The 52775-nt window shown below is 59.0% G+C and carries 63 protein-coding genes and 1 pseudogene (1 of these 64 running past the window's edge); 13 read left to right on the top strand and 51 right to left on the bottom strand.

Annotated elements, in window-relative coordinates; genetic code table 11:
* Together alr and glmS are read right to left on the bottom strand one after the other, a co-directional pair.
* Nucleotides 1–919, bottom strand: the 5' portion of a protein-coding gene (alr, locus tag HMPREF3158_RS06845; RefSeq protein ID WP_070456042.1) for an alanine racemase. Its footprint begins 176 nt before the window's first position; 919 of the gene's 1095 nt are visible here — the first part of the coding sequence; the start codon lies at nucleotides 917–919; the stop codon falls past the left edge of the window.
* Between the two features lie 136 nt (nucleotides 920–1055).
* A complete protein-coding gene (gene glmS / locus HMPREF3158_RS06840; RefSeq protein WP_070497810.1) occupies nucleotides 1056–2927 on the bottom strand; it encodes a glutamine--fructose-6-phosphate transaminase (isomerizing) in 1872 nt (623 codons plus the stop codon).
* Nucleotides 2928–3079: 152 nt separating this feature from the next.
* Between glmS and HMPREF3158_RS06835 the strand changes: the two genes are divergently transcribed.
* Nucleotides 3080–3907, top strand: coding sequence for a dienelactone hydrolase family protein (locus tag HMPREF3158_RS06835; RefSeq protein WP_062039160.1), 828 nt, complete (start codon nucleotides 3080–3082; stop codon nucleotides 3905–3907).
* Nucleotides 3908–3969: 62 nt separating this feature from the next.
* On the opposite strand, the gene HMPREF3158_RS06830 is transcribed toward HMPREF3158_RS06835, so the two are convergent.
* The 10 genes from HMPREF3158_RS06830 to eccCa form a co-directional block, all read right to left on the bottom strand.
* Nucleotides 3970–4233, bottom strand: coding sequence for a hypothetical protein (locus tag HMPREF3158_RS06830; RefSeq protein WP_062035835.1), 264 nt, complete (start codon nucleotides 4231–4233; stop codon nucleotides 3970–3972).
* A complete protein-coding gene (locus HMPREF3158_RS06825; protein WP_070497808.1) occupies nucleotides 4233–5879 on the bottom strand; it encodes a hypothetical protein in 1647 nt (548 codons plus the stop codon). Before HMPREF3158_RS06825 ends, HMPREF3158_RS06830 begins: the two co-directional genes overlap by 1 nt.
* On the bottom strand, nucleotides 5876–6199 hold the full coding sequence (locus tag HMPREF3158_RS06820) for a hypothetical protein (protein WP_070497806.1): 324 nt from the start codon (nucleotides 6197–6199) through the stop codon (nucleotides 5876–5878). The genes HMPREF3158_RS06825 and HMPREF3158_RS06820 overlap by 4 nt, the downstream gene beginning before the upstream one ends.
* 147 nt (nucleotides 6200–6346) lie before the next feature.
* The gene (glmM, locus tag HMPREF3158_RS06815) at nucleotides 6347–7690 is read right to left on the bottom strand and encodes a phosphoglucosamine mutase (protein ID WP_070497804.1); all 1344 of its coding nucleotides are present in this window, start codon (nucleotides 7688–7690) and stop codon (nucleotides 6347–6349) included.
* 126 nt (nucleotides 7691–7816) lie between these two features.
* Nucleotides 7817–8359, bottom strand: a complete 543-nt coding sequence (gene rpsI, locus HMPREF3158_RS06810; RefSeq protein WP_061920585.1) for a 30S ribosomal protein S9 — start codon at nucleotides 8357–8359, stop codon at nucleotides 7817–7819.
* Nucleotides 8359–8802, bottom strand: coding sequence for a 50S ribosomal protein L13 (gene rplM, locus HMPREF3158_RS06805; protein ID WP_034656527.1), 444 nt, complete (start codon nucleotides 8800–8802; stop codon nucleotides 8359–8361). The genes rpsI and rplM overlap by 1 nt, the downstream gene beginning before the upstream one ends.
* Before the next feature lie 324 nt (nucleotides 8803–9126).
* Nucleotides 9127–9414: a WXG100 family type VII secretion target gene (locus HMPREF3158_RS06800; protein ID WP_061920583.1), complete on the bottom strand. Its 288-nt coding sequence runs from the start codon at nucleotides 9412–9414 to the stop codon at nucleotides 9127–9129.
* A 46-nt stretch (nucleotides 9415–9460) separates the two neighbouring features.
* Entirely contained in the window at nucleotides 9461–9778 is a 318-nt protein-coding gene (locus tag HMPREF3158_RS06795; protein ID WP_061920581.1) for a WXG100 family type VII secretion target, read from the bottom strand.
* Between the two features lie 119 nt (nucleotides 9779–9897).
* On the bottom strand, nucleotides 9898–11028 hold the full coding sequence (locus HMPREF3158_RS06790; RefSeq protein ID WP_062035846.1) for a type VII secretion-associated protein: 1131 nt from the start codon (nucleotides 11026–11028) through the stop codon (nucleotides 9898–9900).
* Nucleotides 11025–14762, bottom strand: a complete 3738-nt coding sequence (gene eccCa, locus HMPREF3158_RS06785; RefSeq protein ID WP_083291051.1) for a type VII secretion protein EccCa — start codon at nucleotides 14760–14762, stop codon at nucleotides 11025–11027. The genes HMPREF3158_RS06790 and eccCa overlap by 4 nt, the downstream gene beginning before the upstream one ends.
* A gap of 239 nt (nucleotides 14763–15001) precedes the next feature.
* Here eccCa and eccD point away from each other — a divergent pair, with 239 nt between their 5' ends.
* Both eccD and HMPREF3158_RS06775 read left to right on the top strand, forming a co-directional pair.
* On the top strand, nucleotides 15002–16405 hold the full coding sequence (gene eccD / locus HMPREF3158_RS06780; RefSeq protein ID WP_070497829.1) for a type VII secretion integral membrane protein EccD: 1404 nt from the start codon (nucleotides 15002–15004) through the stop codon (nucleotides 16403–16405).
* Nucleotides 16406–16412: 7 nt separating this feature from the next.
* A complete protein-coding gene (locus HMPREF3158_RS06775; protein ID WP_070497803.1) occupies nucleotides 16413–17627 on the top strand; it encodes a S8 family serine peptidase in 1215 nt (404 codons plus the stop codon).
* 18 nt (nucleotides 17628–17645) lie between these two features.
* On the opposite strand, the gene eccB is transcribed toward HMPREF3158_RS06775, so the two are convergent.
* The 19 genes from eccB to rpsH all read right to left on the bottom strand — a co-directional run bounded on the left by eccB (nucleotide 17646) and on the right by rpsH (nucleotide 31098).
* Nucleotides 17646–18956 (bottom strand): type VII secretion protein EccB, encoded by a 1311-nt coding sequence (eccB, locus tag HMPREF3158_RS06770; RefSeq protein WP_070497801.1) that lies wholly within the window; start codon nucleotides 18954–18956, stop codon nucleotides 17646–17648.
* Nucleotides 18957–19023: 67 nt separating this feature from the next.
* Nucleotides 19024–19881: a tRNA pseudouridine(38-40) synthase TruA gene (truA, locus tag HMPREF3158_RS06765; RefSeq protein WP_070497799.1), complete on the bottom strand. Its 858-nt coding sequence runs from the start codon at nucleotides 19879–19881 to the stop codon at nucleotides 19024–19026.
* A gap of 15 nt (nucleotides 19882–19896) precedes the next feature.
* Nucleotides 19897–20730 (bottom strand): trimeric intracellular cation channel family protein, encoded by an 834-nt coding sequence (locus tag HMPREF3158_RS06760; RefSeq protein ID WP_070432570.1) that lies wholly within the window; start codon nucleotides 20728–20730, stop codon nucleotides 19897–19899.
* Nucleotides 20731–20831: 101 nt separating this feature from the next.
* Nucleotides 20832–21353, bottom strand: a complete 522-nt coding sequence (rplQ, locus tag HMPREF3158_RS06755; RefSeq protein WP_062035859.1) for a 50S ribosomal protein L17 — start codon at nucleotides 21351–21353, stop codon at nucleotides 20832–20834.
* 73 nt (nucleotides 21354–21426) lie between these two features.
* The gene (locus HMPREF3158_RS06750) at nucleotides 21427–22437 is read right to left on the bottom strand and encodes a DNA-directed RNA polymerase subunit alpha (RefSeq protein ID WP_061920569.1); all 1011 of its coding nucleotides are present in this window, start codon (nucleotides 22435–22437) and stop codon (nucleotides 21427–21429) included.
* Between the two features lie 114 nt (nucleotides 22438–22551).
* The gene (rpsD, locus tag HMPREF3158_RS06745) at nucleotides 22552–23157 is read right to left on the bottom strand and encodes a 30S ribosomal protein S4 (protein WP_061920567.1); all 606 of its coding nucleotides are present in this window, start codon (nucleotides 23155–23157) and stop codon (nucleotides 22552–22554) included.
* Between the two features lie 21 nt (nucleotides 23158–23178).
* Nucleotides 23179–23583 carry a 30S ribosomal protein S11 gene (rpsK, locus tag HMPREF3158_RS06740; protein WP_034656521.1) on the bottom strand — a complete coding sequence of 135 codons (405 nt, stop codon included), beginning with the start codon at nucleotides 23581–23583 and terminating at the stop codon, nucleotides 23179–23181.
* A gap of 3 nt (nucleotides 23584–23586) precedes the next feature.
* Nucleotides 23587–23955 carry a 30S ribosomal protein S13 gene (gene rpsM, locus HMPREF3158_RS06735; protein WP_034656519.1) on the bottom strand — a complete coding sequence of 123 codons (369 nt, stop codon included), beginning with the start codon at nucleotides 23953–23955 and terminating at the stop codon, nucleotides 23587–23589.
* Nucleotides 23956–24136: 181 nt separating this feature from the next.
* Complete coding sequence (infA, locus tag HMPREF3158_RS06730) at nucleotides 24137–24355, bottom strand: translation initiation factor IF-1 (protein WP_004566852.1); 219 nt, start codon at nucleotides 24353–24355, stop codon at nucleotides 24137–24139.
* Between the two features lie 266 nt (nucleotides 24356–24621).
* On the bottom strand, nucleotides 24622–25458 hold the full coding sequence (locus HMPREF3158_RS06725; protein WP_070456904.1) for a L,D-transpeptidase: 837 nt from the start codon (nucleotides 25456–25458) through the stop codon (nucleotides 24622–24624).
* Between the two features lie 72 nt (nucleotides 25459–25530).
* Nucleotides 25531–26325, bottom strand: a complete 795-nt coding sequence (gene map, locus HMPREF3158_RS06720; RefSeq protein ID WP_061920561.1) for a type I methionyl aminopeptidase — start codon at nucleotides 26323–26325, stop codon at nucleotides 25531–25533.
* A gap of 6 nt (nucleotides 26326–26331) precedes the next feature.
* Nucleotides 26332–26877, bottom strand: a complete 546-nt coding sequence (locus HMPREF3158_RS06715; RefSeq protein WP_070497797.1) for an adenylate kinase — start codon at nucleotides 26875–26877, stop codon at nucleotides 26332–26334.
* Entirely contained in the window at nucleotides 26877–28202 is a 1326-nt protein-coding gene (gene secY / locus HMPREF3158_RS06710; RefSeq protein ID WP_062042257.1) for a preprotein translocase subunit SecY, read from the bottom strand. The genes HMPREF3158_RS06715 and secY overlap by 1 nt, the downstream gene beginning before the upstream one ends.
* Before the next feature lie 247 nt (nucleotides 28203–28449).
* The gene (gene rplO, locus HMPREF3158_RS06705) at nucleotides 28450–28899 is read right to left on the bottom strand and encodes a 50S ribosomal protein L15 (protein ID WP_061920553.1); all 450 of its coding nucleotides are present in this window, start codon (nucleotides 28897–28899) and stop codon (nucleotides 28450–28452) included.
* Nucleotides 28900–28902: 3 nt separating this feature from the next.
* Nucleotides 28903–29088 (bottom strand): 50S ribosomal protein L30, encoded by a 186-nt coding sequence (gene rpmD / locus HMPREF3158_RS06700; protein ID WP_061920551.1) that lies wholly within the window; start codon nucleotides 29086–29088, stop codon nucleotides 28903–28905.
* 3 nt (nucleotides 29089–29091) lie between these two features.
* Complete coding sequence (rpsE, locus tag HMPREF3158_RS06695; protein WP_005527787.1) at nucleotides 29092–29718, bottom strand: 30S ribosomal protein S5; 627 nt, start codon at nucleotides 29716–29718, stop codon at nucleotides 29092–29094.
* A 40-nt stretch (nucleotides 29719–29758) separates the two neighbouring features.
* The gene (rplR, locus tag HMPREF3158_RS06690) at nucleotides 29759–30160 is read right to left on the bottom strand and encodes a 50S ribosomal protein L18 (protein ID WP_061920549.1); all 402 of its coding nucleotides are present in this window, start codon (nucleotides 30158–30160) and stop codon (nucleotides 29759–29761) included.
* Between the two features lie 3 nt (nucleotides 30161–30163).
* Nucleotides 30164–30700 carry a 50S ribosomal protein L6 gene (gene rplF / locus HMPREF3158_RS06685; RefSeq protein ID WP_061920547.1) on the bottom strand — a complete coding sequence of 179 codons (537 nt, stop codon included), beginning with the start codon at nucleotides 30698–30700 and terminating at the stop codon, nucleotides 30164–30166.
* 14 nt (nucleotides 30701–30714) lie between these two features.
* On the bottom strand, nucleotides 30715–31098 hold the full coding sequence (gene rpsH, locus HMPREF3158_RS06680) for a 30S ribosomal protein S8 (protein ID WP_061920544.1): 384 nt from the start codon (nucleotides 31096–31098) through the stop codon (nucleotides 30715–30717).
* A gap of 353 nt (nucleotides 31099–31451) precedes the next feature.
* On the opposite strand from rpsH, the gene HMPREF3158_RS06675 reads away from it, so the two are divergent.
* The 3 genes from HMPREF3158_RS06675 to HMPREF3158_RS06665 are packed head-to-tail and all read left to right on the top strand — an operon-like array spanning nucleotide 31452 to nucleotide 33288.
* Nucleotides 31452–31697, top strand: coding sequence for a DUF6457 domain-containing protein (locus tag HMPREF3158_RS06675; RefSeq protein ID WP_062035867.1), 246 nt, complete (start codon nucleotides 31452–31454; stop codon nucleotides 31695–31697).
* Nucleotides 31697–32539, top strand: coding sequence for a formate dehydrogenase accessory sulfurtransferase FdhD (gene fdhD / locus HMPREF3158_RS06670; RefSeq protein WP_061920540.1), 843 nt, complete (start codon nucleotides 31697–31699; stop codon nucleotides 32537–32539). Before HMPREF3158_RS06675 ends, fdhD begins: the two co-directional genes overlap by 1 nt.
* Nucleotides 32536–33288, top strand: a complete 753-nt coding sequence (locus HMPREF3158_RS06665) for a B3/B4 domain-containing protein (RefSeq protein ID WP_062035870.1) — start codon at nucleotides 32536–32538, stop codon at nucleotides 33286–33288. The genes fdhD and HMPREF3158_RS06665 overlap by 4 nt, the downstream gene beginning before the upstream one ends.
* Here the strand turns inward: HMPREF3158_RS06665 and HMPREF3158_RS06660 are convergent.
* A complete protein-coding gene (locus tag HMPREF3158_RS06660) occupies nucleotides 33285–34070 on the bottom strand; it encodes a formate/nitrite transporter family protein (RefSeq protein WP_062035873.1) in 786 nt (261 codons plus the stop codon). The two genes, HMPREF3158_RS06665 and HMPREF3158_RS06660, sit on opposite strands and share 4 nt — an antisense overlap.
* 194 nt (nucleotides 34071–34264) lie before the next feature.
* Here HMPREF3158_RS06660 and HMPREF3158_RS13165 point away from each other — a divergent pair, with 194 nt between their 5' ends.
* Complete coding sequence (locus HMPREF3158_RS13165) at nucleotides 34265–35329, top strand: sortase family protein (protein WP_246816192.1); 1065 nt, start codon at nucleotides 34265–34267, stop codon at nucleotides 35327–35329.
* Between the two features lie 98 nt (nucleotides 35330–35427).
* Here the strand turns inward: HMPREF3158_RS13165 and rplE are convergent, their stop codons facing one another.
* The 3 genes from rplE to rplN are packed head-to-tail and all read right to left on the bottom strand — an operon-like array spanning nucleotide 35428 to nucleotide 36669.
* A complete protein-coding gene (gene rplE, locus HMPREF3158_RS06650; protein ID WP_046646792.1) occupies nucleotides 35428–35979 on the bottom strand; it encodes a 50S ribosomal protein L5 in 552 nt (183 codons plus the stop codon).
* Between the two features lie 2 nt (nucleotides 35980–35981).
* Complete coding sequence (gene rplX, locus HMPREF3158_RS06645) at nucleotides 35982–36296, bottom strand: 50S ribosomal protein L24 (RefSeq protein WP_005527724.1); 315 nt, start codon at nucleotides 36294–36296, stop codon at nucleotides 35982–35984.
* A 4-nt stretch (nucleotides 36297–36300) separates the two neighbouring features.
* Nucleotides 36301–36669 (bottom strand): 50S ribosomal protein L14, encoded by a 369-nt coding sequence (gene rplN, locus HMPREF3158_RS06640; RefSeq protein ID WP_061920530.1) that lies wholly within the window; start codon nucleotides 36667–36669, stop codon nucleotides 36301–36303.
* A gap of 532 nt (nucleotides 36670–37201) precedes the next feature.
* On the opposite strand from rplN, the gene HMPREF3158_RS06635 reads away from it, so the two are divergent.
* On the top strand, nucleotides 37202–38116 hold the full coding sequence (locus tag HMPREF3158_RS06635; protein ID WP_070497795.1) for a hypothetical protein: 915 nt from the start codon (nucleotides 37202–37204) through the stop codon (nucleotides 38114–38116).
* A gap of 218 nt (nucleotides 38117–38334) precedes the next feature.
* Here HMPREF3158_RS06635 and HMPREF3158_RS06630 read toward each other — a convergent pair.
* Both HMPREF3158_RS06630 and HMPREF3158_RS06625 read right to left on the bottom strand, forming a co-directional pair.
* Nucleotides 38335–40387, bottom strand: a pseudogene (locus HMPREF3158_RS06630) (sucrose-specific PTS transporter subunit IIBC).
* 130 nt (nucleotides 40388–40517) lie between these two features.
* Nucleotides 40518–41843 carry a glycoside hydrolase family 32 protein gene (locus tag HMPREF3158_RS06625; RefSeq protein WP_070497794.1) on the bottom strand — a complete coding sequence of 442 codons (1326 nt, stop codon included), beginning with the start codon at nucleotides 41841–41843 and terminating at the stop codon, nucleotides 40518–40520.
* A 21-nt stretch (nucleotides 41844–41864) separates the two neighbouring features.
* Between HMPREF3158_RS06625 and HMPREF3158_RS06620 the strand changes: the two genes are divergently transcribed.
* A complete protein-coding gene (locus HMPREF3158_RS06620) occupies nucleotides 41865–42773 on the top strand; it encodes a carbohydrate kinase family protein (RefSeq protein ID WP_061920520.1) in 909 nt (302 codons plus the stop codon).
* Nucleotides 42774–43193 (top strand): hypothetical protein, encoded by a 420-nt coding sequence (locus HMPREF3158_RS06615; RefSeq protein WP_061920519.1) that lies wholly within the window; start codon nucleotides 42774–42776, stop codon nucleotides 43191–43193. It begins immediately after the preceding gene.
* Nucleotides 43194–43272: 79 nt separating this feature from the next.
* Here HMPREF3158_RS06615 and HMPREF3158_RS06610 read toward each other — a convergent pair whose 3' ends face one another.
* Entirely contained in the window at nucleotides 43273–43830 is a 558-nt protein-coding gene (locus HMPREF3158_RS06610; RefSeq protein WP_141741016.1) for a hypothetical protein, read from the bottom strand.
* A gap of 71 nt (nucleotides 43831–43901) precedes the next feature.
* Here HMPREF3158_RS06610 and HMPREF3158_RS13160 point away from each other — a divergent pair, with 71 nt between their 5' ends.
* Together HMPREF3158_RS13160 and HMPREF3158_RS06605 are read left to right on the top strand one after the other, a co-directional pair.
* Entirely contained in the window at nucleotides 43902–44126 is a 225-nt protein-coding gene (locus tag HMPREF3158_RS13160) for an ABC transporter permease subunit (protein WP_235590997.1), read from the top strand.
* Between the two features lie 54 nt (nucleotides 44127–44180).
* Nucleotides 44181–44603 carry a metallophosphoesterase family protein gene (locus HMPREF3158_RS06605; protein WP_162492721.1) on the top strand — a complete coding sequence of 141 codons (423 nt, stop codon included), beginning with the start codon at nucleotides 44181–44183 and terminating at the stop codon, nucleotides 44601–44603.
* 48 nt (nucleotides 44604–44651) lie between these two features.
* Here HMPREF3158_RS06605 and HMPREF3158_RS06600 read toward each other — a convergent pair whose 3' ends face one another.
* Nucleotides 44652–45185, bottom strand: coding sequence for a TetR/AcrR family transcriptional regulator (locus HMPREF3158_RS06600; protein ID WP_235591318.1), 534 nt, complete (start codon nucleotides 45183–45185; stop codon nucleotides 44652–44654).
* 81 nt (nucleotides 45186–45266) lie between these two features.
* Nucleotides 45267–46565 carry an MFS transporter gene (locus HMPREF3158_RS06595; RefSeq protein WP_246815647.1) on the bottom strand — a complete coding sequence of 433 codons (1299 nt, stop codon included), beginning with the start codon at nucleotides 46563–46565 and terminating at the stop codon, nucleotides 45267–45269.
* A 127-nt stretch (nucleotides 46566–46692) separates the two neighbouring features.
* Here HMPREF3158_RS06595 and HMPREF3158_RS06590 point away from each other — a divergent pair, with 127 nt between their 5' ends.
* On the top strand, nucleotides 46693–47304 hold the full coding sequence (locus tag HMPREF3158_RS06590) for a GNAT family N-acetyltransferase (protein ID WP_061920509.1): 612 nt from the start codon (nucleotides 46693–46695) through the stop codon (nucleotides 47302–47304).
* Nucleotides 47305–47322: 18 nt separating this feature from the next.
* Here HMPREF3158_RS06590 and rpsQ read toward each other — a convergent pair whose 3' ends face one another.
* From rpsQ to rpsJ, 11 genes are read right to left on the bottom strand one after another with little or no spacing between them, the layout of a single operon-like run.
* Nucleotides 47323–47607, bottom strand: coding sequence for a 30S ribosomal protein S17 (rpsQ, locus tag HMPREF3158_RS06585; protein WP_061920507.1), 285 nt, complete (start codon nucleotides 47605–47607; stop codon nucleotides 47323–47325).
* Nucleotides 47608–47609: 2 nt separating this feature from the next.
* Nucleotides 47610–47840 (bottom strand): 50S ribosomal protein L29, encoded by a 231-nt coding sequence (gene rpmC, locus HMPREF3158_RS06580; RefSeq protein WP_061920505.1) that lies wholly within the window; start codon nucleotides 47838–47840, stop codon nucleotides 47610–47612.
* On the bottom strand, nucleotides 47840–48256 hold the full coding sequence (gene rplP / locus HMPREF3158_RS06575; RefSeq protein WP_061920502.1) for a 50S ribosomal protein L16: 417 nt from the start codon (nucleotides 48254–48256) through the stop codon (nucleotides 47840–47842). Before rplP ends, rpmC begins: the two co-directional genes overlap by 1 nt.
* Nucleotides 48257–48259: 3 nt before the next feature.
* Complete coding sequence (gene rpsC / locus HMPREF3158_RS06570; RefSeq protein WP_070497792.1) at nucleotides 48260–49006, bottom strand: 30S ribosomal protein S3; 747 nt, start codon at nucleotides 49004–49006, stop codon at nucleotides 48260–48262.
* Nucleotides 49006–49368 (bottom strand): 50S ribosomal protein L22, encoded by a 363-nt coding sequence (gene rplV, locus HMPREF3158_RS06565; protein WP_061920498.1) that lies wholly within the window; start codon nucleotides 49366–49368, stop codon nucleotides 49006–49008. The genes rpsC and rplV overlap by 1 nt, the downstream gene beginning before the upstream one ends.
* A gap of 3 nt (nucleotides 49369–49371) precedes the next feature.
* The gene (gene rpsS / locus HMPREF3158_RS06560; RefSeq protein WP_005527741.1) at nucleotides 49372–49650 is read right to left on the bottom strand and encodes a 30S ribosomal protein S19; all 279 of its coding nucleotides are present in this window, start codon (nucleotides 49648–49650) and stop codon (nucleotides 49372–49374) included.
* 13 nt (nucleotides 49651–49663) lie between these two features.
* On the bottom strand, nucleotides 49664–50500 hold the full coding sequence (rplB, locus tag HMPREF3158_RS06555) for a 50S ribosomal protein L2 (RefSeq protein WP_061920496.1): 837 nt from the start codon (nucleotides 50498–50500) through the stop codon (nucleotides 49664–49666).
* A gap of 35 nt (nucleotides 50501–50535) precedes the next feature.
* Complete coding sequence (gene rplW / locus HMPREF3158_RS06550; protein ID WP_061920494.1) at nucleotides 50536–50838, bottom strand: 50S ribosomal protein L23; 303 nt, start codon at nucleotides 50836–50838, stop codon at nucleotides 50536–50538.
* A complete protein-coding gene (rplD, locus tag HMPREF3158_RS06545; protein WP_061920492.1) occupies nucleotides 50838–51500 on the bottom strand; it encodes a 50S ribosomal protein L4 in 663 nt (220 codons plus the stop codon). Before rplD ends, rplW begins: the two co-directional genes overlap by 1 nt.
* Complete coding sequence (gene rplC, locus HMPREF3158_RS06540; protein ID WP_070497790.1) at nucleotides 51497–52153, bottom strand: 50S ribosomal protein L3; 657 nt, start codon at nucleotides 52151–52153, stop codon at nucleotides 51497–51499. The genes rplD and rplC overlap by 4 nt, the downstream gene beginning before the upstream one ends.
* Before the next feature lie 42 nt (nucleotides 52154–52195).
* Nucleotides 52196–52501: a 30S ribosomal protein S10 gene (gene rpsJ / locus HMPREF3158_RS06535; RefSeq protein ID WP_003848085.1), complete on the bottom strand. Its 306-nt coding sequence runs from the start codon at nucleotides 52499–52501 to the stop codon at nucleotides 52196–52198.
* Between the last annotated feature and the right edge of the window lie 274 nt (nucleotides 52502–52775).

Below are 52775 nucleotides of genomic sequence, written 5' to 3'. Positions count from 1 at the left end.
CCACGACAATCTGGTCCATGCACACGCGGCCCACCTGTGGGTAAAGCTTGCCGCCGATGCCGACCTTAAGCCTGCCCTGAAAGTTGCGCGGCAAACCGTCGGCGTATCCGCACGGAATCGTGGCCAAAAATCCCGGCTTCTCGGCCTTCCACGTGAGGTTGTAGCAGGTGCCCTCGCCTGGCTGAATCGGCTTGACGTTGACGACGCTCGCCGCCCAAGTCATCGCCGGCTTCAAGCCGTGCTCGAGGCCGGGGATCGGCTCCAGGCCATAACAAGCCAAGCCCGGACGGACCATCTCGAAATGGGAGGAAGGTCGGTCCAAAACAGCCGGGGAATTGGCCAAGTGATTTACTGGGCATTCCAGGCCTGCAGCCCGGGCCAGCTCCAGCGCGCGGCGAAAGTTAGCTTCCTGCTCGTCGTTGAAGGGATTATCTGGCTCATCCGCGCACGCAAAATGCGACATGAGGCCTAGAACCTCGACCTGCGGGGCGTCGCGAAGCAATGCGAAAGTAGCATCCCAGTTCGCTTCCTCCACGCCGGAGCGATGCAGACCGGTTTCAACCTTGATATAAACCTGCGCCGGAATCTCCGATTCCACCAAGCGGCGCGCGTGTACCAAGGAGGGCACTGCAATGTGGATGCGGCATGCCAAAGCCTCCGCGATTTCCTGCGTGGAGTCCCAAATCCACGCCGCAATCGGCTGATCGATTCCGCTGCGCCGCAGCTCAATGGCCTCTTTGAAAGTCGCCACACCGAAAGCATCCGCACCCGCACGCGCCATCACTGGCGCGACTTCTTTAACGCCGTGGCCATAGGCATCCGCCTTCACCACGCACATGAGCTGCGCGGGAGCCACCTTTTTCTTTAACAAAGAAACATTGTGGGCGATGGCGTCAAGGTCGATTCTGGTACGAAGCATGGGTCTATTGTGCCACTGCACTGGTGCGCAGGACTAACGCAGCAGCACGCGGCGCGGATTTCTCGTGCGGTTAAAACGCAAAATCCGGAAGCACCCACCATAAGGCGAGGGGTACTTCCGGATTTAAAGCGAGCTTTTACTCGACGGTGACGGACTTAGCCAAGTTACGCGGCTGGTCGACGTCGTAGCCCTTTGCGGTGGCAACGCCACAGGCGAAGATCTGCAGCGGAACCGTGGCCAACAGCGGCTGCATCAGCGTCGGGGACTGTGGAATGCGGATGACGTGGTTAGCATATGCCTCCACAGCATCGTCGCCTTCTTCAGCAATAACGATGGTGATTGCGCCACGGGCACGGATTTCCTGGATGTTGGATACGACCTTGGAGTGCAGGGAATCGCGGCCACGCGGGGAAGGAACGATGACGAAGACCGGCTGGCCCTCCTCAATGAGCGCGATTGGGCCGTGCTTGAGCTCGCCGGCAGCGAAGCCCTCGGCGTGCAGATATGCGATCTCCTTCAGCTTCAGCGCGCCCTCAAGCGCAACTGGGAAGCCAACGTGGCGGCCCAAGAAGAGAACGGACTCGGCGTTTTGCATGGAGTTAGCAAGATCGGTGACCTGCTTCTCGTTGTCGATGACTGCTTGGACCTTCTCCGGCATATCGCGCAGCTCCTGCAGAACCGCGTTTACTTCGTCGGCGAACATGTTGCCGCGCAGCTGCGCCAGGTACAGGCCGAGGAGGTAGGTCGCGGTGATCTGCGCCAAGAAGGCCTTGGTGGAAGCAACGGCGATCTCCGGGCCGGCGTGGGTGTACAGCGCAGCGTCGGCCTCGCGAGGGATGGAAGAGCCCTGGGTGTTGCAGATAGCGATCACCTTGGCACCCTGCTGACGGGCGTGGCGCACCGCCATCAAGGTATCCATGGTCTCGCCGGACTGGGACAAAGCGACGACCAAGGTCTTCTCGTTGACGATCGGATCGCGGTAGCGGAACTCGTGCGCCAGCTCGACCTCGGTTGGGATACGGCACCAGTGCTCGATTGCGTAACGCGCAACGTGACCTGCATAAGCAGCGGTACCGCAGGCGATGACGATGATCTTATCGATGGACTTCAAAACCGTCTCATCGATGTGAACCTCGTCCAGGGTCAGCTTGCCTTGGCCGTCAAAGCGGCCGAGCAGGGTGTCACGTACAGCAGCTGGTTGGTCGTGGATTTCCTTTTCCATGAAGGAGTTGAAGCCGCCCTTTTCTGCGGCAGCTGCGTCCCACATGATTTCGAATGGCTTGCCCTGTGCAGCGTTGCCTTCGTAGTCGGTGATGGAAACTTCGTCAGCAGTGATGGTAACGACCTGGTCATTTTCCATCTCGACGGCGGACTTGGTGTAGTCGATGAAGCCGGAGACGTCGGAGCCCAAGAAGTTCTCGCCCTCACCCAGGCCAATGACCAGCGGGGAATCGCGGCGGGCGGCAACAATGCGGTCAGCCTGCTCGGAGTGGATTGCCAGAAGGGTAAAAGCACCTTCCAGGCGCTTGCCGGTCAGCTGCATCGCCTTGGTGAGGTCACCCGCAGCTTCATTGTGGAAAATATCGCCCAGCAGGGTGGCAGCAACTTCGGTGTCGGTCTCGGAAACGAAGTTATAGCCCTTGGAGGTCAGCTCGGTCTTCAGCTCAGCAAAGTTCTCGATGATGCCGTTGTGAACAACTGCCAGCTTGCCGCCGTCAACTACATGCGGGTGGGCGTTCAGATCGGTTGGGCCGCCGTGAGTTGCCCAACGGGTATGTCCGATGCCCAGGACAGAGTCCTGCAAAGGGCGGGAAGCGATCTCTGCTTCGAGGGCAGCAACCTTGCCGGCCTTTTTGCGCCAGTTAATTTCGCCATCGACGTACATTGCGACGCCGGCAGAGTCATAGCCTCGGTACTCAAGACGGCGAAGGCCTTCCAGCACAACGTCCAGGGCATAGTATTCACGGCCACTGGATGCGTGACCTACGTATCCAACAATTCCACACATAAGCCTCGATCCTACCTCATAGGAATTGGAACCTCTTCACTGCAAAGTTAAAGCTTTTCTTTCGCCGCCAACCGCGAAAGAAAACCCTCATTCTGAGCCATCAATATGGCTTATCCCCCGCCACCGTGCTTTCTTCCTCTATTCTGGAATACGTGTCTGCGAATCTAAAGAAGCATCTAGGAACTCTGTCCAAGCGCGGCCCCCACCGCGTCCTCGTCGGCGATCTTTCTTATGCCGGCATCAACAGCAAGGTTTATACCCCAGCTGAGGGCAAGGGCCTGCCAGCTGTGGCCTTCGCCCACGATTGGACGAAGAAGGTTAAGAATTACCACGCTACCCTGCGCCATTTGGCTAGCTGGGGCATCGTGGTGGTTGCCCCTGATACGGAGACGGGTATTAACCCGAGCCACCGCAATTTCGCTGCGGACGTCGAATCTGCACTGCAAATTGCAGCTGGCGTCAAGCTGGGCACGGGCAACATCGCGGTATCGCCTTCCAAGCTCGGCATCGTCGGCCACGGCATGGGCGGCGGCGTCGCCGCGCTGGCAGCGGTTGATAACCCAAAGGTTCGCGCCGTAGCGGCGCTGTACCCGGCAGATACTGCGCCTTCGTCTTATGCAGCGGCTAAGTCCATCACGGCTCCGGGCCTGATTATCGGTTCCGAGCGCGAGGATCTTTTCCGCGCCGGCAACCCTGCGCAGCTGGCTGACAACTGGGGCGGCGAGGTGGCTTACCGCGAGCTGGCCAAGGGCACCCAGGCTGGTTTCACTGAGGATCGCCTCTTCAAACTGGCCGTCGGTTCCGGTGCGTTCCAGTCAGGCCCGACTGAAACCGCACGCGCTTTGGTCACCGGCTTCCTGCTGTCGACGCTTGCGGGTGAGTCCAAGTACGACGATTTCGCCGAAGCTGATGCAAGCGCTAAGGGCGTGAAGAGTATTTTTGGTGAAGAACTGCGCAAGAAGGCCGGTATTCACCGCTAATATTCGCAGTCACTGCACCGCCTAGCCAGTCCGCACAACGCGGGCTGGCTTTTTATTTACCGCTATTGGTTGCGCCGCAGCACAGATTTGATTTGCCCGCTTCCGCGGCGCTTGCCGTGGGTTAGGAAGGCGGAGTGCTGGCGCGACTCGCTTGCCGACGCCGCCTGCCGCGTGTTCATCTTCGCCCTCGCCGTTGCTTTTTCAGCGGACTTTTCGAGTTGGTCTTGGGCTTGAGCCATTGCCTTTTCGAATTCGAGGAGGCGGGCGGCAGTCCGCTCCCTAAAGCCACGCGCAAATTCCGCGAATTCATCATTTACTGCTGCCATTACCACTGCCCTGCCTTCCGTGCGTGAACTGTTTTATCTTCTGGTGCTGGTGCTGGATCCGGCGCCGGTGGTGCTGGTGCTTGCGTAGCCTCAGGCGCCGGACCTGACTCAGGTGCTGGAGCCGGCTCTGACGGTGGCGGCGGCGCTGGTGCGCCCGCTGCCTGCATGTGCGCAACCTTCTCCGGCGGCGGTGTAGGCTCTTCTACTTCCGCAAGCTCTGGCGGAGGTGGAATGACGCCATCCTGCGGCGGCTCAGGCGCCGGTGGTTCTGGCGCTGGCGGCGGACATGGTTCCGGCGCTGGCGGTTCAGGTGCCGGCGGTTCAGGCGCTGGCGGCGGTTCCGGGCATGGTTCTTCAGGAATCGGCATATTCTCAAGGCACTCAGCTGCAGCGGCAGCCAGCAATCCCACGCCGATGATGGCAATGCCGACGCCCAATGCGCCGAGGCAACCACAGCACGACTGCTCCGGTGCGCATTGCTCGGATACCTGTGTGGTTTCCTGCTCACACTCGACTATCTCTTGCTCGCACTCAGCTGTCTCCTGCTTAGTTTCGGCGTCTTGCTGTACTTCGGTGTCCTGCTGGACTGTAACCTGCCGCGGCTGTTCCTCCGGACACGGCGCCTGTGCAGGTTGGATTGGCTCGGGCTCCACAGGCGCCTGCGCTGGCTGCGTACAAGGCTGCTCAACAGGAGCTGCAGGAGGCGGGCAAACCGGCGACTGCGGCGGCGGTGTCGCAACCGGTGGCGCTACAGATGGAACTGTAGGCGGCGCAGTAGGCGGCACGGGAGACGGTGCAGGATTCGGTGCAGGATTCGGTGGAGCTGGCGGTACGCCAGCGGGAGTCGTGCAGATAGGTGCTGCCTTCGTAGGTGGTGCAGTTGCCTCGCATGCTTCGGCCGGCGGTGTTTGGGCAGGCTGCGTGGTATCGGCAGGCGGCTGGCCGGTGACGGTGGGCGGGGCGGATGGACAGGGGGCGTCGGCAAGCGGTGGCTCACAACCGCGCGCGGGCTCGGGCGGAGTCTTAGGGAGCTCGCGCTCGCAGACCTTGGAACAGCACTCCTCGAACTTGTCGTAGCACTGCTCGATTGCGGAATCCCGGTCGCGACAGGTGGTCATCACCATGTCATTGGTTTGCTCGATGACGTTGGCGCCGATAGACGAAATAATCGGGACGATGAAACGGCCAAGTGGGTGCTTGGAGGCGATCATCGTCAAGATGTTGAGCAACGGCACCACCGCGGAAAACAGCTCCGTCAAAGAGGTGTCCGAAACGCCGACGATGTCCTCGATGGCATTGGAACACTGCTGCGCCTTACCGGTTAGCTCATCGGCCTCGTCGCGCTCTTGCTCAAAGTCCTTCTGTACTCCACCGAGATGATCCATCAGGGCATTTCCCGCGATGCTCAGCACCGTTCCCACGAGGAAGCCTTTCAGCCCACCGCCACCGCGGGCAGGCCGGCGCCCGCCCATCGCGGCGGAAGTACCGCGCACCAGTTCCTGTGGTTTGATGCCGTCGACTGAACCAATCATGCTGCCCAGCAAATCTAGTGGCGTGCTGGGGCCGGCATAGCTGCCCTGGCTGGCGGCCTGGAATTGGGAGACGGCCTGCGAATAATCCCCTAACAAAGACTTCGTGGTGCTCATCGGACCCCACCGCCAAAGGAGGGCTCCACGTGGGTAAGGCTTGCCGCGTTGGCCTCGTCCAAGGCAGAAAATTCCTTAATCTGGGCGCGGGCAGCCTCCGCGGTGGCGGTGATGTTATCCAAGCGCCAAACGCCGCGCGAGTGCAGCTTTTCCAAAATCGCCTGTATGCGGGCGCCTTGCCCCGCAAAGTCGCGGCCTGCCGCGGACGGGGAAAAAGCCGGAATATCCGCCATGTGGGCGCTGCGCTGGGCTTGGTTTTCCTCAATCACGCGGTTTAAGCGCTGGGATACATCTTGCTCGTCGAAAAATACGTCAGTCACTGTGGGCACTCCTTGGCCTGCCAAGATTTATTCTTGCCCTTATTGGACTGTCCACAACCGCCTTCGGTTCCCCACTAATTGCAAAAGCCAGCCCGCCACGGCAAATTCACCGCACGGACTGGCTTTTAAATTATGCGCAAGGGCTGCTTATACAGCTGCAACGACAGCTGCAAGGCGTCCTGCTACCTTGCGTGCCTGCTCCTCTTCAGCGGCTTCGACCATCACGCGGAAAAGCTCCTCCGTGCCGGAAGGACGCAGCAGAACGCGGCCGGTGCTGCCGAGCTCAGACTCGGCCTCAGCGATTGCGTCCTGAACTTCCGGGGAAGCCATGATGCTGGACTTATCGGAAACCGGGACGTTGATAAGCACCTGCGGCAACACGGTCATCACGGACGCCAGCTCTTTGAGAGACTTACCGGACTTAGCCATGCGAGCCATGATGGACAAGCCGGTTAGCGTGCCGTCACCAGTAGTGCAGTCATCAGGCAGCACCAGGTGACCAGACTGCTCACCACCGAGCGAGTAATTGCCGCGGTTGAGTTCTTCCAAGACGTAGCGGTCACCGACGGCGGTCTCCTTGACCTCAATGCCCTGCTCCTGCATGGCCAGCTTCAGTCCGAGGTTGGACATCACCGTTGCAACGAGAGTGTTAAAACGCAGGTCATTGTCTTCCTTCATGCCCACTGCCAGAAGGGCCATGATTTGGTCACCGTCGACGACGTTTCCCTCAGCGTCGACAGCCAGGCAGCGGTCAGCGTCGCCGTCGTGTGCCAGGCCGAGGTCAGCGCCATGCTCGACGACGGCCGCCTGGGCCTTGTCGATGTGAGTAGAACCGCAATCCTCGTTGATGTTGAAAGCGTTCGGCTTGTTGTGGATGGCAATGACCTCAGCACCCGCGTCCGCGTACGCCTTCGGTGCGACCTTGGAGGCGGCACCGTTTGCGGTATCCACAACGACCTTGATGCCGCTGAGGTCGGTAGTAACGACCTCCGCTAGGTGCTTCAGGTAGCGCTCGCGGCCGTCCGGCGCCTCGGAGATGATGCGGCCCAGCTTGGTGCCCGTTGGACCATGTTCGGTCAGCGTCTCCATGGCGGCCTGGATCTGATCCTCGACGTCGTCAGGCAGCTTCTTGCCGCCCGCGGAGAAGAACTTAATTCCATTGTCCGGCATCGGGTTATGGGATGCGGAAATCATCACGCCCAGGTCTGCCCCATAATCATCAGTCAGGAAGGCAATAGCTGGGGTGGGCAAAACGCCCACCCGCACGACGTCGACGCCACGAGAGGCCAGACCAGCAGCGATGGCAGCATCCAGCATCTCGCCGGAAACGCGGGGATCGCGGCCGATGATGGCCAAGGGCCGCCGCTCGTAGGACTCACGGTTGGCGGTAAGCACTTCCGCCGCTGCTTGTCCCAGCTGCAGAGCCAAGATTGGGGTGAGCTTCGAGTTCGCAAGACCGCGAACACCGTCGGTTCCAAAAAGTCGAGTCATGGATCCAATTATGCACGTTGACCCCACCACCGCACAGCATGAGGTAAGCCTTGCGGAGTGCGAAAACGGCAAAAGCCGCTGCCTCCCAAAGGGAAGCAACGGCTTGAGCTGTACGTAAGCGAAAAATTAACGCTTGGAGTACTGCGGGGCACGACGTGCCTTGTGCAGACCAGCCTTCTTACGCTCGACGGCACGTGCGTCACGGGTGAGCAGGCCAGCCTTCTTGAGGGCAGCGCGGTCAGCCGGGTTGTAGACGTTGAGTGCACGAGCGATAGCCAGACGCAGAGCGCCTGCCTGGCCGGTCGGGCCGCCACCTGCAACGGTGACCTTGATGTCGAACTGGCCTTCGCGCTCAAGCAGGGTCAGCGGCAGGAGGATGTCCTGCTGGTGCAGCTTGTTCGGGAAGTAGTTCTCGAAGGAACGACCGTTAACGGTGATTTCGCCGGAACCAGCAACGAGGCGAACACGAGCGACGGCGCGCTTACGGCGACCGACGGTCTGGATCGGGCCCTCGTGGATCGGAGCAGCGGCCTCAGCCTCTGCCTCGGTGGAAGTAGCGATGGAATCACCGATGGTGTTGGTGAACTCCTCGGTCGCAGTGGTTGCTGCAGCGATGTCGGCAGCGTCGGCTACGTTGTTGTCAGCGTTTGCGATGTTCTGCTCGGTCATTACTGTGCCACCTGCTTAAACTCGAAGGTCTCCGGCTTTTGACCGGCGTAAGGGTGCTCCTCACCAACGAAGACGTGCAGCTTCTTGATGGAGGCGTCGGAAAGCTTGTTGTGCGGCATCATGCCCTTAACAGCTTCTTCGATAACGCGAACCGGGTTGGTGTCCAGGGACTGACCAAGAGTCATGGACTTCAGGCCGCCCGGGTAACCGGAGTGACGGTAGCGCATCTCGCGCTCGCGCTTGTTGGAGGAAACGTGGATCTTGTCCGCGTTCAGGATGATGATGTGGTCGCCGCAATCAACGTTCGGTGCGAACTGTGGCTTGTGCTTACCGCGCAGCATGTCTGCAACGGTGGAAGCAAGCTTGCCCAGGACCACATCGGTAGCGTCGATGACGTACCACTTGCGGGTGATGTCACCGCTCTTCGGGTGGAAAGTAGACAAAATGACTCCTTGAAAGTCTGTCTGAGGACTGCCGGCCAACGCTATGAATGTCCAAACGCTTTGCTACAGCGGCCGGTGGGGACCTGCAGAAAACGCGCGCTATAAACAGCGCGAACACATAGGGCTATAACCCTACTCGGGCGCAGCTTAAAACCCAAAACGCCGCTAAAACGCCAAAAGTCCCCTGCCCCACTAAAGGCTGTTGCCAAAAGTAGTGCAAGGAGCTTTTTTACAACACGCAGCTGGTTGCGTTCGCCTTCTGAAAACCCTGCTCTAACGGTGAAATTCTGGGCCCGGCTGCGCGCTTGTCCGCGTGAAAACTTTTTACCCCCAGCTTGCAGCTGCGCGGCGGTTGACGTCGCTCATTGCGTCGTTGCCCTGCGAGACAGTCTTCGAGATGGTGGCCAGCACGGTGTTGAGCTCCGCCGCTGCCTTATCCCACTTAGCCTGTGCTTCGTTATATGCAGCAGCCGACTCGCCTTCCCACGTAGCAACCATCGGCTGCAGGGTGGATTTCAGGTCACCGAGCAGACCGTTGATGCGGCCGGAGGTGGAGTTGATATCAGCGGCAGCGCCGGCGATGGCACCAAATTCGTACTTGATGGCAGACATGCTTTCTTCCTTTTCTTCTTTTCCAGTATTTACCAATGATGTGTGTTTAAAGCGCGAGGCCCGCGCCGCCGACGTTGCTGAATGCCTGCGCGTTGGTGGCCTCGACGTCATCGAAGTGACGTGCGTTGTCACGGATATTGTCAGAAATCGAGGTCAGTGCCTCGCGCAGCTGCTGCGCCGAGGTGTTGTAGCGCTGCATCAGGTTGTCGAAGGAGACCTGCGCACGGCCGTCCCAGTTAGCTCGTACAGAATCCACTACGCCCTGGAGACGAGTCAGTTCCCCCTGCACTTCATCGTTGGTGGTGTCCACGCGGCCAGCGGTGGCCACCATTACATCGGCTTCAGTCTTGAACAGCTGAGTCATTTCTTGCCCCTCCCTTTGGGCTCAAGTGGTGTGTATTTCCCCCGAAAAAGCCGAGTGCGGCTTTCTCATCTTTATTGGACTGTCCTTTTCCGCAAGCGGTTCCCACAGCGCCAAACTTTTTAGATCTTTTTCACCAGCGATTCCACGGCCATGCGGCAGGCAGCCTTTTGCACCACGTTGGCCTCGTACCTTGTATGACAACCCACGGAGAGCTGGTGGTCCTTGTCAGCCCACGTCATCCACGCGATCTTGGAACCGTCTCCGGGGTCTTCTTTGTAAGAAAGCCGACCTGCTTCTTCGTGCGCCTCGCCCAGGGCGGGATCGGCCTCGATTTCGGCATGGAGTTCCTTCAAGAGCATGTCGGCTGGCACTGCATAGAGGGGATCGGCTGCAAGCAGAATTCGCAGGTTGGGGTCTTCACCAGTTGCCGTAACGACCCCGTCCTTGATCTCCGTTTGAAATCCAAGGGGCAAGACCACGTGCATGCCCTCAACATCGAGTTCTTTTTGGCCCGGCGCGAGTTCCGGCTGTGCCCCATCTTCCGTGTTAGCGCTGATGCTTTCTTTTGCAGGAGCGCTTGGCGATGCCTCCTCTTCCGAAGGCACCGCCTCCGCCGCTGGCGCAGTCTCGGTACTTCGCCCCACTGCCCACCATGAAAGAACAGCGACAATGAGCACGATTGCCGCGATGGAGGCGTAGAAGGGATCGAACCAGCCCGGCAGCGCCGCCTTGCTCGCAATGCCGTCCTTTTTAACGCGTAGTTTTTCCGGCTTAAGGCTGGTGTTATCACCGGATTCTTCGCCGTTATTTGTTCGCAACATTTGTGCCGGTTGTCCGGCTGAAAATTCAGCGTTTTCTACCGCTTCATTTTCTAGTGGCCCACTCTCTAGCGGGCTGGGTTGCGAAGCAGGCCTCACAAAGTCTTCTTCCTCACTGGGAGCTACGGATACTCCGGTTACAGCGAGCTGGCGACGCAGAATTTCTGCCGCTTCGAAAGATACGGCGGTACCGGAAATATCAACGATCACCTCGGCGTTAACCTGCGGCCATTGCGGGCCGCAGATTTTCGTGCATTGTTCCACGACGGCGTTTAACGCCCAGCCTTCGACGATGCCCGTGCCTGGCAGATCATAACGGTAGACGGTTTCAGGGCCTTCAAAGATGGTGGCAGCATCCAAAATGGTAACGACGAGAGTTTCGGTTTCTGTCCAACCAGTAGCGGGATTGTCGCCGGTCAGGATGGAATTCATGAGTCATTCTCCTGGTTTGGTTCGGTGTAGAGAGATTGGGCAATGCCGATAAGCGCCCCGCGGACGGACCATTGGCCCCGGCCAGCTGGTTGGACCGCTGGCTTAAGTCCGAAGATGGTGCCCTCCTCGCGATCGGAATCGAGAAGGAATACCGCCGGCTGCAGGTCACGTACTGCAGAGAGGAATTGGCTGAACAAGGCGCGCGAGATTCCGCCAGACTTGCGGCTGATGATGAGGTGGAGGCCAATGTCCCGGGCATGCGGAAGCAGCTCAAGGAGCGGCGCCAAAGTGATCTCGCTTATGAGATCAAGGTCCTCAATGACTAGATAGAGCTCCGGCCCCTCCCACCACGAGCGGGCCGCCAACTCGGACGGGGTCACTTCCGCGCCGGGCATTCGGGCTTCCAGGGTGCGTACGGTATCGCTGATGACTTGTTGGCAGGCGGCGGTGTTTGCCGCGTAGGCCGCGACCATCTCAGGGTTGAACTCCCCCAGGTGGGCGCGGCGCTGGTCCAAAACAACCAAGCGGGCTTCCTCACGCGGGAATGCCTCGATTCCACGAACCAGGGTGCGCAGGAAGGTAGATTTTCCGGAGCCTTGAGAGCCCACGCAGACAACATGCGCAGTCGTGTCTGGGTTCCAATAGAGCGGCTCGAGATCCGGTCCACCAATTCCCCATGGGATACCAGCTTCTGCATCTTGAGCGGGTACCTCATCAAGCCTATCCGGCAGCATCTTCAGAGCCGGGGCTGGAAGTGAGTCCGCATGCAGGCGCCCGACGTGAGCGATGTCCTGATTGGCAGTTACCGCAATGAGCATGTTCTCGCCTTCCCCAGTAAGGCCCCGACCCGGTGCGCTCGGCAGTTTTTGTTGGGCTTTTCGGTCGATGAGCGAGTCCATCGCCTCGCCGAGGCGCAGCTCCAATCGTTGAGAAATAAGGTCACGCACGTTTGGCCGCAGGCTGGTCCAACGGTTCGTGCTTACCGCCACATGGATATTGGCTGAGGCACCATCGGCAACGATGCCGGTAATAGCTTCAGATAAATCCTCGTATTCCGCACCAGCCGTACCAATGTGGTGCCAGCCGTCGATGACCAGAAAAGTATGGGTCTCACTTGGACACCGAATATGCCCTGCTACTTCATCCACGATGCGGCGGACCTTTTCGGGTTCTGCACGTCCAGCCACACCGGCGACATGCGGGAGACGCTCCAACGGAGCCAAGTCCCCGCCTCCTAAATCGATGACGTAGAAACGCACCTGCGTAGGCAGGTTCAGCACCGCCAAGGTGCTCACTAGACTGCGCAACGCCATGGATTTACCCGATTGCGGCCCGCCGCAAATGGCTAGATGGCCGCCTTTTTCTGCGAGGTTTACGAGGAGGCGATCCTGGCGCTGGTGATATGGCCTATCGATGATGCCGAGCGCCGCTTCCAGGTTCGGCGGTCCTGCTTGTTCTGCCAATTGCTCGCGGGTATTGCCCACCACCTTGGAAAGCTCCACTACATCAGGCAGCGGCGGCAACCAGATGCGATGTGCTTTCTGCTGACGGCGTTGTGCCTCGCTGGCGGCGGCGGAGACCACAGCGTCGAGAAGCGTTTGCGTATCGTCCACCACCGTCTGCGTATCAGGTTGTGCAGGCTTTGCATCCGCATCCGTATTTTCAGGCCAGCCATTGAAAAAGCTGACTCGCCCGCGCGCGACATGCGCAGCTGCCTCGCCTTCCCCGGAGGAATCGGCAGCCACGGGAATTTGGCGTTCAACCGGCCCCGATACATACGTGGCTTGGAAGCTCACTGGGGCATCGGCATCCGTCTTGAGATAGCCCGCGCCCGGCTGGGCTGGCAGATGATAAGCATCCGTGACACCAAGTACCTGACGGGATTCGGCTGCGGAGAAAGTTTTCAAACCAATGCGATAAGAAAGGTGCGAATCCAACCCGCGCAATCGTCCTTCTTCCAGGCGCTGCGATGCCAAAAGCAGGTGCACATGCAAAGACCTACCCAACCTGCCCACCGCGACGAAAAGCTCCGCGAAATCAGGATGCTGCCCCAATAACTCCGAGAACTCGTCGACCACGATGACTAGCGCCGGCAACGGACCGAATTGTCCAACCGCAGACGCCGAAGCATTGAAGGCATCGACGTTGGCGAAGTTACCCGCCGCACGCAGCAGCTCCTGGCGGCGATTCATCTCGCCGGAGATAGCATCGTGCATGCGCTCTACCAGCGTGGATTCATCCTCCAGGTTGGTAATCACCGCCGAGGTGTGCGGTAGCGAATCACAGCCCAAAAAGGTGGCGCCACCCTTGAAATCCACGAGCACCAGGTTCAACTCGGCCGGTGTATGTGTGGCCGCCAAAGACGTCACGAGTGTTCGAAGGAGCTCGCTCTTTCCGCTGCCGGTGGCGCCGATACATAGCCCGTGTGGGCCCATTCCGCCCTGGGCGGATTCTTTCAAATCGAGAAAGACCGGCTGCCCAGCCTCGTCCAAACCAATCGGCACTTTCAGCCGCTGCTCCCCGGCGCGGCCATGCCACATCCCGCTGGCAGCAAGCTCATCCACATCACGCACCCCGACCAGATCCAGAAGGTCATTTTTGTGCTTGCGAGTCCTAATCCCGCGATAAGAATCTGGCCTGCGAAAGCGCGCTAAGTTTCGGGCAAGCAATAAAGCATCGGGTGCCGAAACCATGTCCGGCACACCGAGAACTTCCTCCCCGGCGGCGGTTACTACCTGTAGCTTTTCATCGGCCACCAAGAAGATGCCGTCTTCTTCGGCCCTTTGACCAAGCGGCGTAAAGCGTTGCACTCCTACACAGATATAGGCCGTTATTTCCTCTTCTGCCCAAAGGTCCTCATGCGGTGGGATTGCGGTGGCGTCGACAAGCACGATACGAAAGCGCGCCTTTTTCGGCGCGCGTGCATGGGGCAACCACTTCACCCATTCCCACTGCCCACCGGCCTGCGGATAAACCTCAATTCCCAGCGTTTCCGGGCCATGCGCCACTGCCAAATGCGCCACCATAGCGCGCGCTACCCCAGCGGCATTTTCCCCGCTAAGCCCCAGGTAATTGAAAGCCTGAATCTGTATGACCACCGGCATCTGCGCCAAGGTGCGCAAAGCATTGACCGTATGGCGCACGCTGACCGCACAGACTGGGTCAAGGTCTTCCGTAGCTCCTGAGTCCGGCACGTTGATAGGCACACACAGCGACATCGGGCCAGTTCCCACCCGCACCTCCAATGCATCCGGGGCATCGGCATTTCGCTCCCACATCCGGTAGCTTCCCACCAACGCCGCGACCTGAGCCGGCGCCGGGTTGCGATGTTCCTCATGCGCGCGCTGCGCGGCAGAGACCTCAAGAACCTTCTCCCGCAGCGCTTTCAAATGCCGCAAGTAAGTCCGCCGCGTCTCATCCGGATCCTGGGAGCCACCCTGCGGATTTATCATCATGAACACAGAGGCCAGCATCATGAGCGGGAACATCAAGCTCATCGGGCTAATGCGGCGGCTAGGCCCTGCTCCCAACACCATGAGCGCGACCATGCCCAGCATCGCAGCCACCATGACAATCGGCATGAGCAGCCTAATCAGCGGCACAGGCTGCGGGCGTACGGCCTCCGGAACTGGCTCTGCATCAATGCCTGCCTGCGGAAGCGGCGGAGCCGGCTCGCGAAGTGCGCTGTCTAAAGGTTCGACAATTTTCTCGCGCGAAAGCCCAAGAATGGACATAATTCCCCCCAAAAAATCCCTCCGATTTTTGTGCCGCGCCCACCCGCTTTTCCTGCTTATCTAAACCACGAGGCAGCACCCCCAGCTACCTTCGTGGCTAAACACGCAGACACCAAAATGCTGACTGCGGTGGACACGTTGCCACTAGTAAGCCACAATGTGTGCCTATAGGCAAGGGGGAGAAGGCAAAAGCCAATGATTTTGGCGCCTTCAGGATTCTCGGGGGAGGATTTTTGCACATGAAACATGCGCCAAGCATTGCGCCCACACAATCTGTGCGGCTTACGGTTCGTTTCAACATCGGTGAATTCCGCAAAGAGGCTGACGTTTGTTTGCCCTTAAACGTCAGTATCGGGGAGGCATTGGGCGAGCTTTTGCTGCTTGCCGACGCCCCTATTTTCACCGTCCCGCTCCAAGCCAGCACCGCTGGTGGAAAGACCATTGCGCTCAGCACGGCTCTGGAGCGCACGCCACTGCACGATGGCAGTCTGCTTCTCATCGAGCAAGTCACTGACAAGCCTGCGCCCATCGTGCGCGATGCGGCAGAAGCACTTGCACACGATGCCGCCGATGCTAAACCCGCGCGCACTGCCACGCTGTGGGCAAGTTGTGGTTTGCTCGGCGCCAGCTGCATCATCGCGGCGCTCGCGGGTCTCGCAGCGGCGGCAGCGGCGTGTGCCCTTGGCGCATTCGCCCTCGCGCTATGGACGCGTTCGACGCTTATAACGAGCCTTTTCATCCTTGCTGCTAGCGCAGCGGGCTGGCTGTTTGTTGCGCCCGCGCAAGATGAAATGCCGTGGGGAATATGGGCCGCCTGCGCCGGCGCACTTCTTGCTTTATGTGCCTGCCATATGGCGCGACTCGGCGGAACCCGACTGGCCATGTTGACCATCTCCGCCGCGATACTTTTCGCAGTTGGCGCGGCCGGCAGCTATCTACCCGGCGCGCAGTCCGCCGGACTCGCTGGTCCCACAGCCCCCGAGGTTGTACCTGCTGCCGGTGCTGCCTGTTTGTTGCTGGCCATGGTCTTTGTCTTGGCGAACGCCGCCTCACTGTCTACTCACCTAGCCGGGCTCAAGGTCCCGCAACTTCCCACCGCTGGGCAAAGCCTCAACGTCTCCGACTCGGTACAAAGCGACGTCGATGCGCGGGCACAGCGCGCCGGGCTTGCATATGAGGGCATCTGCATCGGCGCAGCCATCGCCGGCATTCCCAGCCTCATGGTTGTAGCAGGAATGCCGTTGAGCCGTTCGGACGCCGTAGCCGCATTATTCGCACAGCTTTTATGCCTGGCCTTAGCCGGTGCCACGGTATTGCATTCCGTGCGGCACGCCCGGGTGGTCTCCAGTTGGGCGCTTTCCACGTGTGCGCTGGCGGCCGGTACCGCCGCTGTGGTGCTTGTGGGACGGGGTTGGCAAGAGCTTGCTCATCCAGCTCCGTGGAGCCTGTGGGTGATGAGCGTGCTTGGGTTCATCATTGTGGCGGCGATGGCCTCTACCCCGCTGTGGTCGCACAAGATTGCAGCGGCTGAGCCCACCACGATTGCCTGGTACGAACGCGCCGAAACCATCGCGGTGGCCGCGTGCTTGCCGCTCGCCGCGCATGTGGCAGGCCTGTTCTTCCTCATCCGCGGACTGGGATAGGCCCAACATGGTGAACTCAAAAGTCGTCCAGAAAAGGCTCGCCGCATTACTGCTAGCGGGATTTCCCTCGGCAGCAGCAATTTCTGCATTTACCGCGCCGACCCTAGCGTCGGCGCGTGAACCCGACGTCGCCTGTGCACAGCCGATTGCGGCAGCGCAGTCACCGCATACCTCAGCGGAGCAAAGCGCGTATCGGGCGCGGTTGCATTCCTTTGCCACTGGCGAGGGAATCAAAGTTGCCGTCATCGATACTGGTGTCAGCCCACACCCGCAGCTGCGCGCTTTGCGCGGCGTGGATGACTTTGTCACGCCCGAAGAACCAGATCCTTTGCGGGACTGCGATGTACATGGCACCGCGGTTGCAGGCGTCATCGCAGGCTATGACATCGGCATTGCGCCGCGGGCCGAGATTTTATCCATCCGGCAAACCAGCGCGCACTATCGGCACCGCGCTGCTGACTCAGAAAGTACCTCCGGCACGCTGGAGACTTTGGCCGCCGCATTAAACCGCGCCTTGGATGAACAGGCCAAGGTCATTAACATCTCGGTGGTTTCCTGCGTTCCAAGCGACGCCGCCGACCGCGTCGACACCCACGATCTCAACGCCGCGCTCCAACGCGCAGAGCACGAAGGAACGGTCATAGTTGCGGCATCGGGCAATGCTTCTTCCGATGGATGCACCAAGGAAGACACCGTCTATCCAGCACAAGCGGATACCGTTCTCGCAGTGGGCGCGCTTTCTACCGCGCACGAGGTCGCGGACTATTCCATTCCTGCCCGCAATGGAGCGCCAGAGCTAAGCGCCGAAGGCCACGTCCCGCTCGCCCTAGCACCGGGTAATCAATGGGCAAAAGCCAAAACCACCGACGGCAAGCAGGCTGCTGAGTTCCACGGTACTTCTTTTGCAGCGCCAGTGGTCACGGGAACCGTGGCGCTACTCGCCCAACGCTATCCGCACGATTCAGCGGCACAGCTGCGCGAGCGTATCTATGCCGCCGCCGAGCCAGGCCACGGCTTCATCGATCCGCTGCAAGCCCTTACCTTTCACCGGGCACAAGACAATGACAAAAACGCTGAGGCAGAAGACGAAGAAAAGACAGTCACCGTCTATCCAGCTGCCGTGCATCGCAGCCAGGCACCAACCCGGCTTATGACTTTGCTTGGCCTGCTCGGCCTTGCTGGCGTGATCGCCGCAACGCTACGGCGCGCCAAGCAGCACTAGGAATTAAAAGCCGGCGCTCTACTCGGTTCCCTCATCGCTGCCCTGGCTCGCCAAGGCGCTTTCGCGGTCTAGAGGAGAGCCCTCCGGCAGCAACCGCAAGATTTCCCACGGGACTTTTGCCTGCGTGGTCGTGCCCAGCGCTTCGACCAGTGCACCTTGTGCCACAGAGTGCCTGATACCCGTCGCCGAAACCACATGGAAACCGTGACCGCTGTCTACTCCTACCCCGCCGGCTTCCAAGCCAGCGAACCGATCAGCAGTGGCCTTGCCGGCAATAGAGACAGTTGCCTCAACCGCGGGGCTCAAGACCGTTGCGCCCAGCTCATCCGCGCAGAGCCAACCACGACCTGGAGACAGGAAATCATATGAATTGGCGGGCAGGTTGAAGGGTAACGCGGCGTCGGAAAGCGCGGCGACTTCGGCGCCATCGACCGATTCGCGCGAGGCGCCCATGCCTGCCAGCATCTCTGCCTGCGTAGGAGTAATCGAGGCCACGCTCTGCTCATCGCCTGCGCCTACGCGCACCCACAGATCATCGCCGGTGTCTAAAATCTGCGGGGTTTGCTCAGGAAAGCGCAGCGGCGGAAGCTCCGCGTAGGCATTCAGCAGATCCTCCGGGATCTGCCACACATAGGAATCATCGCGCACGCCAATGCCGCGGCGTAGCACGCGGCCCTGCGTCGAGGCAGCAGAAGGCAGCTCTACGCGCCCTGCCGAAGTCAATAGCCATTCCTTGCCACCTGTGGAAACCAACGCCGCCTCCGCACTGCGGAGGTGCTCAACCTTGGCGTTGGCCAGTACCACAGTCTCCCCGGGCCGGCTGCCTTCCCCATCAATCGTGGTGGGATTCTCTTTGTCCTCGTCAGCTGCGGCCGCATAACAGGCCGCCCAGCCTTGTGCCGGGGTTGCAGGATCGGCCAAGTAATCTGGGGCATCGGCAATTCCTAGCGGAGTGCCAAGCCGCGCATTGCTCAAGAACTCATTGCCCATGGCCTGGGGCGCCGCCGGCTCTCCCGCGATAAGGCGCGCGGAGGCCAAATTGCTCACCGGATGATAGGACTCATTAACCAGAACGAAAAGCTGGCCTTCCTGCGAGCGCACGATGGGTGCATCGCCCGGATTGGGATTGGGCTGGAGCCACGCGAGCATTCCCGAACCAATAGCCAGAAACGACACTGCGATGATCCCAAAGATGAGGGCGCGGCGCCGGCTCGCTAAAGGATCATGAATCATGCGAATATCGCCAAGTACCAGGCCATGCTCCACGCGGCGCTGCAAAAATTTATGCCCGGATACCTGTGCTTTCGTCGTCGGCATTGGACGTGACATGCAGAATTTCCCCCCTCAAACAAGGCAGCACCCCTACTGCCCTAGTTTTGTCATTCCACGCGTTAGCTTAACCCAGCGAAAGCTCATCCGCAGTGCGACGGTCACGGGTCTGCGCAGCGCGCGCCGCCAAATCAGCATCTGCCGGATAGTCCACCTGGATCAGGCTCAGCCCCTTTGCCGGCGCTAGCGGAATGTGGGAAGAACGGGAGTTCAAAGCGAGCATCTCCGCAGCAAAGTCGATTCCCCGGGAGCCCTCGCCTACCCGCAAGCAGCAACCCACGAGTGAGCGAACCATCGACCAGCAAAAGGCGTCGGCGCCCACGCGGGCTTCATAAAGCTGCGGCTCGCTCGGGGTAGATACATCGACCCACTCAAAAGACAAAAGGTCGCGAATTGTCGTGGCATGCGGCTTTGCCTTACAAAAGGCGGCGAAGTCATGCAAGCCAACTAACTGCTCCGCGGCTTGCTGCATTGCCTCGATGTCCACCGCCTTCGGCCAGACCGCAGTGTCGCGGGCGCGCGTCGGCAATGCCCCGCGCGGATGCGTCGTGATGCGGTAAACGTAGTGGCGCTCAAGGGCCGAAAAGCGCGCGTCAAAGCCCTCTGGTGCTTGCTGGCAGTCATGTACGCGAACGTCTTCCGGAAGGAGCTTCGCTAGGCGACGCACGAGCTTTACCGGGTCCCCATCAATCGATCGCTGCTCGAGTGCACTAGCTGGAATGTCGAAGTGCGCGACCTGGCCTGCCGCATGCACACCGGCATCCGTGCGCCCTGCCACGGTCAGTTCGACCTCATGGCGCAGGATCATCGAAAGATTGTCTTCGAGAACCTGCTGCACCGTACGCAGCTCGCCCTTCTGGCGGGCCCAGCCATGAAAATCCGTGCCGTCGTAGGCCAGGTCTAGGCGAAGGCGAACGTTAGTCATGGATGCTGATCCTACCTAGTCGTTGGCATTCCACTCGCGATTGAGTTCCCAATCCTGGGACGCGCGCTGGCCCTTCGCGCTCTTGCTCACGCCGAGCTTGCTCAAAGCGGCATAGCCAGCCCGCTTGGGGTGCTTTAGATTCTCCTTGGCCTGGCCGGCTTTGCGCTTGGCCTTGCGGGCGCCATCCCGAACAATGCGGGCAGACAAGCGCAGGCGCGGGTCCATGGGTTGTTCGGCTCCCCGGTATTCAAACACCGGCAGCGACCATCCGAAGTAAATCGCGGCCACGCGCAGCGCCAGCGCCAGGCATACCGTCACGACGCCAGCGACCTCGGCGCTGAGCCCCAGCTCCATCAATCCCGCATAAGAAAAGGCTGCAAGAACAGAAATGGAGGCGTACAGCTCCGCGGACAAGACCAGCGGGATACGGTCGGACAACAAGTCACGCAAAATACCGCCAAAGACACCGGTCAGCACCGCAGCCACGGCAGCGATAACCAACCCATGGCCATGTTCCAAGGCCTTCTGAGCGCCAAGGACGCTGAATACCGCAAGACCTAGGGCGTCGAGAGCCAAGAATACATGCCGGAAATAGTGCATGAGGAAGGACATGTAAACCGTGGCGACGGCGGCGGCCACCACGGCCAAGAGGAACCGCGGTTCCGCCACCCACGTCAACGGGTAGGCGCCCAGCACCATGTCGCGGATCGTGCCGCCGCCCAATGCGGTGACAGCGCCCAACATGATGACGCCAAACAGATCCATCTTTTGCCGGCCAGCGGACAGCGCAGCGGTCATCGCCTCGGAGACGATGCCGATTACGTACAGCACAGTAAACAGCGGGGTCATAGAGTATACGTTCAGGTCGGGGTCATATAGCCCAGAAAGCATAACAAAAGGCCGCAGCCCCACCTAAGGTGGTACTGCGGCCTAGTTAAGGCGAGAGAAGTTTACTTCTCCTCGGACTCCTCAGCAGCGGTCTCCTCGACCTCTGCCTCGGTTGCCTCTGCCTTTGCTTCCTCAGCCTCTTCAGCCTTGGTCTCCTCGACCTTAGCCTCTTCAGCCTGCTTGGAAGCAGCTGCGCGGGTAGCGCGGGTTGCCTCGGAGGTCACCGTCTCCTCGAGAACGAGGGAGATCTGGGACATCGGGGCGTTGTCGCCGGTACGGTTCTCCAGCTTGATGGTGCGGGTGTAGCCGCCCTCACGGCCTTCGAACTTCGGGCCCAGCTCGTCGAACAGGTGCGCAACAACATCCTTGTGCGGGATGAGCTTCAGCACTGCGCGGCGGTCAGCAAGGGTGCCGGACTTAGCCTTGGTGATGATCTTCTCAGCGTAAGGACGAAGCATCTTCGCCTTAGCATCGGTGGTCTTGATTGCGCCGTGCTCGAACAGGCTAGCAGCCAGGTTGCTCAGCAGGTGAGCCTGCTGGGTAGCGGAGCCGCCGAGACGGGCACCCTTCTTAGGGGTTGGCATTATGTACTCCTCGTGTGCGGATAAAGTGAGCGCGCGGCGAGCATAAGCTCGGGCCGCAGGTCAGTGTGGTGCTTTACTCGGAATCGTCCGCAGACGGATCCTTGAAGTCACCGGTTTCTGCGTCGTAACCCTCAAGCTGGGTTGGGTCGAAGTCCTCAGGGGTGTCCTTGAGAGCCAGGCCCAGGTTAGCCAGCTTGATCTTTACCTCGTTAATCGACTTCTGGCCGAAGTTGCGGATATCCAGCAGGTCCGACTCGGTGCACTCTGCGAGCTCACCAACGGTGTGGATCTCCTGACGCTTCAGGCAGTTGTAGGAACGAACGGAGAAGTTCAGGTCCTCGATAGGCATGCTGTAGGCCGCGATGTACTCCGTCTCCTGCGGGGACGGGCCAATCTCGATGCCCTCAGCAGCATTGTTCAGCTCGCGAGCCAGGCCGAAGAGTTCGACCAGGGTGCCGCCGGCGGAAGCCAGGGCGTCGCGGGCAGAAATCGAGTTCTTGGTTTCGACGTCGATGATCAGCTTGTCAAAGTCGGTGCGCTGCTCAACACGAGTTGCCTCGACCTTGTAAGAGACCTGCAGAACCGGGGAGTAAATCTGGTCAACCGGAATGCGTCCGATTTCACCAGAGGTCGGTGCTGCTGGAACGTAGCCGCGGCCACGCTCGACGACGAGCTCCATGTCCAGCTTGGCGGTGTCGTTCAGGGATGCGATGTGCAGATCCGGGTTGTGGATCTCCACGCCAGCCGGCGGCTGGATATCGCCCGCGGTAACAACACCTGGGCCTTCCTTGCTCAGGTACATAACAACCGGCTCGTCAGAGTCGGAGGACAGAACCAAGCCCTTGATGTTGAGGATGATCTCAGAGACGTCTTCCTTCACACCGTTGATGGTGGTGAACTCGTGGAGAACACCATCGATCTTGATGGAAGTTACTGCTGCACCCGGGATGGAGGACAGCAGGGTACGACGAAGGGAGTTACCGAGGGTGTAACCAAAGCCCGGCTCGAGCGGTTCGATGACGAACTTGGAACGAGACGGCTCGATGAATTCCTCGGTGAGCTGAGGACGCTGGGAAATGAGCATTGAATATCTCCTTGTCGACGCCCGCTATTTGACGTCGGTAGAAGGGGTAAAGATTGAGGTTTCGAAGATTCACTCTTCTCCGAATGCCACAAACGGGGCACTCGGTTACTAAGTTTACTTCGAGTAAAGCTCGACGATGAGCTGCTCCTGCAGCGGAACGTCGATCTGAGCGCGCTCGGGCAGCTGGTGCACGAGGATGCGCAGGGTCTCAGGAACAACCTGCAGCCATGCCGGTACGTTGGCATCGACCAGGCGGTCCTGAGCGTCTTCGAACCATTCCATCTTCTGGGAACGCTCACGAACATCGATGATGTCGTACTGCGAAACCTGGAAGGAAGGAACGTTGATCTTCTTGCCGTTCACGGTGAAGTGACCGTGGGAGACAAGCTGGCGAGCCTGGCGACGGGTGTTTGCCAGGCCAGCGCGGTAGACGACGTTGTCGAGGCGGGACTCGAGCAGAACGACCAGGTTGTCACCGGTCTTGCCCGGGCGGCGGTTAGCCTCGGCGTAGTAACGACGGAACTGACGCTCAAGAACACCGTAGGTGTACTTAGCCTTCTGCTTCTCCTGCAGCTGCAGCAAGTACTCGGATTCCTTGATGCGGTTGCGGCCAGCTTGTCCCGGTGGGTACGGGCGGCGCTCGAATGCCATGTCGCCGCCGACCAAGTCGACGCGCAGACGGCGGGATACGCGGGTAGCGGGGCCAGTGTAACGAGCCATTTTCTTACCTCTTCCTTTCCCTTAAACCTTGCGGCGCTTGGTTGGACGGCAGCCGTTGTGCGGCTGTGGGGTTGCATCCGTGATCGAGGAAACCTCGAGGCCTGCAGCCTGCAGGGAACGGATGGCGGTCTCGCGGCCGGAGCCCGGACCCTTAACAAATACGTCGACCTTCTTCATGCCGTGCTCCATTGCCTTACGAGCAGCGTTCTCAGCAGCCATTTGTGCAGCGAACGGAGTGGACTTACGGGAACCCTTGAAGCCAACGTGGCCGGAGGATGCCCAAGAGATAACAGCACCGGACGGGTCAGTGATAGACACGATGGTGTTGTTGAAGGTGGACTTGATGTAAGCGTGGCCTGCGGCCACATTCTTCTTTACGACGCGACGGCCAGTACGACGCGCGCCGGAGCGAGTCTTTGGAGGCATGAATTACTTCTTCTTTCCTGCGATCGTCTTCTTCGGGCCCTTGCGGGTACGAGCGTTGGTCTTGGTGCGCTGACCACGAACCGGCAGGCCACGACGGTGGCGAATGCCCTGGTAGCAACCAATTTCAATCTTGCGACGGATGTCAGCCTGAACCTGGCGGCGGAGGTCACCCTCGACCTTCCAGGTAGCTTCGATTACGTCACGCAGCGCCGACAGCTGATCATCGTCGAGGTTGTCGGTGCGCAGGTCAGGAGAAATGCCAGTCTTTTCCAGCAATTCCTTGGCACGGGTTGGACCGATGCCGTAGATGTAGGTGAGAGCGACCTCCATACGCTTGTTGCGTGGAAGGTCAACACCAGCTAGACGTGCCATGTGGCGTGTCCTTTCGGGTTGTTACGATGGTTTTCTCCCTATCCGCCCCGCTCCATGCAGCACTTCGCCCGGGCCGATGCCGGATCTGTGGGCTACTTACCAGTGCGGGCTCAGGCCATCGCAGCCTGAGGTGGGCTAGACATAGCGCCGCTATGTCAGAGGGTAAGGAGGCTTACAGTGTTTACTTGTAGCGGTAGACGATGCGTCCGCGGGTTAGGTCATAAGGGGACAGCTCTACAACCACGCGATCCTCTGGGAGGATGCGAATGTAGTGCTGACGCATCTTGCCAGAAATGTGTGCAAGAACTTTGTGTCCGTTGTCGAGCTCGACGCGGAACATTGCGTTTGGCAAAGGCTCGATAATACGACCCTCGACCTCGATTGCGCCTTCCTTAGCCATAACCTCTACTTTTCTAGGTGACTTCAAGTGAGTGTCACCTGCATGTTTGGTGTCTACTGCTTGGCGACGTCGCGGTAAATAAGACCGCAAACATACACCAGCGCTTTAGCATACGCTGCGTGCGAGCAATAAACAAACTCCTCTACCTGCGCACTCTTAGAGACACGCGCCAAAGCGGCAATAAAGCAAAAATTCTCCCCGGGGAATTATCTTCCACGGGGAGAATTCTCTTTGAAAGAGATTAAAAGCGTCTGCGCTTTGGATGCTTAGTAGATGAAAACCTTGGAGCCGACTGGCACATCGTTCCAGAAGCGAACAGCATCCTGATGCGACAGGTGGATGCAGCCGTTGGACTCGTAAGCCGGGGAACCCTCGTGGAAGGCGTGGCCGGAGTTGGTGAAGTACATGGAATAAGGCATCGGCGCGTTACCGAACTCGCGGGAGATCTCGTCTTTGATCTTGCGGTTGATGTAGAAAGTGCCGCGCGGGGTTTCCTGACCTGCCATGCCAGCAGACATCGCAGATGCTACGTAAGAAACGTTGCCGTTGTCCTGCAGCCAGGTGCGCTTGCCGTTCAGGTCAACGCAGACGCGTGCATCCGCCGGGCAAGGGCCGCGGTCAAACTCGTTGCGCTTGCGCTGTGCTTCGGCCTCACGTGCAGCCGCCTCAGCCGCAGCATGTTCGCGTGCAACCTGCTCTGCGTGCGCACGCTCCTGCGCCTCACGTGCCGCACGTGCTTCCGCGTTCTTTTGGTCAATCAGGCCTGGGAAGATAGCGTTGACTGCAGCGTCAACAGCCGGCTGAATAGCATCTGCCGCAGCAGGGTTTAAAACCTTGACCTGATCGAGAATCTGATTACGCGTGTTCCAAGCCTGCTCGCGGGACTGACCGACGAAGTTATCGATCTGTGCGCGGGCGTCCGCGGTCAGGGCATCAATCTGTGCCTGCGCATCGGAGCTCATGGACTCGATGGAAGGAACGGTCTGTGCGGAAGCAGCTGGGGCGCCTGCCAAGACGGAGACGGTCATGACGCCGGCGGTCATAGGGGCAACTAGGGCACGACGTGCCTTAGAGGACACGTTGCGGGGGCGAAGTTTAGACATGGCAACGAGTATAGACCCTCACGTGGAATCCGCATACTCGACGCGACCCCAGTCCTCCCCCGTGATTTTCAGCTAATAGCGACGAGTAAGGATTCGCGGGCCGTTAGCGGTCGCGGCTACGGTGTGTTCCCAGTGAGCGGCGAGGCTGCCGTCAAGGGTGACCACAGTCCAATCGTCGTCAAGCACGGCGTTATCTTCCGTACCCAGGGTAAGCATCGGCTCAATCGCGAGAACGGAACCTTCTTGAATGAGCGGACCGCGGCCCGGCTTTCCTTCGTTCGCGAGATAAGGTTCTTCGTGCATGGTGTGGCCAATGCCGTGGCCGCCGTAGCCATCCACAATGAAAAGATCAACGCCGAACTTATCTTCAGCGCGGTAGGTTGCTTGCTCAAGAGCGTGCGAAACATCCGTCAAGCGGTTGCCCGGGACCATCGCCTTGAGCCCTTCAGCCAAAACCCATGCCGTGGCGTCGTTAAGCGCGGTTGCTTCGGGGGCCAGCTTGCCCACGCCGAAGGTCCACGCGCTGTCTCCTACCCAACCGTCGAGCGTTGCGCCGCAGTCGATGGAGACCAAGTCACCTTCCGCCAACACGATGTCTTTGCCCGGAATGCCGTGCACGATGACATCGTTGACGGAGGCACATATGGAACCCGGGAAGCCCTCGTATCCCTTGAAGGTAGGGGTAGCGCCCAAGTCCCTGATTGTTTGCTCGGCTACTTCATCGAGCTCGAGCGTAGATACGCCAGACGCCGCAGCGGCGCGCACGGCTTGCAATGCTTTGCCGACGATTTCTCCGGCGGCCTGCATCGCGTCCAGTTCACCTGGGGTGCGTGCGGGAATGGTTTTGCTGCGGCGTCTAAATCCCATGGCGTATTACTTGCCCATAGCCTTCAGGGTACGCTCGTTGATTTCCTCAACGGTGCCCTCAGCCTTGACGTTGATGATTTCATCGCCGTAGTGCTGGATGAGCGGGAAAGTCTCGTCGCGGTAGACGCCGAGTCGGGTGCGGATGGTCTCCTCGTTGTCATCAGCGCGGCCACGGGCCAGCATGCGCTCGACGACGACGTCCTCGGAAACCTCGAAGTTGATAACTCCGTCGAGCTTGACGCCCTTCTTCTCGAGCAGCTCGGCCAGAATGCCAGCCTGCTCCACGGTGCGTGGGAAGCCGTCCAGCAGGAAGCCGTTTGCAGCGTCGTCCTGGTTAAGGCGATCTTCAACCATGCTCGCGGTGACGTCGGTCGGAACGAGCTTGCCGGCATCAATGTAGGACTTTGCCTCAACGCCCAGCGGGGTGCCCTCACCAATGTTGGCGCGGAACAGGTCACCGGTGGAGATGTGCGGAACAGACAGCTTCTCGCTCAGGATTGCTGCTTGGGTGCCTTTGCCGGCACCGGGAGGGCCGAGGAGTACGTAACGCATTACTTGAGAAGTCCTTCGTAGTTGGATTGTAGGAGCTGGGACTCAATCTGCTTGACGGTAGTCAGAGCAACCGAGACCATAATCAGAATAGCGGTACCGCCGAAAGCGGAGGTGCCGTTTGCGGAAGAATGGCCAACGCCGAGATCCAGCAGGATATTCGGCAGAATAGCGATCAACGCAAGGTATAGGGAGCCTACGAACAGCAGACGGTTCATTACGAAGCCGAGGTACTGTGCGGTTGGGCGGCCCGGACGAATACCCGGGATGAAACCACCATACTTCTTCATGTTGTCTGCCTGCTCGGCAGGGTCATACTGCACCGAGACATAGAAGTAAGAGAAGAAGATGGTCAGCACGAAGTACAAGACGATGTACTGCCAGGAGCTCGGGGACTGCAGGTGCGCAATCACGTTACGCTGCCACCAGTTATCCGGCACGTTACCGGAACCAGAGTTAACGATCTGGGTGATAAGCACCGGCATATAGATAAGCGAGGACGCAAAGATAACCGGGATAACGCCGGCCTGGTTGACCTTCAGCGGCAGGTAGGTAGAGGAACCACCATACTGGCGGCGACCAACCATGCGCTTTGCGTACTGCACTGGGATGCGGCGCTGGCCCTGCTCGATAAAGGTAATGCCAACGACCAACACGACAAGACCCGCAGCGACCATGGCGAAGACCAGACCGCCGTTGTTCTGCATGATGCCCACGCCGTCGGTTGGCAAGCGCGTTGCAATGCCGGCGAAGATCATCAGGGACATGCCGTTGCCGATGCCCTTTTCAGTAATGAGCTCGCCCATCCACATAACGAGGATGGCGCCCGCGGTCATGGTGATGACCAAAACGATAAGGGTAAAGAAGTTACGGTCTTCAGCCAGAACCGGTACGCCCTGGCCCAGCAGCTGCTCGCGGTCCGCCAGGGCCACGATGCCAGAAGACTGCAGCAACGCCAGCGCGAGCGTGAGGTAACGCGTGTACTGCGTCATCTTGGCCTGACCGGACTGGCCTTCCTTCTTCAGCTGCTCAAAATGCGGGATGACAACGGTCAGCAGCTGGACGATGATCGAAGCCGTAATATACGGCATGATGCCGATGGCGAAGATAGACAACTGCAAAAGCGCGCCACCTGAAAACAGGTTAATCACGGAATACAGATTGCCGGACTCCTCCGTCAGAGAACGCAAACGACCGGAGATCGAAGCGTAATCAACGCCCGGGGATGGAATCTGGGCGCCAATGCGGTAAGCAATAATCATCAAGATAGTGAAGATGATCTTCTTACGCAGGTCGGCGTCCTTAAAAGCCTGCAAAATGGCGGACACTACAAAATCCTCCTGGCCTTCCGGCGCTATCAACATTTAAGGGAAAATAGGTGACAACGCTCGGAGGTGGAACTCATCTGTCCCCTAACATGGGGAAGGTTGAACACTTATGACCATGCAAGCCTACCAGCCACGCGCTATTTAGCCACATTTAAGGTAAGGATTGCCAGCCAACTAATAAGGAAAGCGCCCGCCTCCCGATCACTCGGGAAAGCGGGCGCTTTAATGCTTTAAGTAACGCAGTTGATTACTTGGTTGCGGTGGCGGTGCCGCCAGCAGCCTCAATCTTCTCAACAGCGGACTTAGAGAACTTGTCAGCGGTGACATTCAGCTTGACGTTGATGTCGCCGTTGCCCAGAACCTTGACCGGCTGGTTCTTACGAACCAGGCCTGCGGAGACGAGATCTGCAACGGTGACGTCGCCACCGTTTGCGAATGCCTCTGCGAGGTCTGCAACGTTGACTACTTGGTACTCAACGTGGTTCGGGTTCTTGAAGCCCTTCAGCTTCGGCAGACGCATGTGGATCGGCATCTGGCCACCCTCGAAAGCAGCGGAAACCTGCTTACGAGCCTTGGTGCCCTTGGTACCGCGACCAGCGGTCTTACCCTTGGAAGCCTCACCGCGGCCGACGCGGGTCTTAGGCTTGTTTGCTCCTGCGGATGGGCGCAGGTCGTGCAGCTTGATGATATCAGCCATGGTTTACTCCCCTGCCACTTCTTCGACGGTGACCAGGTGGCGTACCTTCTGAACCATGCCGCGGATGATCGGGGTGTCCTGCTTTACAACAGACTGGCCGATCTTCTTGAGGCCGAGAGCCTCAATGTTCTTGCGGTGATTCGGCTTGGTACCCACCAGGCCCTTTACCTGAGTAATCTTCAGAGCCATTGCTTATGCCTCCTGACCTGCGCGCTTACGCAGCATCTGGGCCGGAGCAACCTCTTCGAGGGACTTGCCACGACGTGCGGCAACCTCTTCAGGGCGAACCAGCTGCTTGAGGCCGTCCACGGTAGCGCGGACGACGTTGAGGGCGTTGTCGGAGCCGAGGGACTTCGACAGGATGTCCTGCACACCAGCGCACTCGAGCACCGGACGTGCAGCACCACCGGCAATAACACCGGTACCAGGTGCGGCAGGCTTCATCATGACGATGCCAGCTGCGTCGCGACCCTCGACCGGGTGGGTGATGGTGCCGGCGATCATCGGGACACGGAAGAAGTTCTTGCGAGCCTCTTCTGCACCCTTCTGAATTGCGGCAGGGACTTCCTTAGCCTTGCCGTAGCCAACGCCAACCATGCCCTGGCCATCGCCAACGACGACGAGAGCGGTGAAGGACATGTTGCGGCCACCCTTAACCGTCTTGGAGACGCGATTGATGGTGACTACGCGCTCGATGTACTTATCGCGCTCGTTGTCCTGCTGATTACGACGATCGTTGCGACGACCGCCATTGTTGCGGTCGTTATTACGACCGTTCTCGGCGGAGCGTCCGCCGTCACGCTTTTCACGGTCCGACATTAGGCGTTCCTTCCGTTGATGTTTCCGTTTGCCATGATCATTAGAACTTCAGACCACCTTCACGAGCTGCCTCTGCGAGAGCGGCAACGCGACCGTGGTACTTGTAGCCAGCACGGTCGAAGACAACTGCCTCGATGCCAGCAGCCTTGGCGCGCTCAGCGATCAAGGCGCCAACCTTTGCGGCCTTTGCCTTCTTGTCGCCCTCGAGCGCACGAACGTCAGCTTCCATGGAGGAAGCTGCGACCAAGGTGTGGCCAGCCAGGTCGTCGATGACCTGGACGTGCATGTGGCGGGAAGAGCGGTGAACGACCAGACGCGGTGCCTCAGGGGTGCCGCGCAGGGTCTTACGGATGCGGAAGTGACGGCGTGCGCGTGCTTCGCGACGGCGGGAGGAGATGTCCTTGCCGATTGGGGTGCGCTTTGCGTTTTCAGTGTTAGCCATTGCTTACTTACCCGTCTTTCCGACCTTGCGGCGGACCTGCTCGCCTTCGTAACGAATGCCCTTGCCCTTGTAAGGATCGTCCTTACGCAGGCGGCGAATGTTAGCGGCGACCTGTCCGACCTTTTGCTTGTCAATACCAGATACGGAGAGCTTGGTTGCGCCATCCACAGCGAAGGTGATGCCCTCCGGAGCCTTGATGAGGATCGGGTGGGAGTAACCCAGAGAAAACTCGAGGTCGCTACCCTTCTGCTGAACACGGTAGCCGACACCGAAGATTTCCATCTTGATGGTGTAGCCCTCGGTCACGCCAATAACTGCGTTGTTGACGAGAGAGCGAGACAGGCCGTGCAGAGCGCGGTTCTTGCGGTCATCATCTGGACGGGAAACCGTGATTACGGAATCCTCGACTGCGATGGTGATTGGCTCTGGCAGAACGACGGTCTGGGTACCCTTGGAACCCTTAACCTCGACCTCCTGGCCGTTTACCTTGATTTCAACGCCGGATGGTACGGCGATTGGTGCTAGACCGATACGAGACATGTGTCAATCCTCCCTTACCAGACGTAGGCGAGAACTTCTCCGCCTACGCCCTTCTCCTGAGCCTGACGGTCGGTCAGCAGACCCTGAGACGTGGAGATGATAGCCACGCCCAGGCCGCCAAGGACCTTCGGCAGATTGGTGGACTTTGCGTACACACGCAGACCCGGCTTAGACACGCGACGCAGACCAGAGATGGAGCGCTCACGGTTGTTGTACTTGAGGGTGAGCTCGAGCTCGCGGCCCTCAACGGAGTAGTCAGCGATGTAGCCTTCCTGCTTCAAGATGTCGGCGATGTTTGCCTTGATCTTGGAGGTCGGCATCGACACGGTGTCGTGGTGCGCATGGCTTGCGTTGCGCACGCGCGACAGCATGTCGGCGATAGGATCAGTCATGGTCATGTGAGTGACCGTTACCTTTCTCGTTGCGGTTCCCGTACCCACCAAAGCGTTTTCCGTGTGATTTCGGGCTACTCACGCTCCTCACGGTCAATACCGTAAGGCGCTCGCCACCCTTTGATACATACAACGGGCCGCCGAAAACGGCGGGGGGCCTACAACAAAGTTGATGATGTTCAGTTCTTGATTCAGGCTCTACGTTTCTGCAGCTTGTAGGGCTAGATTTCATTTGCCATCTGGTCACACTACAGCCTCGACGTGAGTCTGAACTGCAACACTACCCGCTAACCTGCAGTTTTCCAAATCTTTTTTAGCGTCGAAGCTGCATGTCACCCTCGAGGACTAGAGTGGCCGTCATGACTGCAGAAAATGACCCTATCCACTCCGCCCACCAGTGGTTGGAGGAAGCGGCAGAACTAATCGGCGTCGACAAGCAAGATGCCACTGCCTTGACCCGTGAGCTGCTCGACCTTACCCGCGACGTCGCACACAGCACCTCGCGCCCGGCCGCTCCCCTGACGGCATATTTGGTTGGGTTGGCCTCGCGGGACTCGGACGAGGCGCGCGCGAACATCGCCAAACTGCGGGCGGAGCTGAACTAGTGGCGGGCCGGGCAACAAAGTCCTTTGCCGTGACCAAGGTTCACTTGGATGGCACGGAGGTAACCCAGGTGGATACCCGCGCCGACATCGTCACTGGCGAGGAGCCGCTGGAGATTCGTGTCGGCGGGCAGACCCTGACCACCACCATGCGCACTCCGGGCCATGATATTGAGCTAGCTCATGGCTTTTTGCATTCTGAGGGCCATATCGCCACGCTTGCCGACGTCTCCGAAGCCCGCTACTGCGCTGGTTCCACCGTGGACGGTATGAACACCTATAACCTGCTGGATATCGATCTGGCCCAGAAGAATGTCATTGGGCTAAAAGATCTGCGGCTTACGCTCACCAACTCCGCGTGCGGCGTATGCGGCACCAGCTCCATCGAGGATTTAAACAAGAAATCGCGCTACGCGCTCCCCAACATCCAGATTGACCCAGCCGTGGTTGCGCAGCTGCCCGAAAAGCTGCGCGCCGAGCAAAAGCTCTTCCGCAAGACCGGTGGTATCCACGCCGCCGGCGCATTCACCTTAGACGGCAAGCCCATCGTTGTGCGAGAGGACGTCGGCAGGCACAACGCAGCAGACAAGGTCATCGGGCACCTGCTCCTTGAAGATCGCCTGCCCGCAGACGACCTTATTTTGGTTATGAGCTCCCGCGCCAGCTTCGAGCTTGTACAAAAGGCAGCAATGGCCGGGTTCGGTATGCTCGTTGCTGTTAGCGCGGCATCCTCGCTCGCTGTGGAGACTGCCCGGGAGACTGGCATGGCTTTGGTAGGGTTTGCCCGCGGCGATCGTTTCAACATCTACGCAGGTGAACTCAAGCCAGGAGAACTCAAGCGATGAGCAACCACTCTTCAAAAAAGATCCGCAGTACTGGGGAACTCATCGAGTTCCTTGCTGACGCCAGCATCAGCCCCGAGGTCGCGGCCTTACGTCCCGACTACCGCGCGCTGCTCATCGCCGTCGATGGCATCACGCCTGCGCCTTCCGACGCCCACTCGGAGCAGCTCTTGCGCAACGCCGAAGACGTTGCCCGCGCACGCTTGGGCAAGTGCGCCGTCACGGACTTCCCGCACATCGCAGCATGGCGCAAGGCTTATCAAGGATTCGGCGCGAAGCCATCGCGAACCCGCAACAGCACGGAGGCGCTCATACGCCGCGCGGAAAAGGGGCTGCCTCGCATCAACCGCCTCACGGACATCTATAACTCGCTGTCCGTGACTTACGAGATCCCCTTCGGCGGCGAAGACCTGAACGACTATGTATCCGCTCCACAGCTGGTGCGAGCTACTGGTGCTGAGAACTTCGCCACTATGGACAAAGGCGAGCCTGTAACCGAGCATCCCGAACCGGGCGAGGTGGTCTGGCTCGATGCGAACGGGGTCACATGCCGCCGCTGGAATTGGCGCCAGTGCACCCGCACGGCGCTGCACGACGACACCACTGCGGCGCTGTTCATCCTCGATGCACTGGAACCTGTCGACGACGTCGAGCTGCGCGCTGTGGGTGAAAACCTAATCGACGAGCTCCGGGAGTATTCCTCGGAACTCGTCGTTGCAATGCGCATCCTGCGCGCAGAAGATGATGCTTAGTCGCGGTAAGCCTCAGGGCCCTTGTTGAGCCAGGCGTAAACGCCGCCGATGAGGAAGCCGCCGCCGATGACGTTGCCCACCCAAACCAGCGACCAGTTGGTGAGAACAGCGCCCAGGGTAAAGCCATCCGGCAGTGGGTTAGAGCAGAAGAAGGTCAGCGTCATCAAGCAGAAGTTTGCGATGACGTGCTCGAGGCTAAGGCCCACGAAGCAGGCGATGATCGGCACGATGACGAAGAACTTCGAGACGATGTCCTTGGCAAAGACAGCACCGACGATGGCCATGTTGACCACGAAGTTTGCGAGGATGCCCTCAACCAGCAGGCCGCCTGGGCCCTTTTCTAGTTTGCCCATGGACAGCGTTGCGATGAGGTGCGATGGGTCAATGTGCCCCAGCTTCGCGGAAACACCCATGGCAGCGGCGAAGAGTACGGCACCAACAAAGTTGAAGAATGTGGTGACGATGAGCAGCCAAAAGCCCTTGCCCCAGCCCACCTGTTTATTGATGGCACCGTAGACGACGTACATCATGCTGCCGGTAGCAAGCTCCGCGCCGAGGATGACGATGGCGAAAAGTCCAAGGCCGAAAAGCATGGCGAAGACTGGTGCACCCAGGCCCTTTGCGTGCTTGTCGACGGCCTGACCTACGACGGCCGCGAAACCGGTACCGATGGCGAGATAGACGCCGGCCAAGATCGCACGTACCGCGAAGCGGGCGAAGGACTCGTCGAGCAGAGTCACTTTCTTCTTAATTGCTGCTGCAGCAGATTCGTTGAGAGACACGAAGCTTCCTTTACCTAGAGTTATAACTGCGATAACACTACAGCGAAGTTCCAGGCTGCGCCAACAACTTTGTGACCACACGTGGGTATTTTCCGCGGTTATTGTTGCCAACGCCTGCCAAGGATTAAAGTTAGTTAGAAAATTCACTTACTTTTAGAACCCACCTCCCTCACCCCCCCTTGGAGCCGCCGCCTATGCCCCCGCGTTATCCTCACGATCTGCCAGGTCGCAGCGCAGATCACACGCGCCCCCGGGCAGCCAGCGCCAGCAGCAGCACCAGCGCCAGCGCACAGCGCCGCACCATCAATAGCAGACCCATCGATACCCGCCGCGCCGGCAACGGCAACCCCGACGGCGAGCGCACCTACGTGCGGCGCACTCCCCCAACGCCAACGACGCCGAGGCCACCAACATCAACAACAGGAGCGCCGAAGCCACTACCTAACCGCCAAAAGCGCAGCCCCCGACCAAAGCCGCGAAGCACGGGTGGCCGCCACCGCGCGCCAGAAACGACCACGCCGGCGCTCCATACTCGCGCGCTGCACTTGTGGTCCACCTCGGGCAAGTTCCGTATTGCGATTGGTGTCCTTGCAAGTGTGGCCCTTACAAGTGCGGCCCTTGCCGCCACGATGCATCGCGTGGTCGATCCTCCTGAAGGACTAGAAAGCAACCAAGTCCCTGTGGCAGCTGCTCCAGTCATTGAGCCCTCCGCCGCAGTTGAGATGTTCATCCCTGCAATCGAGGTCCATGCCGAATTTGAAGATGGCTCCTGCCGCGTCAAAGACGGCGCGCTTAACCCGGATACGATGACGGAGGCCTGCACTTATACCGCTGCGGACCGTCCGTATTCGCTGCCTGGCACTAATGCGCCAGACATCACCGTCATCGCCGGACACACCGGCGCCGGCGTTCCCGGTGTCTTCAACAACCTCTACGACGGCGGCGCAAACAAGCACACGGTCGCCCTCGGCGACAAGCTCTACCTACGCACTGCAAACTCCGGCGACAACTGGCTGGTCTACAGCGCCACCGACATGCACGACCCAGTAAAAGAAGGCCTCGCCGAAGACACCACAATCTGGGGCGAAGGCCCCATGCCAGGCCGCCTTCTCACCATCAGCTGCATTCAGCCGCTCAACCTCCTTGAAGCCTCCGTGCGCAATGCAGTAGTGGGCTGGCAATTTGAAGGTATAACTACTTCAGACGCTACCGGAGTAGAAGCACCATTAGATGTCTCCAACGGTCAATCGATGGGTTAGGACTCGCCTGCACTTCTTGGATACATAGGCGGCGCGATCGCCCCCATATAAAGCGAAACGCCCCCACCAAAAGGTGAGGGCGAAAAGCTTAAGCCGCTTTACTTGAACGGGAAGCCGAGCTCCTTGAGGAGGCGGCGGCCTTCTTCGTCGTTGGTAGCGGTGGTGACAACGGTGATGTCCATACCACGTGGGCGGTCAACCTTGTCGATGTCGATCTCGTAGAACATGGTCTGCTCGGTGAGACCGAAGGTGTAGTTGCCGTGGCCATCGAACTGCTGATCGGACAGACCGCGGAAGTCGCGAATACGCGGCAGCGCGATGGTCAGCAGGCGGTCCAGGAACTCCCACATGCGGTCGCCACGCAGGGTGACGCGGGCGCCGATTGGCATACCCTCACGCAGCTTGAAGTTCGCGATGGACTTCTTTGCGCGACGCAGCTGCGGCTTCTGGCCGGTGATCGCGGTGAGGTCCTCGAGAGCGCCGTTGATCAGCTTGGAGTCACGTGCAGCGTCGCCAACACCCATGTTGACAACAACCTTGGTGACACCTGGGATCTGCATGACGTTGTCGTAGTTGAACTCGTCGTTCAGGGTCTTCTTGATTTCCTCGCGGTAGCGGGTCTTCAGACGCGGAGTGTAGTTCTCGCTCATGATTAGATGTCCTTCCCGTTGCTACGTGCGATGCGGACCTTCTTGCCGTTTTCATCGAAACGGTAGCCCACGCGGGTCGGATTACCCTCGGAGTCAACGATTGCAACGTTAGAAACGTGAATCGGAGCTTCCTGGGTAACGATTCCGCCGGACTCGGCGCCACGCTCGGTAGCGGAGTTAGCAACGTGCTTCTTCACGCGGTTGACGCCCTCGACGAGGACCTTGTCGCGCTTCGGGTATGCTTCGATGACCTTGCCCTTCGCGCCCTTGTCAGGACCCGAAATAACAATCACCATATCGCCCTTATGAATCTTCATAAGACTAGATCACCTCCGGTGCGAGAGAAACGATCTTCATGAACTTCTTGTCACGAAGCTCGCGAGCAACTGGGCCGAAGATACGGGTACCACGTGGCTCGTTGTCGCCCTTGAGAATGACTGCAGCATTCTCATCGAAGCGGATGTAAGAACCGTCCGGACGACGGGTCTCCTTCTTTGCACGGACGACGACAGCCTTAACGACGTCGCCTTCCTTAACGTTGCCGCCTGGGACAGCATCCTTGACAGTGGCGACGATTACGTCACCGATGCCAGCGAAGCGTCGAACGGAGCCACCGAGAACGCGGATGCACAGAATCTCACGTGCACCAGAGTTGTCGGCGACGCGCAGACGGGATTCTTGCTGAATCACTATGGGTCTCCTGACCTGGATTGATGTGCGGTAAGATTTCCGTCCTTACCGCACGCGGTCTACAAACTTGCGATGCTCAAGCCTTGACAACGGATTACACCGAAGGGTCTCGGACCGGCGGTTCGGAAACGCACCGCTACGGGCCGACCAGCTTTTGCAACCTATACATTCAACCACACGCCAGCGCCCTTACCAAAACGCTGCTCGACGCCTGTCGACACCCCCCTACCTCCACATTTATTTTCGCCAGTACACCCGCTTACCCCTTAACCCTTTATTTCGATTGCACCGACACACAAACAGTCTCCAAAACTATCGGCACACTCTGCACATATAAACCTCACCTTAGCGTTCCTCAGTGCAAATCAGGTCGCACGAACATTCTAATAATCCAATTCTTTCACAGCTGTAACGCATGAAAATTACAGTTAACTTCTGATTTCCGCGTGACAACTATGAATTATGTGACTATTGTTGTTTGCGTCGCGATAGACATTTTTGCGCTTTCCCATATTTCCCGAAGGAGAAACACATGAAGCGTTTGCCACAGACCCTGACCGCTGCTGCACTGACCGGCGCACTCGCCTTTGGTGGCGCAGCTGTTGCTCAGGCCCAAGATCCGGGTTCGGTAGAGAACCAGCCCTCGGCCGAGCCGCCTGCTCCGTCTGCGGGTGAAGATACCGCCACCGTAGACACCCCAGCTGAAGAAGGCACCCCAGCTGAAGAGGGCACCAGCGATATTGAACGCCATGATGTTGCTGCCGATCCGATTACCGTCGATGGTGTCGAGTACTTCAAGCAGGAAAACGGTTCTTGGCTGTCCAAGCCGGTCGCAGGCGATCCTGTTCGCTTGACTCCTGAGCAGGCAGAAAAGTTCGTGAAGGAGCAGCAGGACACCTCCGCAATTCCTGCTCCTGCCACCAAGATGGACGCTGAGGGCAACACTTGGTACCAGAGCATGAAGGACCCGAACGTTTACGTCAACGATCCAGCCCTGGTCAACGTGGAAGTTACCGCCGAGATGCGTGACGCTTACGCAAAGGCATTCCCTTCTGAAGCTGCGAAGCCTGAATTCGACAAGAAGAAGCTCGCATGGTTGGCTCTTCCGGCAGCCCTGGTGATTGGTGGTATCACCTGGTACCTGTCCCAGGACGGCAAGACCTACGTCAAGGACGAGGCACGCAAGAACCAGGAACCGACCGCCGAGGAAAAGGCTGCTTCCGAGCAGATGCTGAACGCTAACAAGGATGCGGTTATCGCCCAGGGCGGTCAGCTCGCTGAGGGCAACGCTCCTTCCGCACCGGCAGCTGGCAAGTCCGCAGACGCCGCACGTGGTATGTCCGCTGAGACCGGCTCCAACTCCGTTGCACAGGCTTTGGCTGCTCTGGCCGTAGCTGCAATGGTTGCCGCTGGCGCTTTCGCTGCACGCCGCAAGTTCTTCGCTTAAGCAAGAGCCTTCCTACCAAGTAGGAAACTGAATTGAGACTGGCTGCGCCGGTCGGGCTTCGGTCCGGCCGGCGCAGCTTTTTGCTATGGACACCCTGGTGCGTCACAGTTTGCTTGGGCTCAAGATGAGCTTTCGCCCCAGAGAGCGCCGCTATTCCTAAACCATTAAAGGCCGAACTGGGAAGGAGTTCTCCTCAGTTCGGCCTTTGTTCTTTCAAGCTAACGGGTTGTGCCTGCAGGCTCGTCAGTGGATGCAGGAGTAGCTGCATGGCCAGTGGTTGGTGCGGATGCTGGAACGGGCTTGGGATCCACAGTAAAGATATCGGTACCGAAGCCAGTGAGTTCACCCGGGCGGAAAGCCGCGGTAGGAAGAACAGGGCCGGTCTTCTTCGAATTCGAGACGACCACCGGGGTAGTTACGGGAAGGCCGGCGGCCTTGATGGCGTCGATATCAAATTCGGCGAGGACATCGCCTCGCCTGACCTCATCGCCCTTGGTGACGTGGGAGGTGAAGTGCTTGCCTTTAAGGTTTACCGTATCGAAGCCAATATGCATGAGGATATCGATATTGCCCACCACTGGGCCCTTGGTGCGAATGGCGTAGGCATGGTGGGAAGGGAAGGTAACGGTGATTTTGCCGTCGGCAGGCGCAACCAGTTTGCCCACGGTCGGCTCGATTGCCACGCCCTGGCCTAGCTTGCCGCCGGCAAACATAGGATCGCTGACCTGAGACAGTGGCACGGCGGTGCCCTCCAATGGGGAGAAGATGGTGCAGGCATCCTCGGCTGCTACCGCAGCTGGGGTGGCAGCGGCGGCTTGAGCCTCGGCTGCCGGAGGATTCACCTCATCCGGATCAATGGAGCCGTTCTTCCGGGCTAGGTAGCGGCCATAAAGGTAGGCGCCGATGAAGGAGCCTGCGAGTGCGATTGCAGCACAGATAAAGAACTGACTGTAATCCTCCGGGCGCATCGAAACGAAACCGATGATGCCGGCCGCGCCGAGTGCCGTTGCCTTCACGTCGAAGATGGCAATGAGAGTCGAGGCCACTGCAGAGGCAGCCATGCCGATGTAGAAAGGCCAGCGCAAGCGCAGATTCACACCGAAGATGGCAGGCTCAGTGATACCGAATAGTGCCGAGGTACCGGAAGCACCAGCCAAGCCCTTGAGCTTTTCGCTACGCGCCAGGAAGTAGACCGCGAGGGCTGCGCCACCTTGGGCAATATTCGCCATCGCTGCCGTGGCGAAGATGAAAGATCCGCCTTGATCCCACAGCATGTATTCGATTGGTGGGAAGGATTGGTGCAGGCCGGTGATGACGATTGGCGAGTAAACCAAGCCAAAAAGGAAGCCGCCGACAGGGCCTGCAAAGTCATACAAATTGGCCAAGCCAACGCCCAACCACTCACCGGCAGTGCGCAGGAACGGGCCAATGGCAGCGAAAGTGATAAAGCCGGTGACCAGCAGGGTAATCAACGGCGTGAGCATGAAGTCCACCGTGCCCTTTAGGTGGCGGTGGAGGAACTTCTCAATCGTGGCCAGGATCCACGCAATAACCAGAATCGGCAGGATGGAACCCTGGTAGCCGGCCTGTGCGACATCGAGGCCAAAGATGTTCCAATACTCCATGTCGCCGGCCTCGATGGTCTCAGCCACGTTGTAGCCGTTGACTAGGTCCGGCATAACCATTGCCATGGCCATACCCGCGCCCAAAAACTCATTGCCGCCAAAGCGCTTAGTGGCAGTAAAGCCCACCAAAATGGGCAGGAAAGCAAAGGGAGCAGAAGCCAGCAGGTTGATAAGTCCAGCGACATCTTTGAGTGCCGGCACCATTTCAATGGCCGCTTTCTCACCGAACAGCCCTTCAGCCGACAAGACGTTGTTCAGTGCCATGAGCAAACCGCCGCCGACCAGAATCGGGATGAGCGGCACGAAGATATCCGCGAGCACCTTGACGGCGCGGGAGAACCAGTTGCCGGAATTAGCGGCAATGTCTTTGAGCTCTTCGGTGGAAACGGCAACGTCCTTGTGGATCATGCCGTTCAATTCCCTATAAACAACGTTGACGTCACCTGGACCAACGATGACCTGGAACATTCCACCGGCTTCAAAGATTCCCTTGAGGTCAGGGTCAGCCTCTAAGGCCTTGGTATCGACCTTCTTCGTATCCTTCAGCACCATGCGCAGGCGCGTTGCGCAGTGCGCCAAGCCGATGATGTTTTTCTTCGCCGCCAAGTGCACGCAGGGTCCGTGCAGCAACTTCCTTGTGGTCCATAGGCAAAGCTCCCTTTCCTTTTCACGAGCTAATCAACCTAGAACCATTAGATACAGCTTCCAGACAAAAAGCCAAGAGCTCGGACATATTTGAGGGAAAATTCACCAAGTTTTACTGTTTGAACGGTCACTTAGTTCTTAACCCAGCCGCTCCATCGCGCTTCGCCTTCGCCAAATACGCTTGCCGACGCCGCGATTCGCCCACCGCCAGCAAAAATTTCCACGGCGCAGCCATCGGCAATGGCCATGACCTCGCCCTCTGGACAGGCAATCACGCGCTCGTCATCGCCCACACTCACGCGCAGCAGCCCTTCGCCTGCGCTAAAGCGCAGGTGTTCCCTACCTTCAACATCAACCAGGCTATAGCTGCCGCCACGCGAAGAGCTCAGACTCACCGTGCTGCCGAAGCCCTCCCTACCAGCAGCATCGGGAATCGTCTCCCACACCGGCCATTGATAAAGCACGCCGTCTTCCAGCCATACCCGGCGCGGCAAGGTCAGGGTGTGCACCCAGCCCTCCTCCACGGTGGGCTTGTCATCTTGAGCAGGAAGGCCCATCCAGCCGAGCAGCAGCGCTTGGCCATCGCTCATGCCAACCAGCTGCGGGGCATAGAACTCGTGTCCATAGTCCAGCTCGCTGAAACCACGCTCGACGTGGAAGGTGGTGCCGTCCAGCTTGCCCACCAGGTAGCCGCACTGGTCGGAAGACGCGTAGTGCGTTTGCCCATCCACTTTGACGGGTTCAAGCCCCTGCGGGCAAAAGACCAGGACGTCCTTAGACTCACCGGTTGCCTTATCAGTCAAGGCCACAAGGTTTGGGCACTCCCACATATATCCGCCCGGTAGGAGATCGGGGCTAAGCCCCAGCGCGGCGTCGTCAAGCGCGAAATTCAGTGCTCCCTCAAAGTCCCAGTTCTTAAGGTCCTGCGAGCGGTAGAGCACCACCGCAGCGTTCTCGTCCTCACGTTGCGCACCGATGACCATGCGCCAGCCTTGCTCATCCCGGGAAATCTGCGGATCGCGGAAGTGCCCGGTAAAGCCTTCCTCACTATCGGGAATCAGCGGGTTCGCGGCGTCGCGGTAATAAATGCCACCCTCAGGGCCAGAAGGATCGAGAACGCGCACGCGGTTCTGGGAAGGAATGCGCTTGCCCTCCACCTTGAGGTTGCCCGTATAAAACAGCCACACGTCGGTGCCATCGACCACGGCACCGCCGGAGTAACAGCCGTCCTTGTCATAGGGCAGGTCAGGCGAAAGCACGTCCGGATGATGCCGCCAGGGGCCTGCCACTGAGTACTTCGCCGAGGCATGCGCCCACCCCGTTCGCTTCGGCGCGTGCGGGAAGCAAGGGTCATGTTGGTAATAGACGTGCATGGTGTCGCCATCTAGAAAGACACCATTTGGATCGTTGAGACGGCCATACGGGGGCGCGATGTGGAAGTTCGGACGGTAGTTCATAGCACCGATACTATGGAATCCATGAGAATCCATGTGTGTGGCGAAGGACTCGTCGACCTTGTCCCCGTCAGCCCAGGTAGCTTGCAAGACCTCACGCCGGCTTTGGGCGGCGGGCCTTTCAATGTGGCCATCGCGGCGGCGCGTCTGGGCGGCGAGGTCAGCTTCCAGTCGCGCCTTTCCACCGACGGTTTCGGTAACGCGCTGGTGGAAAGGCTGGAGCAGGAAGGCGTGGACACGTCTATGGTCCAGCGCGGTCCAGAGCCCACCACTTTGGCCGTGACCAGCATCGGTGATGATGGTTCGGCGTCCTATACCTTCTACACGGAGGGCACGGCAGATAGGTTGGTTGAGCCCACGCTTTCCGACGCCGAGATTGCCTGCTTCGGCACTGTTTCCCTCGCGTTGGAGCCAGGTGCTTCGCGCTATGGCGAACTGCTCAAGCAATTCGCAGCTAAGGGCAGCATCGTGGCGCTCGATCCGAATATCCGCCCGTTCTATACCAACGATGAGCACAAGGCCTTCCTCAACGAGCTACTTGCCCACGTCACCGTGCTGAAGCTTTCTGAGGAAGAAGTGGAATTCCTGGGCAAGCAGGCCCTCAAGCAGGTTCCCGTCGTGGTGGTTACCCGCAGCAGCGAGGGCCTCACGTTGCGCGCTGGCACGACCCGGTTCGATGTGCCTTCCGCCAAGGTCGACGTCGCCGACACCATCGGCGCGGGCGATACCATCATGGGCGCGCTGCTCACAGAGATCGCCCGCCGCAACCTCACGGCCGAAGAGCTCACTCACTTGAGCGAATACGACTGGAAAAAGATTTTGGAATTCGCCGCGGCAGCCGCTGCGATTACCGTCTCTCGCAAGGGCGCACAGCCACCGCACCGCGCAGAAGTGCTTGCCATGCAAGCAGATGTTCAGAAGAAAGAGGCCTAAATGTTTTCTTCCTACCAGGGCCGTAGCGCCATACTTCACACCGTGGCGTTCATCTTCGTGGCGTTGTCTTTCATCTTCCCGGTAGTCCTGGGCACTTCTGCCCTGCTGCCCACGTGGCTATCCGGCATCGTGAGTATCCTCGTTGCGCTCGCCATTCTTGTCGACGCCGCGCACAAAGCCTTCGCCCCACCTGAACGCCCCGCACGTGGCCTGCGCGCACTTTCCGCCCTCGCTGCGTTGACCGCGCTCATCGGCTGGATCTGCTGGCTTATCATCTTCAACAACTTCGACGCCGCCGGCACCACCATGTACAAGGTAGGTACCTTCACCCTGGGCACCAGCGCCGTGCTCAACATCTTCTGCGCCGCCATGGCCTTCCTGGATTGGCGGGCTGGCCGCGTTACTCCGGTCAAGCATTAATCGGCAAAACTGCCTTTGGCTCCCCGAAAGACATCAAGAACTCCTTGTAGTAGCTCTGCGCAGCCACAAGGAGTTCTTGTTATTCAGCAGCTTCGATTTCAAAGCTGGTGCCCAGACGAAGCGGGCCGTTCGGCAAAGAGGCATCATTTTGCCAACCAACTTTGTCAGCAGCGATCGACACTGTCACATGCTTGCCCACCCACGGCTCTGCCTTTTCGCGGCTTTCCTCGTGCGTGCTGTAGTGCGATGCAAGCAAGCCGCTATCGATCCAACGGGTTTCCTTGTAATTTGCCCTGTTCCCGGTGACCTCCCCCGGAGCATCAAATTCGAGGATCCAATAGTCGCCGTTGAGCTCGCTTTCAGGGAATCCGGATTCAGGCTGCGAGCCTAGGGTCTCACGACCTTTCTTCTTTACAACCTTGCCCGTCATCTTCAAGATGCCGTCTTCAATGACCACCGCTGGTTTCTTCGATTCTTCTGACGCCTTGGATTCTTGGGAATCCGCCTCTGCTGAACTTTGTGGCGCCATCGTATTGAACATCTTCTCTGTTTCTTTAGCGGAGTCGTTTTTTCCGGAATTACTGCAGCCAGAAAGCGCTAGGGCTGCAACACAGAGTAAGGAAACATAGCGGCGCATGATTGGACCTCAAAACACATAAGGAAATAGGAGACAGCGTTTTAGCTTAACGCCCTGGGGCGGTGAGGATTGTGGAAATCGGCGAATCTGCCGCGGCGGTCTCCCACACCGTCTACGAAGCGGCGAAGGTCTCCGGTGCCAAGGGGCACCAGACCTTCTTCCGGATCACGCTGCCTTTGCTTACACCGGGTATCGCAGCAGGCTGGATTCTGGCTTTCTTCGCAGGATTCCGTGAACTCGTGATTCTTCGCTGGTGCGCCGGAACAACATCAACCTGCTCGCGTCCTGGATCATGAACCAATTCGATCAAGGCCACCGCGCCGAGGCCATGGCAATGACCCTTATGGGGGTTGGAACTTCAATTATCGTCCTCGTACTCGTCACTTCCTGGCAACAAAAGGAACGCGCATGATCACCATGACTATAAATGGCCCGAAGGAATCATCGCGCACGGGACCGAACCGCACTTCTTCGAAATCGACGGTGTGCAGGCGTGGACCTGCGGCGTGGCCACCGACCCTGACCCACGAGAGATCGAAATCCCCAGCTTCAATGGCCTGGGACTGCTTCACACCTCTGTGCACGGTGAATTCAGCCGTAAGCCTTGCCTGCCGTGCAAGCTAGAGGATCTGCAAGAAAGCGGTGCGACGTGGGTGCTTGGGCACGTGCACAAGCCCATCACGCTAAGCGCAGAACCGTTCATTGGTTGGACGGGAATGCGTGCCGGCGTGCACTACGACCCGACGACTTCCGCGGTGAGCAGGTTTTCTTAAAGACTATTTCAAAGGTTGTCTTTGCGAGCAGAGACCGCTCGGGGGTCGTTAACTCGGATGCGGCGCGAGAGTTGCTGGGATGGTCTGAATTAAAAGCTCTTTGAGGCCGGCGTTCTTTGGAAAATCCCTGCGCTCGGACCAACCTGCGATGCATTCGATGAAGATGCCGATCAGACTGCGGGCACGGGTGCGGTCGATAATGCTGGTGCCCGTCTCAGCTAGGACGCAGTCCACCCACTGGTCCGAGTGCTGCCAGATATGGCCCAGCAACGAAGGATTTTCACGCAACAGAAGGACTCGATCTGCGAGCTGTCCTCCCCACGCATCGGCATCGCTGAAGAGTTCGCGGAGCGCTGCCTCCAAGTTCTTATAATCAGTCATCTGCGCGATGTCCACCAGAACCTTTGTTGCTTCGGGGCTGATGATGACACTGGTGATAACGGCTTCTTTCGTGCCAAAGTGGCGGTAGAAGGTCATCGCTGAGACATCAGCGGCTTCGGTAATTTCAGCCACGGTGACGTCGTCATATCCACGCTCTGCAAAAAGCTCGAGCGCCGCACTTCGGATCGCGCGCCGCGTCATAAGTTTCTTTCGGTCGCGACGATTAAGCCCAAGATTGTCCGAAGACGAAGATTCTAAAGGACGTGACACCATGCCTTAACTCTATAATTTCTGCTGCCTCGTGTGCATGAATAACAACGCAAATCCCGTTAAAACACAAGCAGCGCTACACAGGACAAAGACGCTATCCATCGCATGGATATAGGAGGCGTCGCTAGCCGGCTCGCCTGCCAAGTTAATTACGAGTGAGGCGATGAAAGCAACGCCTAGGAGCGAGCCAAGCTGCCGAATTGTATTAACCAACGAGGCACCACTTCCCCGGCGCTCCGGGTGAACCTGCGCCATCGCCTCCTGCAAAGCCAAGGATTGACCCGCCCCCACACCAAAGCCGGCAAGGCTTAACCCCGCGGCCAAATATCCATATCCGCTGGATGGACTCGTCAACGCACCAACCAGCAGCCCCCCGGCGACGAGGAAAATCGAGCTAGGCAGAAGCCACCGCCCAATCTTGCTTCGCCGCACCAACAGCCCGGCTGCCAAGGCGCCAACGATGGCAGTGCCGGCCAAAGGCATAAGCATCAAGCCACCCCGGGCAGGCGAGTTGCCCAAGATATTCTGCAGGTAGTGCGGAGTGACATAAAGCAGCCCGAAAAGCACCAAGTTGATAAAGAACAGGGTCACAGTATTCACGAGGAAGCGCGGATTGTTCAAAAGCCCCAAGTCCACGAGTGCTTGATCGCTCCTTCCGCCGAAGACCAGGGCCAGTGCCAAAGCAGCCAACCCAATCAGAATTGGTAACCAAACCGCACTAAATGAGACCTTGCCGCCGACGTTAATCATGCCAACCGTGAGAACAAGGAAACCAAAGGCAGAGAGCAAGATCTGTACCCAAGGCAGCACCGGATGGGAAGGAACAGCCCTTGCCTTCGGCAGTCGGCTACAGCCGAAAAAGACAAGGGCGATGACAACGACGTCAAGCCAGAAGATGCCACGCCAGCCTAAAGCATGAATAATCCAGCCACCCAGGAGCGGACCTAAAGGAGCGCCAACACCACCGGCGGCGGTCCACAAACTATTGGCCAGTGCCATGTCGGAAGGCTCTATCACCGTGGGCAAAAGGGCCAGCGACATCGGTGTAAACACCGAGGCCGCAAGTCCCATGCCCGCACGTCCGACAATGAGCCAGATGGCCGACGGAGCAAGCGCGCACACGAGCGCTGATACAAGAAAGACCATGCTTCCTAAGAGGAGTAGACGTTTATGTCCGAGCCTGTCGCCGAAGAGCCCGCACGGCAGCAATACCGCAAGGAAGGCGACATTGTATGCGGAGACAACCCATGCGGCTTCCGCGGGGCTCGCACCTAGTGAGTTCGTCAATGCTGGCAGGGCAACCGCAACCATGGTCGTATTCATATACAACGTCATAATTCCGGCACACAGTGTTAATAGATGCGACCAATGCGTTTTAGCGATAGTCTCTACCATGCGTTACAAACTACCACTTTTAAAGAGATTGGAGACTACGCTAATGGGCCACTACAAACCAGGACAGATTCCCGTCGGCGAAGCAAAAGAACTCTTCGAACTTCTAACTCGTTGCGACAAGGACTTCACTCCCCCGCTCTCGCAGCGCGCGGCCGTTGGACAGACCGACTGGGACAGCCAGGGAGCGAATACGGGAATCAAAGACTATTACGAGTCGTTGATCGAAAAGGCCACCATCATCACGGTCACCCGCAACAACAAGTTGGCAGGGTTCTGCGCTTATTACTATCCCTATCAATGGCAGGGCCAAAGCTACCTATACGTGAGCACCGCGGTCACCGCGCCCGAATGGCGCAAGCACGGACTCACTAACGCGTATGTGCGCCATATCTGCACCGCCGCAATGCGGTTGAAATGCCCCATCCTGGCCAAGACTTGGTCTACCAACAAGCAGAGTATGACGGCACTATCCCGCTATGCCGATAGAGCAGACACGCTTTGCGACGACCGCGGTGTCGGCATCGACACTGTCTACTGGGAGACCACGCTAGATACGTTGCTATACCGGGCAGCGCGACGAACGCTTAAAAAATACGCGCATATGAAAAGCCGGCCGAGCCTTCTTCCTAAAGGAGGAAAAGCTCGGCCGGCTTAAGTGTTGAAAAGCTAGGTTTTACTTAGCCTTCTCAACGACCTCGACGAGACGGAAGTGCTTGTCCTTAGACAGCGGGCGGGTCTCGGCGATCAGAACGCGGTCGCCGACGCCGGCGGTCTCGTTCTCGTCATGTGCCTTAACCTTCTTGTTAGAGCGCATGATCTTGCCGTAAAGCGCGTGCTGCTTGCGATCCTCGAGCTCGACGACGATGGTCTTATCCATCTTGTCGGAAACTACGATACCGATGCGGGTCTTGCGCGCACCGCGCTCCTTCTTTACTTCGTTCACGTTTGCCTCACTCATGATTAAGCCTCAGCTCCCGGAACTACGGACAGGCCCAGCTCGCGCTCGCGAAGAACGGTGTAGATGCGGGCAATGTCGCGCTTAACCGTGCCGATGCGGCGGTTGTTGGTCAGCTGGCCGGTAGCCTTCTGGAAACGAAGGTTGAACAGCTCTTCCTTCGCATCCTGCAGACGCTTTTCCAGCTCAGCGTTGTCGAGCTCACGGAACTCGTGGGCGGGGGTACCGGTTGCCATTAGAACTGGTCCTCCTTCTTGATGATGCGGACCTTGCAAGGAAGCTTCTGGCCTGCGCGGCGCAGTGCCTCAATTGCGGTGGCCTCGTTCGGGTAGGACATCTCGAAGAGGACGCGGCCCGGCTTAACGTTGGCGACCCACTTCTCAACCGGGCCCTTACCGGAACCCATACGAACGCCGAGCGGCTTCTGGGTCAACGGACGGTCCGGGAAGATGTTGATCCACACCTTGCCACCACGCTTGACGTGGCGGTTGATGGCAATACGTGCGGCCTCAATCTGACGGTTGGTGATGTAAGCCGGCTCGAGAGCCTGGATTGCGTAATCACCAAAGTTGATGCGGTTACCGCCCTTGGAAACACCGGTACGGGTAGGACGGTGCTGGCGGCGGTACTTAACGCGCTTAGGAATCAGCATGGATTAGCCCTCCTGCTTCTGCTGTGCGCGCTGACGACGCTGGCCACCACGGCGCGGACGACCGTTACGGTCACCGCGGCCACGGCCCTGCGCCGGAGCGTTCAGTTCGGATTCGCGTACGCCACCGACGACGTCACCCTTGTAGATCCACACCTTGATGCCAATGCGGCCGAAGGTGGTGTGAGCCTCTGCGGTGCCGTAGTCGATCTCGGCGCGAAGAGTGTGCAGCGGAACGCGACCCTCGTGGTAGCGCTCGGTACGGGACATCTCGGCGCCGCCCAGACGACCGTTCAAGAGGATCTTAATACCCTTGACCTGCGGCTGGCGCATAGCGGACTGGATAGCCTTGCGCATTGCACGACGGAATGCAACACGGTTAACCAGCTGCTCGGCGACGGACTGAGCAACGAGGGTTGCGTTTGCGTCGACCTGCTTGACCTCGAGAATGTTGAGGGCGACCATCTTGCCGGTGAACTTCTCGAGCTCGCGGCGGATGCGGTCTGCCTCAGCACCGCGGCGGCCGATCACGATGCCTGGGCGGGCGGTGTGAATGTCGACGCGTACGCGGTCACGGGTGCGCTCGATAACGACGTCGGCAATGCCGGCGCGGTCGAGGCCCTTCTCGAGGTACTGACGGATCTTGATGTCTTCGGCTACGTAGTTCGCGTAGTCCTTATCGGCGAACCAGTGGGTCTTCCAGTCGGAAGTGATGCCCAAACGTAGGCCGTGAGGATGGATTTTCTGGCCCATTACTTGGCCCCTTCCTTCTGGCTCTCGACCACCACGGTGATGTGGCTGGTGCGCTTACGAATCATGAATGCACGGCCCTGTGCGCGTGGCTGGAAACGACGCATGGTCGGGCCCTCGTTGGCGTATGCCTCGGAGACGACCAGGGTGCGTGGGTCCAGACCGAAGTTGTTCTCAGCGTTAGCAGCTGCAGAAGCAACAACCTTAGCGACTGGCTTAGCAGCGCCCTGCGGAGCGTACTTCAGGATTGCAAGTGCCTCGGCTACGGACTTGCCGCGAACCAGATCGATGACACGGCGTGCCTTCATCGGAGTAACGCGGACGTAGCGGGCCGTTGCGGATGCGGAGGTGATGGTTTCACTCATCGCTTATCGACGTCCCTTCTTATCGTCCTTGATGTGACCCTTGAAAGTCTTGGTTGGTGCGAACTCACCGAGCTTGTGGCCGACCATGGAGTCCTCTACGAACACCGGCACGTGCTTACGTCCGTCATGGACGGCGAAGGTGTGACCGATGAAGTCAGGCAGAATGGTCGAGCGGCGAGACCAGGTCTTGATGACCTGCTTGGTGCCAGCCTCGTTCTGAGCATCCACCTTGTTGAGGAGGTGCTCATCGACGAACGGGCCTTTCTTAAGGCTGCGTGGCATTGTTTACCTCCTCTTAGCGCTTCTTGTTCGGGCGACGACGGCGCACGATCATGTTGTTCGAGTAACGGTTCGGGTTGCGGGTGCGACCCTCCTTCTTGCCCCATGGGGACACAGGGTGGCGACCACCGGAGGTCTTACCCTCACCACCACCGTGTGGGTGGTCAACCGGGTTCATGACGACACCACGGACGGTCGGGCGAACGCCCTTCCAGCGCATACGGCCGGCCTTACCCCAACGGATGTTCATCTGGTCAGCGTTACCGACCTCACCCACGGTTGCGCGGCAACGGATGTCGACGCGGCGGATCTCGGAGGACGGCATACGCAGGATTGCGTACTTGCCTTCCTTACCCAGCAGCTGGATGGAAGCACCAGCGGAGCGAGCAAGCTTAGCGCCTGCGCCCGGCTTGAGCTCCACAGCGTGGATGGTGGTACCGGTTGGGATGTTGCGCAGCGGCAGGTTGTTACCAACCTTGATGTCGGCGTTAGCGCCGGCCTCAACGATGGTGCCCTGCTTCAGGCCCTTAGGGGCGATGATGTAGCGCTTCTCGCCATCTGCGTAGTGCAGAAGAGCGATGTTTGCGGTGCGGTTCGGGTCGTACTCGATGTGAGCAACCTTTGCCGGGATACCGTCCTTGTCCGTACGACGGAAGTCGATCAGACGGTAACGACGTTTGTGGCCACCGCCGATGTGGCGGGTGGTGATGCGGCCGTAGTTGTTACGACCACCAGTCTTGGTCAGCGGGCGCAGCAGGGACTTCTCCGGAGTGGAACGAGTGATCTCCTCGAACTCGGACACGGAGGATGCGCGGCGACCCGGAGTTGTCGGCTTGTACTTACGAATAGCCATAATTCTTCCTTTTCCTTTCGGCTCTCCGGTGGCGCTTAAGCGCCGCCGCCGAAGATGTCGATGGAGTCGCTGCCTTCGCGAAGCGTCACATAAGCGCGCTTGGTGGACTTACGCTGACCGAAACCGGTGCGGGTGCGCTTACGCTTACCTGCACGGTTGACGGTGTTCACGGAGTCAACCTTTACGCCGAAGATCTGCTCGATGGCATCTTTGATCTGGGTCTTGTTGGAGTCCGTGGAGACGTAGAACGTGTAGACGTTCTGCTCCATCAGGCCGTAGGACTTCTCGGAAACGACCGGTGCGATGACAATGTCACGCGGGTTAGCGAGCTTAGCCATTACTTCTCCTCCTTAACTTCCTCGTTCGCACCCTGAGCGCGAGCGACGAAGGTGTGCAGAGCCTCAACGGAGAACACAACGTCGTCAGAGTAAAGGACGTCGTAGGTGTTCAGCTGGCCTGCGTCCAGGATCTGGACGTTAGGCAGGTTGTTGGCGCTGCGGCGAGCGTTGATGTCCTCGCGGCCGACAACGAGCAGCACGTTCTTGCGCTCGGTCAGACGCTCGATGAAAGCCTTAGCCGCCTTGGTGGACGGGGTCTGGCCCGGGACGAGCTCTTCGATTACGTGGATACGCTCGTTGCGAGCGCGGTCGGACAGTGCACCAAAGAGAGCAGCCTTGATCATCTTCTTAGGGGTGCGCTGTGCGTAGTCGCGCGGAACCGGGCCGTGGGAGATGCCGCCACCTGCGTAGTGCGGTGCGCGGATCGAGCCCTGGCGTGCACGACCGGTGCCCTTCTGGCGGAAAGGCTTACGGCCACCGCCGGAAACCTCGCCACGGGTCTTTGCCTTGTGGGTGCCCTGGCGCGCAGCAGCAAGCTGAGCGTTGACAACCTGGTGCATCAAAGCGATGGATGCCTCGGTGTCAAAGATCTCTGCTGGCAGCTCGACAGAGCCGTTGGTCTTACCCTCAGCGGTCTGGACGTCTAGCTTGAGGTTGCTCATGCGTGTGCACCGCCCTTCACTGCGGTCTTAACGGTGACGAGGCCACCGCGTGCACCAGGGATAGCACCCTTGATGAGCAGCAGGTTGGACTCGGCATCGATCTTCTGAATCTTCAGGTTCTGGGTGGTCACACGGTCTTGGCCCATGCGGCCAGCCATGCGGGTGCCCTTGAAGACGCGAGCCGGGGTAGCGCAGGCGCCGATGCCGCCGACGCGGCGGTGAGCAGCCTGGTTACCGTGGGCCGCGCCCTGACCTGCGAAGCCGTGGCGCTTCATGGCGCCAGCGTAGCCGTGACCCTTGGTCGTGCCGGTGACGTCAACGAAGGTGATGCCCTCGAAGATGTCAGCGGTAACTTCCTGGCCAACCTCGTAAGCAGAGGTGTCATCCATGCGGATTTCGGCAACGTGGCGACGTGGGGTTACGCCAGCCTTCTTGAAGTGACCTGCGGCAGGCTTATTTGCCTTGCGTGGGTCGATTTCGCCAAATGCGATCTGGATGGCGTTGTAGCCATCAGTTTCTGCGGTGCGAATCTGGGTAACAACGCACGGCCCAGCTTCAACGACGGTAACCGGTACAACGCGGTTTTCCTCGTCGAAGATCTGGGTCATGCCGAGCTTCTTGCCCAGAATGCCCTTGATCTCGTTTTCACTCATTGTTAGTTCTCCACCAAATATCTATTCGTCGATCGCTTTACACTACTGAATGTTTACGTCGACGCTGGCCGGAAGGTCGATGCGCATCAAAGCGTCAACGGTCTTCGGGGTCGGGTCGAGAATGTCGATGAGGCGCTTGTGAGTGCGCATCTCGAAGTGCTCGCGAGAGTCCTTGTACTTGTGCGGAGAACGAATAACGGCGTATACGTTCTTCTCGGTTGGGAGCGGCACTGGGCCAACAACACGAGCACCCGTACGGGTAACGGTCTCGACGATCTTCTTTGCAGAAGCGTCGATAGCCTCGTGATCATAGGCCTTCAGCCGAATGCGGATTTTTTGTCCCGCCACGCTTATCCTCTTCCTCGCTACCCCACATTCACATTCCCGGCGTATCCGGGGCGTGAAGCGGTGGGAATTGCTTCTCGATTTCTCTATAACGTTGTCCGGACTCTAGGGCCTGGGCGCAACGCCAGTTGTCTGACTGTCATGACGACCAAAAGTTGCGACCTGGCAATAAACCTGGTTGCAGTGCTTTCGACGGGGTACAAGACCCGTAAGTCAAAGTTCTATAGAAAGAGGACGGTTCCTCACGCATTACACGTGGAGGCACAAATCCAATTCA

This window comes from Corynebacterium sp. HMSC06G04, assembly GCF_001807365.1.
In the GTDB taxonomy this organism is placed as follows: Bacteria; Actinomycetota; Actinomycetes; order Mycobacteriales; family Mycobacteriaceae; genus Corynebacterium; species Corynebacterium simulans.
The sequence above is the reverse complement of the archived record's forward strand: the minus strand, read 5'-3'. Positions and strand labels throughout refer to the sequence as shown.

Excerpts from the sequence above, each read along its gene's own strand:
- glmS (WP_070497810.1), bottom strand. The coding sequence starts at position 2,927 with ATGTGTGGAATTGTTGGATACGTAGGTCACGCATCCAGTGGCCGTGAA.
- HMPREF3158_RS06830 (WP_062035835.1), bottom strand. The coding sequence starts at position 4,233 with ATGGCAGCAGTAAATGATGAATTCGCGGAATTTGCGCGTGGCTTTAGG.
- HMPREF3158_RS06825 (WP_070497808.1), bottom strand. The coding sequence starts at position 5,879 with ATGAGCACCACGAAGTCTTTGTTAGGGGATTATTCGCAGGCCGTCTCC.
- glmM (WP_070497804.1), bottom strand. The coding sequence starts at position 7,690 with ATGACTCGACTTTTTGGAACCGACGGTGTTCGCGGTCTTGCGAACTCG.
- rpsI (WP_061920585.1), bottom strand. The coding sequence starts at position 8,359 with ATGACCGAGCAGAACATCGCAAACGCTGACAACAACGTAGCCGACGCT.
- HMPREF3158_RS06800 (WP_061920583.1), bottom strand. The coding sequence starts at position 9,414 with ATGTCTGCCATCAAGTACGAATTTGGTGCCATCGCCGGCGCTGCCGCT.
- HMPREF3158_RS06795 (WP_061920581.1), bottom strand. The coding sequence starts at position 9,778 with ATGACTCAGCTGTTCAAGACTGAAGCCGATGTAATGGTGGCCACCGCT.
- HMPREF3158_RS06790 (WP_062035846.1), bottom strand. The coding sequence starts at position 11,028 with ATGAATTCCATCCTGACCGGCGACAATCCCGCTACTGGTTGGACAGAA.
- eccCa (WP_083291051.1), bottom strand. The coding sequence starts at position 14,762 with ATGTCCATTCTTGGGCTTTCGCGCGAGAAAATTGTCGAACCTTTAGAC.
- eccD (WP_070497829.1), top strand. The coding sequence starts at position 15,002 with ATGAAACATGCGCCAAGCATTGCGCCCACACAATCTGTGCGGCTTACG.
- HMPREF3158_RS06775 (WP_070497803.1), top strand. The coding sequence starts at position 16,413 with ATGGTGAACTCAAAAGTCGTCCAGAAAAGGCTCGCCGCATTACTGCTA.
- eccB (WP_070497801.1), bottom strand. The coding sequence starts at position 18,956 with ATGTCACGTCCAATGCCGACGACGAAAGCACAGGTATCCGGGCATAAA.
- truA (WP_070497799.1), bottom strand. The coding sequence starts at position 19,881 with ATGACTAACGTTCGCCTTCGCCTAGACCTGGCCTACGACGGCACGGAT.
- HMPREF3158_RS06760 (WP_070432570.1), bottom strand. The coding sequence starts at position 20,730 with ATGACCCCGCTGTTTACTGTGCTGTACGTAATCGGCATCGTCTCCGAG.
- rplQ (WP_062035859.1), bottom strand. The coding sequence starts at position 21,353 with ATGCCAACCCCTAAGAAGGGTGCCCGTCTCGGCGGCTCCGCTACCCAG.
- HMPREF3158_RS06750 (WP_061920569.1), bottom strand. The coding sequence starts at position 22,437 with ATGCTCATTTCCCAGCGTCCTCAGCTCACCGAGGAATTCATCGAGCCG.
- rpsD (WP_061920567.1), bottom strand. The coding sequence starts at position 23,157 with ATGGCTCGTTACACTGGCCCCGCTACCCGCGTATCCCGCCGTCTGCGC.
- rpsK (WP_034656521.1), bottom strand. The coding sequence starts at position 23,583 with ATGCCTCCAAAGACTCGCTCCGGCGCGCGTCGTACTGGCCGTCGCGTC.
- rpsM (WP_034656519.1), bottom strand. The coding sequence starts at position 23,955 with ATGGCACGTCTAGCTGGTGTTGACCTTCCACGCAACAAGCGTATGGAG.
- infA (WP_004566852.1), bottom strand. The coding sequence starts at position 24,355 with ATGGCTAAGGAAGGCGCAATCGAGGTCGAGGGTCGTATTATCGAGCCT.
- HMPREF3158_RS06725 (WP_070456904.1), bottom strand. The coding sequence starts at position 25,458 with ATGTCTAAACTTCGCCCCCGCAACGTGTCCTCTAAGGCACGTCGTGCC.
- map (WP_061920561.1), bottom strand. The coding sequence starts at position 26,325 with ATGGGATTTAGACGCCGCAGCAAAACCATTCCCGCACGCACCCCAGGT.
- HMPREF3158_RS06715 (WP_070497797.1), bottom strand. The coding sequence starts at position 26,877 with ATGCGTTACGTACTCCTCGGCCCTCCCGGTGCCGGCAAAGGCACCCAA.
- rplO (WP_061920553.1), bottom strand. The coding sequence starts at position 28,899 with ATGGCTGATATCATCAAGCTGCACGACCTGCGCCCATCCGCAGGAGCA.
- rpmD (WP_061920551.1), bottom strand. The coding sequence starts at position 29,088 with ATGGCTCTGAAGATTACTCAGGTAAAGGGCCTGGTGGGTACCAAGCCG.
- rpsE (WP_005527787.1), bottom strand. The coding sequence starts at position 29,718 with ATGTCGGACCGTGAAAAGCGTGACGGCGGACGCTCCGCCGAGAACGGT.
- rplR (WP_061920549.1), bottom strand. The coding sequence starts at position 30,160 with ATGGCTAACACTGAAAACGCAAAGCGCACCCCAATCGGCAAGGACATC.
- rplF (WP_061920547.1), bottom strand. The coding sequence starts at position 30,700 with ATGTCTCGTATCGGTCTAGCACCAATCGCCGTACCATCCGGCGTTGAA.
- rpsH (WP_061920544.1), bottom strand. The coding sequence starts at position 31,098 with ATGACCATGACTGATCCTATCGCCGACATGCTGTCGCGCGTGCGCAAC.
- HMPREF3158_RS06675 (WP_062035867.1), top strand. The coding sequence starts at position 31,452 with ATGACTGCAGAAAATGACCCTATCCACTCCGCCCACCAGTGGTTGGAG.
- HMPREF3158_RS06665 (WP_062035870.1), top strand. The coding sequence starts at position 32,536 with ATGAGCAACCACTCTTCAAAAAAGATCCGCAGTACTGGGGAACTCATC.
- HMPREF3158_RS13165 (WP_246816192.1), top strand. The coding sequence starts at position 34,265 with ATGCCCCCGCGTTATCCTCACGATCTGCCAGGTCGCAGCGCAGATCAC.
- rplE (WP_046646792.1), bottom strand. The coding sequence starts at position 35,979 with ATGAGCGAGAACTACACTCCGCGTCTGAAGACCCGCTACCGCGAGGAA.
- rplX (WP_005527724.1), bottom strand. The coding sequence starts at position 36,296 with ATGAAGATTCATAAGGGCGATATGGTGATTGTTATTTCGGGTCCTGAC.
- HMPREF3158_RS06635 (WP_070497795.1), top strand. The coding sequence starts at position 37,202 with ATGAAGCGTTTGCCACAGACCCTGACCGCTGCTGCACTGACCGGCGCA.
- HMPREF3158_RS06625 (WP_070497794.1), bottom strand. The coding sequence starts at position 41,843 with ATGAACTACCGTCCGAACTTCCACATCGCGCCCCCGTATGGCCGTCTC.
- HMPREF3158_RS06620 (WP_061920520.1), top strand. The coding sequence starts at position 41,865 with ATGAGAATCCATGTGTGTGGCGAAGGACTCGTCGACCTTGTCCCCGTC.
- HMPREF3158_RS06615 (WP_061920519.1), top strand. The coding sequence starts at position 42,774 with ATGTTTTCTTCCTACCAGGGCCGTAGCGCCATACTTCACACCGTGGCG.
- HMPREF3158_RS06610 (WP_141741016.1), bottom strand. The coding sequence starts at position 43,830 with ATGCGCCGCTATGTTTCCTTACTCTGTGTTGCAGCCCTAGCGCTTTCT.
- HMPREF3158_RS06600 (WP_235591318.1), bottom strand. The coding sequence starts at position 45,185 with ATGACGCGGCGCGCGATCCGAAGTGCGGCGCTCGAGCTTTTTGCAGAG.
- HMPREF3158_RS06595 (WP_246815647.1), bottom strand. The coding sequence starts at position 46,565 with ATGGTTGCGGTTGCCCTGCCAGCATTGACGAACTCACTAGGTGCGAGC.
- HMPREF3158_RS06590 (WP_061920509.1), top strand. The coding sequence starts at position 46,693 with ATGGGCCACTACAAACCAGGACAGATTCCCGTCGGCGAAGCAAAAGAA.
- rpsQ (WP_061920507.1), bottom strand. The coding sequence starts at position 47,607 with ATGAGTGAGGCAAACGTGAACGAAGTAAAGAAGGAGCGCGGTGCGCGC.
- rpmC (WP_061920505.1), bottom strand. The coding sequence starts at position 47,840 with ATGGCAACCGGTACCCCCGCCCACGAGTTCCGTGAGCTCGACAACGCT.
- rplP (WP_061920502.1), bottom strand. The coding sequence starts at position 48,256 with ATGCTGATTCCTAAGCGCGTTAAGTACCGCCGCCAGCACCGTCCTACC.
- rpsC (WP_070497792.1), bottom strand. The coding sequence starts at position 49,006 with ATGGGCCAGAAAATCCATCCTCACGGCCTACGTTTGGGCATCACTTCC.
- rplV (WP_061920498.1), bottom strand. The coding sequence starts at position 49,368 with ATGAGTGAAACCATCACCTCCGCATCCGCAACGGCCCGCTACGTCCGC.
- rpsS (WP_005527741.1), bottom strand. The coding sequence starts at position 49,650 with ATGCCACGCAGCCTTAAGAAAGGCCCGTTCGTCGATGAGCACCTCCTC.
- rplB (WP_061920496.1), bottom strand. The coding sequence starts at position 50,500 with ATGGCTATTCGTAAGTACAAGCCGACAACTCCGGGTCGCCGCGCATCC.
- rplW (WP_061920494.1), bottom strand. The coding sequence starts at position 50,838 with ATGGCTAAGCTCGCTAACCCGCGTGACATTGTCATCGCACCGGTCGTT.
- rplD (WP_061920492.1), bottom strand. The coding sequence starts at position 51,500 with ATGAGCAACCTCAAGCTAGACGTCCAGACCGCTGAGGGTAAGACCAAC.
- rplC (WP_070497790.1), bottom strand. The coding sequence starts at position 52,153 with ATGAGTGAAAACGAGATCAAGGGCATTCTGGGCAAGAAGCTCGGCATG.